Source organism: Pseudotenacibaculum haliotis, assembly GCF_042684245.1.
GTDB classification, from domain to species: Bacteria; Bacteroidota; Bacteroidia; order Flavobacteriales; family Flavobacteriaceae; genus Polaribacter; species Polaribacter haliotis_A.
Genome location: NZ_JBHULH010000009.1, coordinates 1 through 57,671 on the forward strand (window position 1 = coordinate 1; position 57,671 = coordinate 57,671).

At 35.1% G+C, this 57,671-nt stretch carries 55 protein-coding genes, 2 tRNA genes and 1 pseudogene (1 of these 58 running past the window's edge); 49 read left to right on the forward strand and 9 right to left on the reverse strand.

The window, feature by feature from the left end; all coding sequences use genetic code 11:
• The first annotated feature begins 96 nt into the window (after nucleotides 1-96).
• The 3 genes from ACFSRZ_RS13270 (at nucleotide 97) to cmk (ending at nucleotide 2,693) form a co-directional block, all read left to right on the forward strand.
• Nucleotides 97-897 (forward strand): tRNA pseudouridine(38-40) synthase TruA, encoded by an 801-nt coding sequence (locus ACFSRZ_RS13270; protein WP_379667051.1) that lies wholly within the window; start codon nucleotides 97-99, stop codon nucleotides 895-897.
• 75 nt (nucleotides 898-972) lie between these two features.
• A complete protein-coding gene (gene porQ, locus ACFSRZ_RS13275; protein WP_379667052.1) occupies nucleotides 973-1,998 on the forward strand; it encodes a type IX secretion system protein PorQ in 1,026 nt (341 codons plus the stop codon).
• Complete coding sequence (gene cmk / locus ACFSRZ_RS13280; protein ID WP_379667053.1) at nucleotides 1,998-2,693, forward strand: (d)CMP kinase; 696 nt, start codon at nucleotides 1,998-2,000, stop codon at nucleotides 2,691-2,693. Before porQ ends, cmk begins: the two co-directional genes overlap by 1 nt.
• Here cmk and ACFSRZ_RS13285 read toward each other — a convergent pair.
• Both ACFSRZ_RS13285 and ACFSRZ_RS13290 read right to left on the reverse strand, forming a co-directional pair.
• Nucleotides 2,679-3,308, reverse strand: a complete 630-nt coding sequence (locus tag ACFSRZ_RS13285) for a 7-carboxy-7-deazaguanine synthase QueE (protein WP_379667054.1) — start codon at nucleotides 3,306-3,308, stop codon at nucleotides 2,679-2,681. The genes cmk and ACFSRZ_RS13285 overlap by 15 nt on opposite strands.
• Before the next feature lies 1 nt (nucleotide 3,309).
• Entirely contained in the window at nucleotides 3,310-3,762 is a 453-nt protein-coding gene (locus ACFSRZ_RS13290) for a RidA family protein (RefSeq protein WP_379667055.1), read from the reverse strand.
• Nucleotides 3,763-3,975: 213 nt separating this feature from the next.
• Between ACFSRZ_RS13290 and rpsA the strand changes: the two genes are divergently transcribed.
• On the forward strand, nucleotides 3,976-5,799 hold the full coding sequence (rpsA, locus tag ACFSRZ_RS13295) for a 30S ribosomal protein S1 (protein ID WP_379667056.1): 1,824 nt from the start codon (nucleotides 3,976-3,978) through the stop codon (nucleotides 5,797-5,799).
• A gap of 54 nt (nucleotides 5,800-5,853) precedes the next feature.
• Here rpsA and ACFSRZ_RS13300 read toward each other — a convergent pair whose 3' ends face one another.
• Nucleotides 5,854-9,150: a S41 family peptidase gene (locus tag ACFSRZ_RS13300; protein ID WP_379667057.1), complete on the reverse strand. Its 3,297-nt coding sequence runs from the start codon at nucleotides 9,148-9,150 to the stop codon at nucleotides 5,854-5,856.
• Nucleotides 9,151-9,298: 148 nt separating this feature from the next.
• Between ACFSRZ_RS13300 and glmM the strand changes: the two genes are divergently transcribed.
• Together glmM and ACFSRZ_RS13310 are read left to right on the forward strand one after the other, a co-directional pair.
• Nucleotides 9,299-10,690 (forward strand): phosphoglucosamine mutase, encoded by a 1,392-nt coding sequence (glmM, locus tag ACFSRZ_RS13305; protein ID WP_379667058.1) that lies wholly within the window; start codon nucleotides 9,299-9,301, stop codon nucleotides 10,688-10,690.
• Nucleotides 10,691-10,692: 2 nt separating this feature from the next.
• Nucleotides 10,693-12,165, forward strand: a complete 1,473-nt coding sequence (locus tag ACFSRZ_RS13310) for an aminotransferase class V-fold PLP-dependent enzyme (protein WP_379667059.1) — start codon at nucleotides 10,693-10,695, stop codon at nucleotides 12,163-12,165.
• Between the two features lie 2 nt (nucleotides 12,166-12,167).
• On the opposite strand, the gene ACFSRZ_RS13315 is transcribed toward ACFSRZ_RS13310, so the two are convergent.
• Entirely contained in the window at nucleotides 12,168-13,067 is a 900-nt protein-coding gene (locus tag ACFSRZ_RS13315) for a lysophospholipid acyltransferase family protein (protein ID WP_379667060.1), read from the reverse strand.
• 77 nt (nucleotides 13,068-13,144) lie between these two features.
• Between ACFSRZ_RS13315 and ACFSRZ_RS13320 the strand changes: the two genes are divergently transcribed.
• Together ACFSRZ_RS13320 and ACFSRZ_RS13325 are read left to right on the forward strand one after the other, a co-directional pair.
• Complete coding sequence (locus tag ACFSRZ_RS13320) at nucleotides 13,145-13,801, forward strand: rhomboid family intramembrane serine protease (RefSeq protein WP_379667061.1); 657 nt, start codon at nucleotides 13,145-13,147, stop codon at nucleotides 13,799-13,801.
• Between the two features lie 4 nt (nucleotides 13,802-13,805).
• On the forward strand, nucleotides 13,806-14,540 hold the full coding sequence (locus ACFSRZ_RS13325) for a phosphatase PAP2 family protein (RefSeq protein WP_379667062.1): 735 nt from the start codon (nucleotides 13,806-13,808) through the stop codon (nucleotides 14,538-14,540).
• A gap of 46 nt (nucleotides 14,541-14,586) precedes the next feature.
• Here the strand turns inward: ACFSRZ_RS13325 and ACFSRZ_RS13330 are convergent.
• Nucleotides 14,587-14,659 (reverse strand) — tRNA-Gly (locus ACFSRZ_RS13330).
• A 78-nt stretch (nucleotides 14,660-14,737) separates the two neighbouring features.
• A complete protein-coding gene (locus ACFSRZ_RS13335) occupies nucleotides 14,738-15,184 on the reverse strand; it encodes a GNAT family N-acetyltransferase (RefSeq protein WP_379667063.1) in 447 nt (148 codons plus the stop codon).
• Nucleotides 15,185-15,259: 75 nt separating this feature from the next.
• Here ACFSRZ_RS13335 and ACFSRZ_RS13340 point away from each other — a divergent pair, with 75 nt between their 5' ends.
• The 23 genes from ACFSRZ_RS13340 to ACFSRZ_RS13450 all read left to right on the forward strand — a co-directional run bounded on the left by ACFSRZ_RS13340 (nucleotide 15,260) and on the right by ACFSRZ_RS13450 (nucleotide 36,584).
• Entirely contained in the window at nucleotides 15,260-16,144 is an 885-nt protein-coding gene (locus tag ACFSRZ_RS13340) for an MBL fold metallo-hydrolase (protein WP_379667064.1), read from the forward strand.
• A gap of 79 nt (nucleotides 16,145-16,223) precedes the next feature.
• Nucleotides 16,224-17,330 (forward strand): helix-turn-helix domain-containing protein, encoded by a 1,107-nt coding sequence (locus ACFSRZ_RS13345; protein WP_379667065.1) that lies wholly within the window; start codon nucleotides 16,224-16,226, stop codon nucleotides 17,328-17,330.
• 213 nt (nucleotides 17,331-17,543) lie between these two features.
• Nucleotides 17,544-17,933, forward strand: coding sequence for a hypothetical protein (locus tag ACFSRZ_RS13350; protein ID WP_379667066.1), 390 nt, complete (start codon nucleotides 17,544-17,546; stop codon nucleotides 17,931-17,933).
• A gap of 18 nt (nucleotides 17,934-17,951) precedes the next feature.
• Complete coding sequence (locus ACFSRZ_RS13355) at nucleotides 17,952-18,557, forward strand: hypothetical protein (protein WP_379667067.1); 606 nt, start codon at nucleotides 17,952-17,954, stop codon at nucleotides 18,555-18,557.
• A 20-nt stretch (nucleotides 18,558-18,577) separates the two neighbouring features.
• Nucleotides 18,578-19,057: a hypothetical protein gene (locus ACFSRZ_RS13360; RefSeq protein WP_379667068.1), complete on the forward strand. Its 480-nt coding sequence runs from the start codon at nucleotides 18,578-18,580 to the stop codon at nucleotides 19,055-19,057.
• Between the two features lie 95 nt (nucleotides 19,058-19,152).
• Nucleotides 19,153-19,722 carry a TetR/AcrR family transcriptional regulator gene (locus tag ACFSRZ_RS13365; protein ID WP_379667069.1) on the forward strand — a complete coding sequence of 190 codons (570 nt, stop codon included), beginning with the start codon at nucleotides 19,153-19,155 and terminating at the stop codon, nucleotides 19,720-19,722.
• A gap of 66 nt (nucleotides 19,723-19,788) precedes the next feature.
• Nucleotides 19,789-20,862, forward strand: a complete 1,074-nt coding sequence (gene paaE / locus ACFSRZ_RS13370; protein ID WP_379667070.1) for a 1,2-phenylacetyl-CoA epoxidase subunit PaaE — start codon at nucleotides 19,789-19,791, stop codon at nucleotides 20,860-20,862.
• Nucleotides 20,863-20,881: 19 nt separating this feature from the next.
• Nucleotides 20,882-21,838, forward strand: a complete 957-nt coding sequence (paaA, locus tag ACFSRZ_RS13375; RefSeq protein WP_379667071.1) for a 1,2-phenylacetyl-CoA epoxidase subunit PaaA — start codon at nucleotides 20,882-20,884, stop codon at nucleotides 21,836-21,838.
• A 1-nt stretch (nucleotide 21,839) separates the two neighbouring features.
• A complete protein-coding gene (paaB, locus tag ACFSRZ_RS13380) occupies nucleotides 21,840-22,124 on the forward strand; it encodes a 1,2-phenylacetyl-CoA epoxidase subunit PaaB (RefSeq protein WP_379667072.1) in 285 nt (94 codons plus the stop codon).
• A 54-nt stretch (nucleotides 22,125-22,178) separates the two neighbouring features.
• Nucleotides 22,179-22,520, forward strand: coding sequence for a four helix bundle protein (locus ACFSRZ_RS13385; RefSeq protein WP_379667073.1), 342 nt, complete (start codon nucleotides 22,179-22,181; stop codon nucleotides 22,518-22,520).
• A 45-nt stretch (nucleotides 22,521-22,565) separates the two neighbouring features.
• Nucleotides 22,566-23,321, forward strand: a complete 756-nt coding sequence (gene paaC, locus ACFSRZ_RS13390; protein ID WP_379667074.1) for a 1,2-phenylacetyl-CoA epoxidase subunit PaaC — start codon at nucleotides 22,566-22,568, stop codon at nucleotides 23,319-23,321.
• A 99-nt stretch (nucleotides 23,322-23,420) separates the two neighbouring features.
• A complete protein-coding gene (paaD, locus tag ACFSRZ_RS13395; protein ID WP_379667075.1) occupies nucleotides 23,421-23,921 on the forward strand; it encodes a 1,2-phenylacetyl-CoA epoxidase subunit PaaD in 501 nt (166 codons plus the stop codon).
• Between the two features lie 74 nt (nucleotides 23,922-23,995).
• Nucleotides 23,996-24,781 (forward strand): enoyl-CoA hydratase-related protein, encoded by a 786-nt coding sequence (locus ACFSRZ_RS13400; protein WP_379667076.1) that lies wholly within the window; start codon nucleotides 23,996-23,998, stop codon nucleotides 24,779-24,781.
• A gap of 43 nt (nucleotides 24,782-24,824) precedes the next feature.
• Nucleotides 24,825-25,187: a four helix bundle protein gene (locus ACFSRZ_RS13405; RefSeq protein ID WP_379667077.1), complete on the forward strand. Its 363-nt coding sequence runs from the start codon at nucleotides 24,825-24,827 to the stop codon at nucleotides 25,185-25,187.
• Nucleotides 25,188-25,291: 104 nt separating this feature from the next.
• On the forward strand, nucleotides 25,292-26,452 hold the full coding sequence (locus tag ACFSRZ_RS13410; RefSeq protein WP_379667078.1) for a 3-hydroxyacyl-CoA dehydrogenase NAD-binding domain-containing protein: 1,161 nt from the start codon (nucleotides 25,292-25,294) through the stop codon (nucleotides 26,450-26,452).
• 90 nt (nucleotides 26,453-26,542) lie between these two features.
• Complete coding sequence (locus tag ACFSRZ_RS13415; RefSeq protein WP_379667079.1) at nucleotides 26,543-26,950, forward strand: PaaI family thioesterase; 408 nt, start codon at nucleotides 26,543-26,545, stop codon at nucleotides 26,948-26,950.
• 152 nt (nucleotides 26,951-27,102) lie between these two features.
• Nucleotides 27,103-28,308 carry a 3-oxoadipyl-CoA thiolase gene (gene pcaF, locus ACFSRZ_RS13420; protein ID WP_379667080.1) on the forward strand — a complete coding sequence of 402 codons (1,206 nt, stop codon included), beginning with the start codon at nucleotides 27,103-27,105 and terminating at the stop codon, nucleotides 28,306-28,308.
• 3 nt (nucleotides 28,309-28,311) lie between these two features.
• Nucleotides 28,312-30,810, forward strand: a complete 2,499-nt coding sequence (gene paaZ / locus ACFSRZ_RS13425; protein ID WP_379667081.1) for a phenylacetic acid degradation bifunctional protein PaaZ — start codon at nucleotides 28,312-28,314, stop codon at nucleotides 30,808-30,810.
• A 2-nt stretch (nucleotides 30,811-30,812) separates the two neighbouring features.
• Nucleotides 30,813-31,565: an enoyl-CoA hydratase/isomerase family protein gene (locus ACFSRZ_RS13430; RefSeq protein ID WP_379667082.1), complete on the forward strand. Its 753-nt coding sequence runs from the start codon at nucleotides 30,813-30,815 to the stop codon at nucleotides 31,563-31,565.
• A complete protein-coding gene (locus ACFSRZ_RS13435) occupies nucleotides 31,566-32,162 on the forward strand; it encodes an acyltransferase (RefSeq protein WP_379667083.1) in 597 nt (198 codons plus the stop codon).
• A 30-nt stretch (nucleotides 32,163-32,192) separates the two neighbouring features.
• Nucleotides 32,193-33,455: a dihydrolipoamide acetyltransferase family protein gene (locus ACFSRZ_RS13440; protein WP_379667084.1), complete on the forward strand. Its 1,263-nt coding sequence runs from the start codon at nucleotides 32,193-32,195 to the stop codon at nucleotides 33,453-33,455.
• A gap of 1 nt (nucleotide 33,456) precedes the next feature.
• Nucleotides 33,457-34,524 (forward strand): branched-chain amino acid aminotransferase, encoded by a 1,068-nt coding sequence (locus ACFSRZ_RS13445; RefSeq protein ID WP_379667085.1) that lies wholly within the window; start codon nucleotides 33,457-33,459, stop codon nucleotides 34,522-34,524.
• Complete coding sequence (locus tag ACFSRZ_RS13450) at nucleotides 34,524-36,584, forward strand: alpha-ketoacid dehydrogenase subunit alpha/beta (RefSeq protein WP_379667086.1); 2,061 nt, start codon at nucleotides 34,524-34,526, stop codon at nucleotides 36,582-36,584. Before ACFSRZ_RS13445 ends, ACFSRZ_RS13450 begins: the two co-directional genes overlap by 1 nt.
• A 67-nt stretch (nucleotides 36,585-36,651) precedes the next feature.
• On the opposite strand, the gene ACFSRZ_RS13455 is transcribed toward ACFSRZ_RS13450, so the two are convergent.
• Entirely contained in the window at nucleotides 36,652-37,083 is a 432-nt protein-coding gene (locus tag ACFSRZ_RS13455; protein ID WP_379667087.1) for a hypothetical protein, read from the reverse strand.
• A gap of 617 nt (nucleotides 37,084-37,700) precedes the next feature.
• Nucleotides 37,701-38,039: pseudogene (locus ACFSRZ_RS13460) on the reverse strand (thrombospondin type 3 repeat-containing protein); the annotation flags it as partial.
• A gap of 403 nt (nucleotides 38,040-38,442) precedes the next feature.
• On the opposite strand from ACFSRZ_RS13460, the gene ACFSRZ_RS13465 reads away from it, so the two are divergent.
• The 17 genes from ACFSRZ_RS13465 (at nucleotide 38,443) to ACFSRZ_RS13545 (ending at nucleotide 57,053) form a co-directional block, all read left to right on the forward strand.
• Complete coding sequence (locus tag ACFSRZ_RS13465) at nucleotides 38,443-40,020, forward strand: phage tail sheath family protein (protein WP_379667088.1); 1,578 nt, start codon at nucleotides 38,443-38,445, stop codon at nucleotides 40,018-40,020.
• Nucleotides 40,021-40,033: 13 nt separating this feature from the next.
• Nucleotides 40,034-40,561, forward strand: coding sequence for a contractile injection system tape measure protein (locus ACFSRZ_RS13470; RefSeq protein WP_379667089.1), 528 nt, complete (start codon nucleotides 40,034-40,036; stop codon nucleotides 40,559-40,561).
• Between the two features lie 22 nt (nucleotides 40,562-40,583).
• Nucleotides 40,584-41,057: a phage tail protein gene (locus tag ACFSRZ_RS13475; protein ID WP_379667090.1), complete on the forward strand. Its 474-nt coding sequence runs from the start codon at nucleotides 40,584-40,586 to the stop codon at nucleotides 41,055-41,057.
• A 328-nt stretch (nucleotides 41,058-41,385) separates the two neighbouring features.
• Nucleotides 41,386-42,015: a helix-turn-helix domain-containing protein gene (locus ACFSRZ_RS13480; RefSeq protein WP_379667091.1), complete on the forward strand. Its 630-nt coding sequence runs from the start codon at nucleotides 41,386-41,388 to the stop codon at nucleotides 42,013-42,015.
• A 579-nt stretch (nucleotides 42,016-42,594) separates the two neighbouring features.
• A complete protein-coding gene (locus ACFSRZ_RS13485) occupies nucleotides 42,595-43,674 on the forward strand; it encodes a redoxin domain-containing protein (RefSeq protein ID WP_379667092.1) in 1,080 nt (359 codons plus the stop codon).
• Between the two features lie 141 nt (nucleotides 43,675-43,815).
• Nucleotides 43,816-44,217 carry an HYC_CC_PP family protein gene (locus ACFSRZ_RS13490; RefSeq protein ID WP_449301481.1) on the forward strand — a complete coding sequence of 134 codons (402 nt, stop codon included), beginning with the start codon at nucleotides 43,816-43,818 and terminating at the stop codon, nucleotides 44,215-44,217.
• Between the two features lie 102 nt (nucleotides 44,218-44,319).
• Nucleotides 44,320-48,021, forward strand: a complete 3,702-nt coding sequence (locus ACFSRZ_RS13495; protein ID WP_379667094.1) for an efflux RND transporter permease subunit — start codon at nucleotides 44,320-44,322, stop codon at nucleotides 48,019-48,021.
• 1 nt (nucleotide 48,022) lies between these two features.
• Complete coding sequence (locus ACFSRZ_RS13500) at nucleotides 48,023-49,240, forward strand: TolC family protein (RefSeq protein WP_379667095.1); 1,218 nt, start codon at nucleotides 48,023-48,025, stop codon at nucleotides 49,238-49,240.
• A gap of 3 nt (nucleotides 49,241-49,243) precedes the next feature.
• Nucleotides 49,244-49,978 carry a heavy-metal-associated domain-containing protein gene (locus tag ACFSRZ_RS13505; protein WP_379667096.1) on the forward strand — a complete coding sequence of 245 codons (735 nt, stop codon included), beginning with the start codon at nucleotides 49,244-49,246 and terminating at the stop codon, nucleotides 49,976-49,978.
• 9 nt (nucleotides 49,979-49,987) lie between these two features.
• Nucleotides 49,988-51,742: an efflux RND transporter periplasmic adaptor subunit gene (locus ACFSRZ_RS13510; protein ID WP_379667097.1), complete on the forward strand. Its 1,755-nt coding sequence runs from the start codon at nucleotides 49,988-49,990 to the stop codon at nucleotides 51,740-51,742.
• Between the two features lie 23 nt (nucleotides 51,743-51,765).
• Nucleotides 51,766-52,200, forward strand: coding sequence for a heavy-metal-associated domain-containing protein (locus ACFSRZ_RS13515; protein WP_379667098.1), 435 nt, complete (start codon nucleotides 51,766-51,768; stop codon nucleotides 52,198-52,200).
• 458 nt (nucleotides 52,201-52,658) lie between these two features.
• Nucleotides 52,659-54,125, forward strand: coding sequence for an arginine decarboxylase (locus tag ACFSRZ_RS13520; protein WP_379667099.1), 1,467 nt, complete (start codon nucleotides 52,659-52,661; stop codon nucleotides 54,123-54,125).
• A 10-nt stretch (nucleotides 54,126-54,135) separates the two neighbouring features.
• Complete coding sequence (gene speB, locus ACFSRZ_RS13525) at nucleotides 54,136-55,074, forward strand: agmatinase (protein WP_379667100.1); 939 nt, start codon at nucleotides 54,136-54,138, stop codon at nucleotides 55,072-55,074.
• Nucleotides 55,064-56,041 carry a deoxyhypusine synthase family protein gene (locus ACFSRZ_RS13530; protein ID WP_379667126.1) on the forward strand — a complete coding sequence of 326 codons (978 nt, stop codon included), beginning with the start codon at nucleotides 55,064-55,066 and terminating at the stop codon, nucleotides 56,039-56,041. The genes speB and ACFSRZ_RS13530 overlap by 11 nt, the downstream gene beginning before the upstream one ends.
• A gap of 3 nt (nucleotides 56,042-56,044) precedes the next feature.
• Nucleotides 56,045-56,332: a hypothetical protein gene (locus ACFSRZ_RS13535; protein ID WP_379667101.1), complete on the forward strand. Its 288-nt coding sequence runs from the start codon at nucleotides 56,045-56,047 to the stop codon at nucleotides 56,330-56,332.
• 21 nt (nucleotides 56,333-56,353) lie between these two features.
• Nucleotides 56,354-56,767 (forward strand): VOC family protein, encoded by a 414-nt coding sequence (locus ACFSRZ_RS13540; protein WP_379667102.1) that lies wholly within the window; start codon nucleotides 56,354-56,356, stop codon nucleotides 56,765-56,767.
• Between the two features lie 25 nt (nucleotides 56,768-56,792).
• Nucleotides 56,793-57,053, forward strand: coding sequence for a hypothetical protein (locus ACFSRZ_RS13545; RefSeq protein WP_379667103.1), 261 nt, complete (start codon nucleotides 56,793-56,795; stop codon nucleotides 57,051-57,053).
• Between the two features lie 214 nt (nucleotides 57,054-57,267).
• Here the strand turns inward: ACFSRZ_RS13545 and ACFSRZ_RS13550 are convergent.
• A tRNA-Met gene (locus ACFSRZ_RS13550) sits at nucleotides 57,268-57,341 on the reverse strand.
• Nucleotides 57,342-57,553: 212 nt separating this feature from the next.
• Here ACFSRZ_RS13550 and ACFSRZ_RS13555 point away from each other — a divergent pair.
• Nucleotides 57,554-57,671, forward strand: the 5' end (the start) of a protein-coding gene (locus ACFSRZ_RS13555; RefSeq protein WP_379667104.1) for an START-like domain-containing protein. It continues 263 nt past the right edge of the window; only the first 118 of its 381 coding nucleotides appear in the window; its start codon is at nucleotides 57,554-57,556; its stop codon lies off the right edge, out of view.

Sequence of the window (57,671 nt, forward strand, 5' to 3'; positions counted from 1 at the left end):
TTTGTGGGAGAGTAGGTCGCTGCCTTTCTTTTTAAAAAACCTCAGTTAGCAATAACTGAGGTTTTTTTATTGCCCAATTTTAACGTACTTCGCGCTATGAACTACCAAAAAAGCTACCTTATTCATCTTCGTTTTATTGGATTTAGATTTCATGGATGGCAAAAACAGCCTAAATTGAAAACTGTTCATTTTGTATTAGACAAAACACTAAAGTTTGTCTTAGGAGATATTAGATTTAAAACCATCGGAGTTGGTAGAACAGATGCTAAAGTGTCTTCATCAAATTATCCAGCTCAACTTTTTATAGATGAACAGATAGATATTCCGTCTTTTATAGACTCTTTCAATCAAAATTCGCCATCTGATATAGAACTACTTAAAGTACAGGAGATTATAGATGCTTCTTTTAATATTATTCAGCATGAAAAAGTAAAAGAATACCATTACTATTTCTCTAATGAAGGGAAGAACCATCCTTTTTGTGCTCCTCTCATGACTGGGTATTCTAATTTGGATATTGATCAAATGAAAAGAGCAGCTAAATTGTTTGAAGGAACACATTATTTAGGCTCTTATTGCACAAAACCAACCAAAGAGACAAAACTGGTAAGAACTATAGACAGTTGTGAAATACTTGAAAATACGACATTAAAAGCTGATTTTTTTCCGAACAAAAGCTATTTTTTGAAGGTAAGAGGTAAAGGTTTTTTAAGGTATCAAATAAGATTGATGATGGGTGCACTTATTGAAGTAGGGAAGGGAAATATTGATCTGCATGATATTGAAGAATCTTTGAAAGAAACAGAAGAACGTAAAGTTTTACACAACATTGCTCCGGGTTCCGGACTACAATTATTTTCTGTTGAGTTTAAAGACTTAGATAACTATATCTTATAGTTTCTTTTACACTGTATAAAATATTAGAAAAATTATTCGTTATAATTTATATTTCCCCGTTCTTTGTCTGGATTTATGAAAATACTACGAATAGGCCTTTTATTGATCATCTTTTCTAACACAGTTTATGCGCAAGTTGGCGGTGAAAGTGTCTTTCAATTCTTGAATTTGACATCTTCTTCAAGACAAGTGGCATTGGGAGGAGAAGTTCTTACTTTGATAGATGACGTAAATCAACCTATTTGGAATCCTTCAGTGATCAACGCTGAATTAGACAAGCAACTTTCTGTAAATTATACCAGTTATTTAGCTGACATTAATATTGGTTCTGCATCTTATGCTCACGTAATTAATAGGCGATTTGGAACTATTCATGGAAGCATTAAATACCTTAATTACGGTACATTGATAGAAGCTGATGAGAATGGAAATGAAACTGGGACATTCAAAGCAAGTGATATAGCAATTTCAGTAGGGTATGCTTTCAACCTTCCATGGACAAACATCTACATGGGATTCAACATGAAGTTGATCAATTCAACAATTAGTAACTTCACATCTAATGGAATTGCAGCAGATGTAGGAATTTTATACTATAGCCCTTACAAACCCTATTCTTTTACGATAGTTGCTAGGAATATGGGAGCGCAAATTCAATCTTTTGACGGAACCAACGAACGATTGCCATTGAAGGTAGCCATCGGAGCATCGTATCGATTAAAATATGTGCCTTTAAAATGGCACATCACTTTAGATAATTTACAACAGTGGAATTTAGCAGTTCCAAACCCGTCCAATCAAACGGTGGATCTTGAAGGAAATGTTACAGAGGAAAAAATTTCGTTCTTTAAAAATGCCATCAGACATTTTGTGATAGGAGCAGAGTTATTTCCGGAAAGTGCCATAAATTTGAGGGCTGGATATAATTTTAGAAGAGCTAGCGAATTGAAACTCCAAAATGCCAGATCCTTTAGTGGAATTTCTTTTGGTTTTGGAATTAAGATGAACAAACTAAGGTTTAATTATGCTTTTTCAAGGTATCATGCAGCTACAAATACAAGTACATTTAGTTTACAAATAGATTTAGATAAGAGGAGATAATGAGTAAAAAAATTACGATTGCTATTGACGGTTTTTCATCAACAGGTAAAAGTACTATTGCAAAACAATTAGCCAAAGAGTTAGGATATGTGTATGTAGATAGTGGTGCTATGTACAGAGCAATGACGCTTTTTGCTATGAATGAGAATTTTGTAAGTGAAAACCATCTGAACAAGAACTCTCTTTTAGAAAATTTAGATAAAGCAACGTTACATTTTCAATTCAATGAAGCATTAGGCTTTGCAGAAATGTATCTGAACGATGTAAATGTGGAAAAAGAAATCAGAACCTTAGAAGTTTCGAATCTCGTTAGTAAGATTGCGGCTATCTCTGAAGTAAGAAAAAAACTGGTTGCCATTCAAAAAGAGATTGGTAAAAACAAAGGGGTAGTAATGGATGGAAGAGACATTGGAACCGTAGTTTTTAAAGATGCAGAATTGAAGTTATTTATGACTTCGTCAGCAGAAACCAGAGGAAAAAGACGTTATGACGAGCTTATAGAAAAAGGAGATGCTGTTACTTATGAAGCTGTTTTAGAGAACGTAGTTGAACGAGATAGAATAGATACAACAAGAGACGACTCTCCATTAGTAAAAGCTGATGATGCTATAGAAATAGACAATTCAGATCTTACAAAGGAAGAACAGTTTGAAAAGGTATTGAAATTAGCGAACGAAAAGCTAAGGGATATTTAGGTATTTATGAGTTTGTAATGAAACTTTCCACTTAGGATTGTCCATTACATAATCAACGATCATAGGAGTCATTTTTTCTTTTTTACTCCATTCAGGTTGTAAAAAAAGCACACAATCTTTTCCAACTTTAGAAGCTTGTTCTTCGGCAAATTTGAAATCATTCTTATTATGAATGATCATTTTTAATTCATCTGCTTGTTCATAAACTTCATCTAAAGGAAGTTTTGTTTTTTTAGGAGATAGGCAAAACCAATCCCATGTACCTGAAAACTGATAAGCTCCTGATGTTTCGATATGTGTTTTTACACCTTGTGATTGAAGTGTTTTTGTAAGGTAATCCATAGACCACATCAAAGGTTCTCCACCAGTTATAACTACTGTGTCGGAGTATTTTTTTGCATTGCTTACAATTTCATCAGCTAAGGTAGGAGGGTGCAGTTCTGCGTTCCAACTTTCCTTTACATCACACCAATGACATCCTACATCACATCCTCCCACACGAATAAAATAAGCAGCTTTTCCTGTATGAAAACCTTCTCCTTGGATGGTGTAAAATTCTTCCATCAAAGGAAGCATCTTACCTTGATCTATTAATTCCTGTACTTCTTGCTTCATGTTATTTCTTTACAGCAACCACCTCGATTTCTATCTTGGCGCCAGCTACTAAATCGGCTGCAAATGTAGTTCTTGCAGGCTTATTATCCTTGAAAAAAGTGCGATAAACTTCATTCATTGCCGCAAAATCGTTGATATCTGAAAGGATGACTGTACACTTTAGTACATGATTCATATCAGAACCGTTGGCTTCTAAAACATCTTTGATGTTGATGAGTACTTGCCTTGTTTCAGCTTGAATACCACCTTCAGCCATTTTTCCGGCTTTATGATCTTTACCAATTTGCCCGGTCAAGAATAAAAGCCCTTTATATTCTGTTGCATCAGAAAATGGAGCACTATGTCGACTTTCGTATTGAGATTTAATGAATGTAGGAGTTGATTTTTGTTCTGTTTGACAAGATGATAGAATACTAATAACAAAGAGTAAACAGATGATTTTGAATGCTTTCATGGGTTTTTGTTTGAAAAGTCAAAGATAAGAAGAAGAAAAATCAATTTAAAAAGGCGTAAAAGCTTAATAATCAATAGAATTTTGTACATTTGCACTCCTTTTTACGAGAACAGATTAGAAAAAGGATTAGAAATTTTTGAAACAAGTTTAATTTCTCTTTGCGTTATTATCGTTAATAATCTGGATAGCAATAAGATACAAAATATTTTCAGCATGTCTGAAGAAACAAAAAACACTGAAGCTCAAGTTGAAGCTACAGAAACAAAAGAAGTAGCTACTGAAACTGTAGCAACTCAATCTCCAGAAGAATTTTTAAGCAACTTTGATTGGCACAAATACGAAGAAGGTATTGAGGCTGTTGATGAGTCAAAATTAAAAGAGTTTGAAAAAGCTTTAGAAGGAACTGTTGGTTTCGTAAAAGAGCGTGATGTAATTGAAGGGTTAGTTGTAAGATTAACTGACAGAGACGCTATTATCGACATCAACTCTAAATCTGAAGGAGTTATCTCTTTAAACGAATTCCGTTACAATCCTAACTTAGCTGTTGGTGATAAAGTAGAAGTATTAGTTGACAAGAGAGAAGATAGTACTGGACAATTAGTATTATCTCACAAGAAAGCGAGAGTAATCAAAGCTTGGGAGCGTGTAAACAATGCACACGACACAGGTGAAGTTGTAAACGGATTTGTTAAGTGTAGAACAAGAGGTGGTATGATCGTAGACGTTTTCGGAATCGAAGCGTTCTTACCAGGATCTCAAATTGATGTGAAGCCTATCCGTGATTACGATCAATATGTAGAGAAAACTATGGAATTCAAAGTTGTTAAGATCAACCACGAATTCAAGAATGTTGTAGTCTCTCACAAAGCATTAATTGAAGCTGATATCGAAGTTCAAAAGAGAGAGATCATCGGTCAATTAGAAAAAGGACAAGTATTAGAAGGAGTTGTGAAAAACGTAACTTCTTATGGAGTATTTGTTGACTTAGGAGGTGTTGATGGATTAATCCACATCACTGACTTATCTTGGTCTAGAATCAACCATCCAAATGAAGTAGTTGAGTTAGATCAAAAATTAAATGTTGTAATCTTAGACTTTGATGATAGCAAGTCTAGAATTCAATTAGGATTAAAACAATTATCTGCTCACCCATGGGATGCTTTAGATTCTGAATTAAAAGTTGGAGATAAAGTAACAGGAGAAGTAGTTGTAATTGCAGATTACGGTGCATTCGTAGAAGTTGCTGAAGGTGTTGAAGGATTGATTCACGTTTCTGAAATGTCTTGGTCTACTCACTTACGTTCTGCTCAAGATTTCGTACAAGTAGGAGACAAAGTAGAAGCTCAGATCTTAACATTAGACAGAGAAGAGCGTAAGATGTCTTTAGGTATTAAGCAATTACACCCAGATCCTTGGACAGATATTACTACAAAATATCCAGTAGGTTCTACACACACAGGTACAGTAAGAAACTACACTAACTTTGGAGTATTTGTTGAGTTAGAAGAAGGAATTGACGGATTAGTATACATCTCAGACCTTTCTTGGACTAAGAAGATCAAGCACCCATCAGATTTCGTAACTGTTGGAGATCCATTAGAAGTTCAAGTATTGGAATTAGACGTAGAAGGACGTAAATTAAACTTAGGTCATAAGCAAACTCAAGAGAACCCTTGGGATGCTCATGAAGCTACGTATACAATCGACTCTATTCACGAAGGAACAATCAAAGAGAAAAATGATAAAGGAGCTGTTGTAGCATTTGCTGACGGTGTTGAAGGATTTGCTCCAGGACGTCATTTAGAAAAAGAAGATGGTTCTAAATTTGCAAAAGGAGATACTGCACAATTCAAAGTAATCGAATTTAGCAAAGAGTACAGAAGAGTTGTTGTATCTCACACAGCAATCTTTAGAGAGCAAGAGAAGAAAAATATCAAGGCAGCTGCTAAGAAGTCTGCTGAAGTAGAAAAAACTACTCTTGGAGATATCGGTGGATTAGCTGATTTAAAGAAAAAGATGGAAGAAGGTAACAAGTAATTGTACCCTTTCAAGAAATAGAAAAGCCCTTGCATTTGCAAGGGCTTTTTGTTTTTAATTTCCTTTCGCCGGTTTAGAAAACGGCGGAGGAGTTACTTTCTTTTTAGCTGGTAGCATTTTTAATAATTCTGCTACGGCTCTTTCTAGCTGAGGATCTTTTCCTTGTGATAAAGACAAAGCATCTTGTCTTACTTTAATGTCCGGAGCAATTCCTTTGTTTTCTCCAATCCATTCATTCTTATTAGGATCAAAAACAGCATTGTCAGGAGCTGTTAAAGAACCACCATCAATCAATCTATAATGTGTAGAAGATTTTACCAATCCTCCCCAGGTTGTCATTCCAATTAACTTTCCTGCGTTTTGTTGTCTGAATACCCAAGGGAAGAAATCTCCTCCAGAACCTGCAAGTTCGTTGATCAATAAAACTTTAGGTCCTAAAATTCCAGCAGGCAAACGCATATGAGTAGGATTAGGAACCTCGTTTGTAAGACCAGCTCTTAAGCTTCTAGTCATTAGGTCTACCATATAATCATCTAACAAACCACCACCATTAAAACGCTCATCAATTACAGCGCCTTCTTTGTCTTGCTGTGCAAAATAATAACGATTGAAAGAAACATATCCAGGTCCTCCGGTATTAGGCACCCATACATACCCTAATCTACCATTAGAAAGTTTGTCAACCATTCTTCGGTTGTCTTCTACCCAAGTACGTTGTCTTAATGAATTTTCACTACGTATAGGTACAACTATTTCTTTCCAAGAACCTTTAAAGTTAGGCTCACTATTAATATGTAATACAGTTTGCTTACCTCTAGTTCCATCTAAATGCTCGTAAATGTTATCATTGGTAGTAATCTCTTTTCCATTGATTCCAACAATGTAGTTTCCATTTTTTATATTCAATCCCGGAGCATCTAAAGGTCCTGATAAACCAGGGTTCCAGCTTTCAGTTGTATAAATTCTTTGTATTTTCCAACGATTGTTATCAGCCTTAAGGTCTGCTCCTAGCATACCTATTTGCGATCTTTCTACACTCGGGAAATCACCGCCTCTTACAAAACTATGTCCAACAGAAAGCTCTCCATTAACTTGGTCTAATACATAGTTTAAGTCTGATCTATGCTTTATGAATGGAACCAAAGGAGCATATCTTTTGTATACAGCTTTCCAATCTCTACCATGCATATTTGGATCATAGAAATAGTCACGTTCATACCTATATGCCTCTTCAAACATCTGCTCCCATTCTGCAAGGCGATCCAACTTCATTTGAAGGCTTACTGACATTGTTTTCCCACTCTTTCCACTAGGTCCGGCTGCATTGATTACTTTCCAAGAACCACGAACTCTCGCAAGCATGTGCTTTCCGTTTGAAGTTATGGTAATACTACTAGTACCCGATAAGAAAGGCTTTGCCTTTTGATCTCTCAATGTATATTTTTGAATAGAAGGGCCGGTAGGTCCGCTTCCAGCAATGAAAACACTTCCTTTAGGCCCGGCAACCAAATACCTGTAATTTCCGGAACGAATTCCTAGAGGGAAAGTTCTACGCGCCAAACCATCAAAATCAATGGTCATGGCTTTTTTAGAAGCCTCTTTTTTCTTTGGGTCTTTTTTCTTACTTCCTTTCTCTTTACTCTTTTCTCCTTTTCCTTTACCCTTAGACTCTTTCTCTTTTTTTACAGCCTCTTCATCACTTTTAGGTTTAAAAGGAGAATCATCTTTTTTATCTAAGTTCATCACATAAGCAGCATAACTAGGATCTGCGGTCATTGCACTTGTATTTGCCCAACCAGAACCTAGTGCCACATTGGTACTAGCCAAGAAGTATAAGTGCTTTTTGTCTAAATCCCATACAGGAGAAAAAGAATCAGCAAAAGGATCAGTAATCGCTCTGGTAGTATTAGATTTTAGCGACCATACATAAATCTGTCTAAAGTTATTCTGAGCAGATTTCTCATACGCAATCCAATTAGAATCAGGAGACCAATTCAAACCAATTCTAGAACGCTCCAAATTGTTTCCTCCCGTATCTATTGTTTGAATCTTTTTTGTTTCTAAGTTTACTACACGAAGTCGAACATCATCGTCTACAAAAGCAATGTATTTTCCATCTGGAGACCAAGTTGGATTCCAAGCCATTTTAGATTCACCGATAGAAATTTTTGTATGCTCAGATGTACCGTCTTGATTAGAAAGGTATAGTGCATATCCTTTTCTTCCTTTATCAGAGAACCAAGCAATTTGATCACCTTTAGGAGACCAAATAGGAGCACGGTCTGCTGTTCCAGAGCTTTGAGTAATATTTCTGGCATCTCCGTTTTTTACAGGAATTGTAAAGATTTCTCCACGAGATTCCATAATAGCTCTTTTCCCATTAGGAGATAATGAAGCAGATCTTGCAGATCTAGAGACATTCTGCCATTTTGTTTCTGTCCAAGGAAAATCTCCTACAACTGTAATCTTTAATTTCTTTGACTTTTTTGAACTGATATCATAAGTATAAATGTATCCATCTCTTTCGTAAGCCAGTGTATTCTGATCTCCCGATAACCATTTGATATCAGAACCTTTGAATTTTGTAACTTGAGTTAAACTCTTACTCTTGGTATTGTACTTCCAAATGTTCATGACCAAATCTCTGTCAGATAAGAAATAGATATCATCTCCTAACCATAAAGGTTGAACGTCTGTTGTATTCTTATGAGGTAGAAGCGTTTCTTTTGATGTTTTAAGATCTAGAATGATTAAAGGTGTATTTTGACCACCTCTATAAGCTCTCCACTCACTATCCCAACGACTCATTTTATCGATGGCAATTTGTTTTCCGTTAGGAGATAAAGATCCATCATATCCCCATTGAGCAGACAATAGACTAGGAGCTCCTCCTTTAACAGGAATTGTCCATAATCTGTTGTAAGGTCTTGGTGCAGTTTCTCTAGAACTAGCATACAAGACAGATTTCCCATCTTTTGTCCAACCCCTAACGCTAGATCCATTTGGATGCCAAGTCAATCGCTTTGACTCTCCACCATCAATAGAAACAATATAAACAGAGTTTGTTCCTGATCTGTTTGATGAGAATGCGATCCACTTTCCATCTGGTGATAAATAGGGATTAGATTCTACTGCAGGGGTACTGGTAATTCTTTTGGCAGAATTGCTTCCTAAGGAATTGATCCAGATATCGCCACCATAAGCAAAAACAACATGATTAGAGTTAATATCAGGTTGTCTTAATAAACGTGTTTCTTGTGCTTGTACGCTTAAAGCGCTCAAAAACAGTAAGAAACTAAAAGAAAATAAAAACTTATCAATAGATAAGCTTTTTAAATTTTTATAAAGCATGATTTAAAGTTTGATTAACCTTCTAAAGGTAAGAAAAAACAAACCCGGCAAATGTTAAAAAAGTGTTGATTATCTAGCTGATTATTTCGAATTAAGAAAATGAATTCTTTGGAAAAAAATTATCTTTGTTGAGCTCAAAAAATAAGAAATGACATTAATTAAATCGATATCAGGAATTCGCGGCACCATTGGCGGAAATGTAGGAGATAATTTAACCCCGTTAGATGCTGTAAAGTTTGCTTCAGCTTACGGGACATTTATCAAGAAAAGACATGCAAATAAAGATCAAATTACCGTAGTTTTAGGAAGAGACGCCAGAATTTCAGGAAAGATGATCAGTAGCTTAGTGGCGAATACTTTGGTTGGTTTAGGAATTGATGTTGTTGATTTAGGATTGTCTACAACTCCAACCGTAGAAGTAGCTGTTCCTTTAGAAAAAGCTGAAGGAGGAATCATCTTAACAGCAAGCCATAACCCAAAACAATGGAATGCCTTGAAGTTATTGAATGAGAAAGGAGAATTCTTAAACGGAAAAGACGGTGAAGAAATACTTGCTATAGCAGCAGATGATGCATACGATTTTTCAGAAGTAGACGACTTAGGTACTTATAGTAAAAAACCGGGGTACATCAAGAAACACATTCAAGAAGTATTAAATCTTGAGTTGGTTGATGTTGAAGCTATCAAAAATGCTGGTTTTAAAGTAGTGGTAGATGGGGTAAACTCAACAGGAGGAATTGCAATTCCTGCATTACTAAAAGAGTTGAATGTAGAATGTGTAGAATTGTATTGCGAGCCTAATGGTCATTTTCCACATAATCCAGAGCCTTTAAAAGAACACTTGACAGATATTTCAGAATTGGTTGTAAAAGAAAAAGCAGATTTTGGAATTGTAGTAGATCCAGATGTAGATCGTTTAGCTTTGATTTGTGAAGATGGTTCTATGTTTGGAGAAGAATACACATTGGTAGCCTGTGCAGATTATGTGTTAGGAAAAATGAATGGAGGAAATACAGTATCTAACTTATCATCATCCAGAGCATTAAGAGATGTGACTCAAAAGCACGGAGGAACTTATACAGCCAGTGCAGTAGGTGAAGTAAATGTGGTACAAATGATGAAAGATACCAACACTGTTATTGGTGGTGAAGGTAATGGCGGAATTATTTACCCTGCTTCTCATTATGGTAGAGATAGTTTGGTAGGGGTTGCTTTGTTCTTATCACATTTAGCACATAAAAAGATTTCTTGTAAAGAGTTAAGGGTAAGTTACCCTAGCTATTTTATGAGTAAGAATAAAATTCAATTAACACCACAGATCAATGTAGATAGTATCTTGGAAAATATGGCTGATAAATATGCCAATGAAGATATCAATACAATTGATGGTGTAAAGATAGATTTTGAAAAAGAATGGGTACATTTACGCAAGTCAAATACGGAACCTATTATTCGAATTTATACCGAAAGTGATTCGCAAGAAAATGCTGACGCATTAGCAGAAAGAATTATTAATGAGATCAAAGAAATTATAGCATAGTTATGTCTTCTTCATTAGAACAATATTTTAAACCGTTTAGAGATCAGATCATAGGAATCGATCAAACTTTTCATTCCCCATACGGACTACAGAATTTAATCTATACAGACTGGACTGCCAGTGGAAGATTGTATCGTCCTATTGAAGAAAAATTGATGAATGAATTTGGACCTTTTGTAGCTAATACGCACACAGAAACGTCTACTTCAGGAGCAGCCATGACATTGGCTTATCATGAAGCAAGAAATATCATCAAGAGACATGTCAATGCAAACGAAAATGATGTACTGATTACAGAAGGTTCGGGAATGACCGGAGTAGTTAATAAATTTCAAAGAATTTTAGGACTAAAAGTTTCTGAGAATCTAAAAGATCATACAAGCATACCTGAAGATATCAGACCTATTGTTTTTGTTTCTCATATGGAGCATCATTCCAATCAAACATCTTGGTTAGAAACCATTGCTGATGTAGAAGTTGTACCATGTAACGATGCAGGGTTGGTTTGTATGCATAAGTTTGAAGAGTGCATTCAAAAACATCAACATAGAAAATTAAAGATTGCTTCTGTTACCTCTTGTTCTAATGTAACAGGGATCAAAACACAGTATCACGAAATTGCCAAACTGATCCATAAATACAACGGACTTTGTTTTGTTGATTTTGCCTGTTCAGGACCTTATGTAGATATTGATATGCATCCGGAAGATTCAGATGCTTATTTGGATGCTATTTTTATGTCACCGCATAAATTCTTAGGAGGACCGGGAAGTTCCGGAGTATTGATCTTCAATAAGAAACTGTACAAGAATGTAGTGCCGGACAATCCGGGAGGAGGTACAGTAAGTTACACGAATCCTTGGGGTGATCATGATTATTTTGATGATGTAGAAACAAGAGAAGACGGAGGAACTCCGGCTTTCTTGCAAACCATTAAGATTGCACTATCTATTCAGTTAAAAGAACAGATGGGTACAGATATGATCAAGAAAAGGGAAGATGAGATGAATGTGAAAATGTTTGAAACATTAGAATCAATCCCTAACGTACATATATTGGCTCCTAGGCATAAAGAACGCTTAAGTATCTTCTCATTTTATTTAGAGAATGTTCATTTTAACTTAGTTGTAAAGTTGTTGAATGATCGCTATGGAATTCAAACCAGAGGAGGTTGTTCATGTGCAGGAACCTATGGGCACTTCTTATTGAATGTAGATCAAGAAACTTCCTATAGTATCAAAGATCAGATCCAAGAAGGATGCTCTACAGAAAAACCGGGATGGATTCGTTTATCAATTCACCCAACAACTACTGATGAGGAATTGGATTTTATCTGCAATGCTCTAAAAGAACTATGTGCTAATATTGATGAGTGGAGTAAGGATTACAGATATGATCTAAGTAAGAACGATTATGTGCATACTTCTATAGCACCGGTAGAGCAGAAGCTGGTAGCAGACTGGTTTAAAGTATAAGCTTATTGCCACTCTTTTGGAACTTTATCTCTGTGCTTAAAACGCTTGTGAGACCATAAATACATTTCAGGATACTTGCGAATGTTTTTCTCAGTGATCTCTAAGAAACGATCGGTAAGTTCGTAGTCTTTAAATTGCTTTGGTTCTTCGGTGATCAACTCAAATGAGATTTCATAATACCCTCTTTTAACTTGTCTTGTAGACCATACTACATAAGCCATGTCGTATTTCTTTGAAAGCATTTCAGCCCCTGTATGAATAGGGACTTTAACCCCCATAAATTCTGACCAATAGTGAGTTTTCTGTACTTGCGGAGATTGATCACTTAAAAGGCAGTACAAGCTCTGAGTATTTTCTTTATAGTTCCTGTATATGTTCTTAATGGTATCTGTAGTTCTGTACATAACACCGCCAAATTTGGAACGAGATGTTTTTATAATTCGTTCAAAGTAAGGGTTCTTGATACGCGTATATGCTGCGTGACATTGAATTCCGTCTAGATGTAATGGCAACCCAATCAACCATTCCCAATTTGCTTGATGAGGTCCTACCAAAGCAACATTTTTTCCATTCTTTACAACTTCCTCAAGCACTTCAATATTTGTATACTTCATTCTTTTGCGAATCTCTTTTTCAGAGATAGCAAATGTTTTGATGCTCTCGATAAAGAAATCAATAAGATGTTTAAAGAACTTCCTTCGGATCTTTTCCAACTCCTTTTCATCTTTCTCAGGGAAGGCCAACTTTAAGTTGTCTAAAACAACCTTCTTTCTGTATTTGATTACATGGTAATTCAGTAAGAAGAAGAGATCAGAAACAATGTGTAAAAACCACATAGGCATTCTGGAAAGAATCCAGATCAAAGGATAAATAAGTGCAAAACCTACAACTTGCATAGACATCTTTTTGTTCGGACAAATATCGTATTAATATTCGTAACCGCATATGAAGAGTCTTCTCTTTTCGTTATGTTTGTGATATGCTAGAAAATACAAACCCCATAGTCTTATTGTTGATCATAGTTACTGTACTGGTTTCGATCAAAGGTTTTAGTGATTATTCCTTTTTCGAGAAGTTCAAATTTCAAGTAACACGTATCTTAAATGGTGAAAGAGTTCGAATGGTTAGCTCAGGCTTTTTACACGCAGATTGGATTCATTTAGGATTTAATATGTACGCTTTATATCTCTTTGGAGATATTGTAGCCAAACAATTAGGAAACCTTCCTTTTTTACTGATCTATTTCGGAAGCTTACTGGCAGGAAGTTTGTACTCTCTGTACTATCATAAAAAAGAACCTTATTACAGTGCTATTGGAGCTTCCGGAGCTGTTTCCGGAATTGTGTATTCTTGTATCATGCTGTATCCGGAAATGGAATTGAAATTGATTTTCATACCTATTATTCCGATACCCGGCTATATTTTTGGAGTTGCCTATTTGCTATACACTATGTATGGAATGAAAAAGCAGCTAGGAAATATTGGACATTCAGCACACTTAGGAGGCGCTATTGGAGGATTTATCTTAACCTTATTGATCTTTCCACAGATATTTTTGATCAATCAAACAATGGTAATCATTTTATCGATCCCAATCTTACTACTCTTGTTTTTAGGAAAAAAACTAAATATCTAAAATTATGATGAGATCATTCTTTCTGGTAGTAATTGTTATTGCAGTTAGCATAAACTGTTCTTACGGTCAGAAAGATTCTCTAAGAGTAATTAAAAAAGACAAGACATTCCTACAAGAGAATATTATTCCTCTTTCATTAATTACTTTTGGATCTTTGATAAGTACGAGTCAGTTTGAGAAGAACTTGCAAAGAGATGTTAGAAATCTAGTTGGAAATCGGTTTAATTCTCAATTAGATAACTATACAAGATATGTTCCTTTAGGAGAATTGTTGTTAGCTGATGCTTTAGGAATAAAAGCAAAAAACCATTGGTTTGATCAAGCTAAGAATTGGGTTATTGCTTGGTATTTGACAGATCTTTTAACGTTTAAGTTGAAAGGGTGGGTGAGAAAACCCAGGCCAGACGGTTTTGACAACTTTTCTTTTCCTTCCGGTCATACCTCATTTGCATTTATGAATGCAGAAGTGTTATACAATGAGTTTAAAGATAGCTCACCGTGGTTATCTTACAGTGGCTATTTTTTTGCAGGTGTAACCGGAGGATTACGTGTAATGAACAATGCACATTTTGCAAGTGACGTAATTGTAAGTGCCGGATTAGGAATGCTAATCACCAAAATAGTCTATTGGTTAGACCCAATTATCAAATGGAACCCATTTAAAAAGATAGAAGGAGTTACTTTTTATCCGCAGCGATATGAAAGAAAAGTGGGCTTTTATCTGGGAGTTCGGTTGTAAAATCGAGGGGAAATAAAAAAGCTCCGTTTTAAAAACGAAGCTTTTGAGCGGGAGACCGGGTTCGAACCGGCGACATTCAGCTTGGAAGGCTGACGCTCTACCAACTGAGCTACTCCCGCTTGGTAGAGACGCTTTATTGCTAAAGCGGGTACAAATATAAAATCATTTTTGATTTTGACAACAATAAAATTCAAAAATCAATAGAATTTTTTGTCTTCTCTCATCACTTTCAGCATATGAAATCCAAAGATTTCGTAACCTTCATTGTAATAGAATTTATGAGACTTTCTATTTTCTACATACGTGTTCAACTCAATTGCCTCACAACCTTTACTTTGTGTGTAATCATGAATCCAATCAAAGAATTTTTTACCCAGTCCTTGATTGCGATAGTTCTCATCAATCACCACATGATCCGGCTCAACAGTTTTTCCAATATAATGCCTTGTAGAGTACCATAATCCGGAAATTCCGATCAATTTTCCATCCAAATACATTCCGATACACTCGTAATGTGGCAATTCAATCATTTCTTTCATCCTGCTTTCAAGCAAATCCAGCGGTGTTTTATGATTTATTTTCCGAATTAACGGAATGACTTGTAAGATATCAGTAGGTTGTATCGACTCTATGTGAATATTCATGTATACAAATTTTCTTCAAAGATATTGTTTGTATATTGTTTAACAAACCAATTAAGAACTCAAATTTCACACAAAATGACAAAGTTGAAACTAGTACTAACCTTTGTATTTCTTTTAAGCACCAACTTATTGATAGCACAATGGGATCAGGTTAAAATAGAAGCAGAAAAAGTAACCGATCAATTCTATGTTCTGAAAGGTAGAGGAGGAAACATTGGATTATTTGTAGGAGAAGATGCAGTTTTTATGATTGACGATCAGTTTGCACCATTAACGCCTAAGATCTTAGAAGCAATTAAAAAAATAACACCAAAGAAAGTAGACTATTTGGTAAATACGCATTGGCATGGCGATCATACTGGAGGAAACGAAAACATGGGAAAAGAAGGAGCTTTGATAGTTGCGCATAACAATGTGAGAAAAAGAATGTCTACTGAATCTGTGAGAAGAGGAAGAACAGTACCGGCTTCACCTAAAGTAGCGTTGCCTGTTATTACTTTTGATAAAGATGTGGTTTTTCATATCAATGGAGATGATGTAATGGCTACCCATATTCACAGTGCCCATACAGATGGAGATGCTTTGGTATACTTTAGCAATAATAATGTATTGCATACAGGAGATAGTTTCTTTCAAGGAAAGTTTCCTTATATAGATCTTTCTTCCGGAGGAAGTATCGATGGATATATAGATGGGATCAAAAAAATGATCATGCTTTCCGATAATGAAACCAAGGTAGTTCCGGGACATGGAAATGTTTCTTCTAAGAAAGATTTAGAAGCCTATTTAAAGATGCTAACTACTTTAAGAGATCGAGTAAAAGCAGAAATTGATAAAGGAAGATCATTAGAAGAAGTGAAAAAGAATAGTGAGATTACCAAAGAATACAAGTCTTTTAGTGGATGGATCAATGAAGAAGTTATTCGTGAAACCATCTATAGAAGCTTAACTAAAAAATAAACCGAATCAAACGATTCGGTTTTTTTATAATTAATGTGAAATAATTTTAATTTTACTGAAATATTAATTTCTGGAGTTCGTGCTGGATGTAGAAAAACTAATCAACCTTGTAGATATTACCATCTTTACCCAAAGCTTTGTTTTTGGGCTTATCTTTCTGTTCTTTAGTAAAAAGAATAAATCTACAATTTTCTTAGGCTTATTTTTATTAACCTTTAGCTTTGATGGTTGTAAAGACCTTATAGAGGAGATCTTTGTCACTCCGATACCTTTTAATTACGAACTTCTTCCTACTATTTTTATCTTTTTGGCACTTCCGCTATTTTATATGTATGCCAGACAGGTATCTATTTTAAAAGACACTAAACAGAATTACTGGATATTAACACCGGGAATCATAGAATTTATAGTTCTTTTTACCCTTTTTATTTTCAATGTAAATTACTTGGAAACGCTATTTTTCGCATTGTACTTTTTAATAGGAATTGGGTTTAATGTGTATGTGGCTATTAAAATCATACGATTTGCAAGAAAACATTTGAAACTGGTAGAAGACCAATATGCATCTGTTTCCGGACTACAATTGTTTTGGGTAAAGCAGTATGCAATAGCTTTGCTTGCTTATTTAGGGTTTTCATTTTTAATGATAGGGTTTGAATCTCCTTATGTAGACCTCTTAATATCTCTTATTGATTTAATCTTGATGTATTGGGTAATCTATAAAGGATTCCAGCAAAAGAATGTTGTTCCTTTAGTAATGATGGATACTTTAGAAAATGATACTCAGAAAGAAGAAACTAAGGCAGAACCTCAGGACTTAGAAGAAATGAATGAGATTGTTCAGAATTTAGAAGCCTACTTTAAAGAGAATAAATCATTCCGACAAAAAGATCTAACCATTGTAGATGTGTCTAATGGAGTAAAAGTATCCTCTAAAAAAGTGTCAAGAGCCATAAACCTTGTGAAAGGAGTAAACTTTAATGTATATATCAATTCCTTGCGTATAGAGGAAGCCGTTTCTTACTTAAAAGATAAAAATTATGATGGTTTTTCGGTTGAAGGAATTGGACTAGAAGCAGGATTTAAATCTAAAAGTGCTTTTTACAATGCCTTCAAAAAAGAAAAAAATTGCACTCCATTAGAGCTCAGAAAGCAAATTTTGACTCAAAATAGTTCTGAATCCTGAAATCAGAACTTAAAACCCCATTTTCCAACGTTATATTCCGTCTACTTTCGCGTCGTACCAACAAATAACAATTTTACTTTCTAACCTGAGGAAGAAATTGAGAAAGTAAAGTTTTTGATTTTTTGTTTTACAAGATACCTCAGTAACTATTATTATCAATAGGAACTGAGGTTTTTTTAGAAAAGAATTTAGCAAACTAAAAACCATAATAATATGAGAAAAGTAATCTTAATCGCAGCCATTCTGTTAGGAGTTCACAGCGGAATTCAGGCTCAGGAAGTTTCAGAGAAAACACTAATAGGAAAGTGGAAGTTAGAGTTTATCGATGCGCAAGGACAAAAGGTAGAAACATCTCTGGCATTCGGCACAGACCAAGTATATCAAGTATACAAAGCAAAAGGTGAATTTGTAAGCCTATTTGGAGATGAAACAGACAAAGGAAATTGGAAATTTTCTGATGATAAAAAAACAATTGTGATCTCCGTTGAAGGATCTCCCGATACCTTATTCAAACTTGTCTCCTTCAAGGGAAAAACAATGAGTTTAGAATTCACAGACGAAGGAGAAACCTTGGTGTTGAATTATAAGAAAGTAGAAAAGTAACATATAAAAACAAAGAAGATGAAAACAAAGATTATCATTCTTTTTGCAGGTATACTATCCATAATGATGGTTGGGTGTAATTCATTACCACATGAACTGCAACAATTGGAAAAGCTAACCATCTTTAAGGTTTCTAAAGATAAAAAAGCAATCGTTTTAGATGGAGTAATCAATTCTTCTGCACTAAAACAATTCAAGAAAGTAGCAGAAAGTAACCCTAGTATAAAAACATTACACATTGTTAATTGTGAAGGATCTATCAATGACGAGGTAAACTTACAGTTGGCAAAATATATCTATGATAAAGGATTCAAGATTCATTTATTAGACAATGGACTTATTGCTTCTGGAGGTACAGATCTCTTTTTAGCAGGTCACCAAAGAACGATAGGGAAAAACACAAAAATTGGTGTGCATTCTTGGGCAGGAGAAAACGAAAAAGCCACAGATTTCCCTAAAGACCATAAATATCATCAGCCTTATATAGAGTATTATAAATCTGTTGGATTTACTCAAAAACAAGCAGAAGACTTTTATTTCTTTACCATTCATTCAGCACCACCGGAAGATGTGCATTTTATGACAAAAGAAGAATTAGAAACGTATAACATTTTAACCAAGTAATAAATTTTAAAACTACAACCATGAAAAATTTGAAATCAATTGTATTAACAGGATTATTCCTATTAACCTTAGTAGCAAGCTCTTCAGCACAAGAGAAAGAACACAAGAAGTACGAAGTAAAGATCATTACAAGTGTAGAATCTATCATTCCTAGCGGATTAGGAAGATCGAGATTGGTCTCTGCTAATGAAGATCGAAATTATAAAGACTTTACTTCAAGCAGAAGCAAAGAGGACAATGGAAGAAACAAATCAAAAAGAAGTAAGATCCGTGTAAAGAATTTTGATGAAACCAAATTATTAAACTTTTACAATATTGGAGGAATCAGATTTCAAAACATAGCAGCCAATGATGCTGTAGTTTCATCAAAACTTACCGATATGATATCTCAAGGATGGGATTTGGTATTTGTAACCAGTGCAGTAGAAAGTGATGCCGGTGAAAAAGATGGACAAGGAATTTTTATCACACGATATATTTTTAAGAGACCTGTTAAATAAATAGGTAGTCATATGTTAGTTGATGGCCGGATCAAATGATCCGGCTTTTTTATTGCCTATTTCCGAACAAAATATTTAGCTTATCTTCGGTCTCAATGAAAACAGAAACTCGAAAACAAGAGATCATTCAAACAGCTGCCCGACTTTTTAAAGAGAAAGGCTATAGCGCGGTTACTATGAGAGATTTGGCGGCAGGTATGGGGATCAAAGCAGCCAGTTTATATAACCATATTAGTTCTAAGCAAGATATTTTAAAGGAGATCATCATTTCTATAGCAGAAGAATTCACCAAAGGAATGGAAATCATTAGATCTTCAGAAAACGATGCAATCAGTAAATTAAAAGAGATCATTACTCTACACGTAGAAATAACATCCAATAATACCTACGGAATGGCCTCGCTAAATAATGATTGGATGCATCTAGAAGAGCAATTAGAGTATTATTTAGAGTTACGATACAAGTACGAAGACAACTTTAGAGATATTATAAAAGAAGGGATCAAATCCGGAGATATTATCAAAGAGAATTCAGACACCATATTGTTTTCTATTCTGTCTACACTTCGATCCTTATACTTATGGATTCCTAAAAAAGAAGATCTAAACCCCGAAAAACTTGCACAAAGCCTAAGCTCGGTACTAATTCATGGAGTTCGCAAATAATTGATATAAATTTTGTAAATTTGTCAATATAACTAACAACTGTTAGTTTCGAATGAATTATTGACAATGACAGATTTTCACCAAGTAAAAATCAAAGATATTTACAAGGAGACTAAAGATACAGTTGCTGTTTCTTTTGATATTCCTGAATATTTACACGACAACTTTAAATTTAAACAAGGACAACACCTTACGGTAAAGAAGACAATCAACGGAGAAGACATCCGTCGTTCCTATTCCTTATGTACCAGCCCGCTTGAAAGAGAGTGGAAAGTAGCTATCAAACAGATTCCGGGAGGAATCTTTTCTACTTATGCCAATAATGAGCTAAAGATTGGAGATGAGATAGAAATCATGGAACCGTCCGGTAATTTCTTTGTAGAGGTAGACCCAACTACGCCAAAAAATTATATCGCATTTGCAGCAGGTAGTGGTATCACTCCAATGCTTTCGATCATAAAAACTCATTTAGAGTCTGAGCCGGATGCAACCTTTAAGCTGTTTTATTTAAATCGTACTACGAAATCCATTATCTTTAAAGAAGAGATAGAGCAATTAAAGAACATCTATTTTGAACGTTTTCACGTATTCTATTTTCTAACCAAAGAACAAAGAGATATTGCGTTTTTGAACGGACGTTTTGATAAAGAGAAAATAGAAACCTTAACTAAGACTTTTATAGATGTACCAGATACAGCACATTGCTTTATTTGTGGACCACAAGAAATGATCTTTTTGATCAGAGATGAGCTGGAAGCAGCAGGATTAGATAAAAGTAAGATACATTATGAACTGTTCTTTTCGGGAGATTCAGAAGCTTCAAATAAACATATTGCAGAGCTTTTGGAGCAAAAAGCCGAAGGAACTGAAGTAACTATAGTAGATGGAGGAAAAGAATTCCATTTTACTATGGATGATGATTTTGATAACATTTTGGATGGAGCATTAGCAGCGGGTGCCGACCTGCCTTTCGCTTGTAAAGGAGGCGTATGCAGTACTTGTAAATGTAAAGTTGTTGAAGGAAATGTTGAAATGAAGATCAACTACGCGCTTGAAGAAGACGAGGTAGCGCAAAACTTTGTCTTGAGCTGTCAAGCAGTACCTACCACAGAAAAAGTAGTGGTAGATTTTGATGTCTAAAATTTAAACTCAAAATAAGATGAGTGAAGAGCAAATAAAAAGTTTAGAGGCCGAATTCGAAGCGCGCATTGCACGTGATGAGAAGATTGAGCCAAAAGATTGGATGCCGGAGAAATATCGTCAAACACATATTAGACAAATTTCTCAGCATGCGCATTCAGAGATAGTAGGAATGTTGCCAGAAGGAAATTGGATTACAAGAGCTCCTTCTTTACGTCGTAAAGTAGCGTTGTTGGCTAAGGTACAGGATGAAGCCGGACATGGATTGTACTTGTATTCTGCTTGCGAAACTTTAGGTATTTCTAGAGATGAATTGTATGATCAATTACACTCAGGAAAAGCAAAGTATTCAAGCATCTTTAATTATCCCACATTGACTTGGGCAGATATAGGAGCTATTGGTTGGTTGGTAGATGGTGCAGCAATCATCAATCAGGTGCCTTTGTGTAATACATCATTCGGACCATATGCGAGAGCAATGGTACGTGTATGTAAAGAAGAAAGCTTCCACCAAAGACAAGGGTATGAAATCATGTTAAAACTATGTCAGGGAACACCGGAGCAAAAAGAAATGGCACAAGATGCATTAAACCGTTGGTGGTGGCCATCTTTAATGATGTTTGGACCTACAGATGATGTATCAGTACATACAGCGCAATCCATGAAGTGGAAACTAAAACGTAAGACAAATGATGAATTGCGTCAACAATTTATCGATCAAACGATTCCACAAGCAGAAATTTTAGGAATTACAGTTCCTGATGCAGATTTGAAATGGAACGAAGAGAGAGGTCATTACGATTTTGGTGAGATCAACTGGGATGAGTTTTGGCAAGTAGTAAAAGGTCACGGACCTTGTAATAAAGAACGTATGAGCGCAAGAGTTGGAGCTTGGGAGAAAGGAACTTGGGTTAGAGATGCAGCTATGGCTTATGCAGAAAAGCAAGAAAATAAAAAACTAAATAAAGCGGTATAACATGAAGAAGAATTGGCCACTTTGGGAAATCTTCGTAAGAAGTAAAAACGGATTAGAACATCGTCATTTTGGAAGTTTACATGCTGCCGATGCAGAAATGGCTTTAGAAAATGCACGCGATGTTTATACAAGGAGGAGTGAAGGAGTGAGTATTTGGGTAGTAGAATCTAAACACATCACAGCATCCAATCCGGAGAATAATGGAGAATTATTTGAGCCTGCTCAAGATAAGGTATATCGCCATCCGACATTTTATGATTTACCGGATGAAGTAAAACACATGTAAAACAAGTTAGAGCTTGAACCTGAAATTGAGCTTTAACTTGAAGTCAAAATAGCTATGAAATATGATTTAAGTGAGCGATTAGAAAATTACGCTGCTGATGTAATTTTACTATTCGATAAAAAACTAAGTTCATTTGCAGGAGAATATCTTGCAAAACAATTAATTAGATCAGCATGCTCTTCTGCTTTAAATTATGGAGAAGCATTAGGGGCAGGAACTAATAAAGATAAGATTAATAAGTTGAGAATTTGCCTAAAAGAATTAAGAGAATCTCTGAGAAACTTGAATATTCAAACAAAGGCAAAATTGATTCCTGAAGACAATTTAAAATTATTAAAGGATGAAAACGATCAATTAATTAGAATTATCGTAACAAGAATTAAAAATATTAGTTGAAATATATAGAATTCGAATTCAAGGTCGAGTTCAAATTCATTTTTTATGAAAGACGAAAATTTATACAAATACATTCTCGGAATTGCAGATAACTGCTTGGTCTTAGGTCAGCGCTTAGGTGAATTATGTGGACACGGTCCTAACTTAGAGACTGACATTGCTTGTACGAATATTTCTTTGGATCTGTTTGGACAAGTAAGAAGCTATTATCAATATGCAGCAAAGATTTCCGGTGATGATAAAACAGAAGACTCAATCGCATTCTTGCGTCGCGAAAGAGAATATCTAAACACACTTTTAGTAGAGCAACCCAATACCGATTTTGCGTATACGATTGTAAGACAATTTTTCTTTGATGCTTATCATTTATTGTTCTTAAATGAATTGCAGCAGAGTAAAGACGAAACATTAGCAGCTATCGCTAAAAAAGCAATCAAAGAAGCAAGCTATCACGAACGATTCTCTTCAGATTGGCTTAAGCGTTTAGGAGACGGTACAGAAGAAAGTCATGAAAGAGCTCAAAATGCAGTAAATGCATTATGGAGTTATACAGATGAGCTTTTTCACCAAACAGAAGCAGATAAGCAAATGATTTCTGAAGGAATTGGTGTAGATACAGAAAAAATAAAAGAGGCCTATTACAATCAGGTTTCTGAACTGTTAAAAGAAGCAACCTTAGACGTGCCAGAATCAAAATGGTTTCAAAAAGGAGGCAAACAAGGAATCCATACAGAACACTTAGGATACCTATTAGCAGATTTGCAATATATGCAACGTACCTATCCTAATATGGAATGGTAAAAATGAAGAATACAAAACATTGAATATTGAATAAAGAAGTAGAATAAGCAAAAACTTCATCATTCAGAATTCGATATTAATTATTCAACATTAGAAATAATGGTACTAGAACTATCACATATAGATCAAGAATTGATTCCCATTTTAGAACAGGTATCCGATCCGGAAATTCCTGTACTTTCTATTTTGGAAATGGGAGTTGTACGTGCAGCTACTCTTGAGAATGGAAAAGTGTTCGTAAAGATCACTCCAACCTATAGTGGTTGCCCTGCAATGGATGTGATAGGAGATGATATTACTAAAGCTTTAAATTCAGCGGGATATGAAGCCTCTGTAGAATTGGTGCTTTCACCGGCATGGACTACAGATTGGATTACAGAAAAAGGAAGAAAAGCTTTGGAGAAATACGGTATAGCTCCACCATTAGACCCTGAAGCAGATAAAGAAGCTTTATTGGGAGGAAAGCGAATCGTAAAGTGTACCAACTGTGGTTCAAATCAAACACACATGGTAAGTCAGTTTGGCTCAACAGCATGTAAGGCATTATTTAAATGTGAAGTTTGTCAAGAACCGTTCGATTACTTTAAATGCTTAAAGTAGCACTAGATGTTCCTACAAAAGGAGCATAGAGAAAATATAATTTAATTAAAACCTACGAAGTAGGAAAATAAGGCATGAGCAACAATTCAATAGAACTAAAGATTGAAAACAATATTGCGTTTGTAACACTCAATCGCCCTGAAGTATTCAATAGTTTTAATCGTGAAATGGCATTACGATTGATTGATACTTTAGAAAATTGCCAAACCAATAATGAGGTAAGAGCTATTGTGCTAACCGGAAACGGAAAAGCTTTTTGTGCTGGACAAGACCTCAAAGAAGTTACTTCACCTGAGTTGAATCCTGGATTCAAAAAAATCTTAGAAGAACATTACAATCCAATTATCAAACTCATTAGAACGATAGAGAAACCAATTATTGGAGCTGTGAATGGTGTAGCTGCAGGAGCTGGAGCAAACATTGCTTTGGCTTGTGATATTGTTATTGCTAATGAATATGCAAGCTTCATTCAAGCTTTTAGTAAAATTGGATTAATTCCTGATAGTGCAGGAACTTTTTTCTTACCTAGACTCATTGGGTTTCAAAAAGCATCAGCATTGGCAATGCTAGGAGATAAAGTAAGTGCTCAAGAAGCAGAACGTTTAGGAATGATCTATCAATACGTATCTGCAGATCAATTTGAAGAAACCATTCAGAAGTTGGCAAACAAACTAGCTAAAATGCCAACCATGGCTTTAGGATTGATCAAAAAGACATTCAATGCTTCTTTAACCAATGACTTAGATGCACAATTGGCATTAGAATCAAAATATCAAATACAAGCAGCACAAAGTGAAGATTATGCAGAAGGAGTAGCTGCCTTTATAGAAAAACGTCAACCAAACTTCAAAGGAAAATAAGAATTTTCAATATCGAATAAACAATAATGAATTCTAAAGTACGATGAGTAAAAAATATGATTTAGAAGAAAGATTAATTCAATTTTCAATTGATATAATTACTCTTTGTAAAGAATCAAATAAGAGTTTTGCTTCAGAACATTTAGTAAAACAAATTATTCGATCATCAACGTCTTCTGCATTAAATTATGGTGAAGCTCAAAGTGCAGAATCAACTAAGGATTTTCAACATAAAATGAAAGTCTGTTTGAAAGAGTTAAGAGAAACATTGGTCAACCTGAAAATTCAAGAAGGAATCAATGCTATAAAAAATAAACAAGAACTAGAAAAACTTGTAAAAGAAAACAATGAATTGATTGCGATTTTTGTTTCTAGTATTAGAACATCGCAAAATAAGAATAAATAAAATGATGAATATCTAATAAATAATAACGAATGATGAAGTTTACTATATATAAAACTTCAATATTCAACATTCAGTATTCGATATTTGATATTCGACAATCGTAAATGAAGAATATAGGAATTATAGGTTCAGGAACCATGGGAAGTGGTATTGCTCAAGTAGCAGCCACAGCCGGATGTAAGGTAAAACTATACGATACCAATCAAACAGCTTTAGAAAAAGCCAAAGCGAGTTTAGAGAAGATTTTATCTCGACTGATTGTAAAGGGAAGAATAGATGAAGCAGAGAAAACTCGTATTCAAAATAACATTAGTTATGTAGATACTTTAAAAGATCTTTCAGATGCCGATTTAACCATTGAAGCGATCATCGAAAACCTAGAGATCAAGCAAAAAGTATTTTCAGAATTGGAAAGTTATGTGTCAGATTCATGTATCATAGCTTCTAACACATCTTCACTATCTATTGCTTCCATAGCCTCTTCATTACAAAAGCCGAAACGTTGTATTGGAATTCATTTCTTCAACCCGGCACCTTTAATGAAATTGGTAGAAGTAATACCTGCTGTACAAACTTCAAAAGAAGTCTTAGATATATCAGTAGCTACCATTGCAGATTGGAAGAAAGTTGTAGCAGTAGCTAAAGATACTCCAGGGTTTATTGTGAATCGTGTAGCAAGACCTTTTTATGGTGAATCACTTCGTATCTACGAAGAAGGACTAGCAGATTTCTCAACTATTGATTGGAGTTTAAAAACACTAGGAGGTTTTAGAATGGGGCCTTTTGAGTTGATGGACTTTATTGGAAATGATGTGAATTACACGGTAACAGAAACCGTATTTACAGCATTTTATTTCGATCCAAGATACAGACCTTCATTTACACAAAAGCGTTTGTCAGAAGCAGGATATCTAGGACGAAAATCAGGAAAAGGATATTACGACTATAGTGAAGGAGTAGAAAAACCGAGACCCAAAGAAGATCAGAAGCTGGCAAAATATATTTTCGATCGTGTATTAGTAATGTTAATCAATGAAGCAGCAGATGCTTTATTCTTAAACATCGCTTCAGCAGAAGATATAGACAATGCCATGACCAAAGGGGTAAATTATCCAAAAGGTTTGTTGGCTTGGGCAGATGAAAAAGGAATTGATTGGTGTGTGGACCAACTGGACAACTTGTATAACGAATATCATGAAGACCGTTACAGATGTAGTCCACTATTAAGAAAGATGAACAAAGAAGGAAAAACATTTTTTAATTAAACTGTCATTCCGAGCAAAGCGTAGGAATCTTATGAAGAGATTACTTCGCTGTCCCGAAACTTCGAGACTCCTCGTAATGACTCATAGAATATGAACGGAGCAGACATTCCATATAAAATGTTAAGTCAAGATGCCTATAGTCAGTGGTTAGGTATTCAAATTTTAGAAAGTGAAATAGGTCGTGTTAAACTAGCTATGACCATACGAAAAGAAATGTTGAACAGCATGAACTATGCCCATGGAGGTATTAGCTATTCTCTAGCTGATACCGCTTTTGGATTTACCTCCAATACACATGGAAAGTATGCTGTATCTATAGAAACATCCATCAATCACATAGAAGCCTTAGAAGAAGGTGATGAATTGATTGCTGAATGTGTCATAGAAAAAGTAAATAACAAATTAGGGTTCAACGTAGTTGAAGTTAGAAGAGGCGACGAGCTGGTTGCTTTGTTCAAGGGCGTTGTATACAGAACCCAAAAAGATTGGGAAGAATAGAATAATAAATAAAAGAACAAGAGCATGAAGAATGATGAAGTTAGGTTCAAAAAAAAGAAAATAATAATAAAACGAAATAGAGTTTTGAACATAGAATAGAGAAGCTGAATTTAATTCACTTTAACATTCAATATTCAACATTTAAAATTCATATGGAAGCATATATCATAGACGGTGTTCGCACACCAATAGGAAATTATAAAGGAACCTTATCAGCTGTTCGTACAGATGATTTAGGAGCCATAGTTATCAAAGAGTTGGTAGAACGCAATGCAAACATTCCAAAAGACGCTTACGACGATGTAATCATGGGATGTGCCAACCAAGCAGGAGAAGATAACAGAAACGTAGCAAGAATGTCTCTACTATTAGCAGGATTACCATTTACGGTACCGGGAGAGACTGTGAACAGGCTATGTAGTTCAGGATTGTCTGCGATTATTCAGGCAAATAGAGCTATCAAATCAGGAGATGGAGATGTATTCATCTCAGGAGGAGTAGAGAATATGACAAGAGGCCCATACGTAATTGCTAAACCATCAAGTGCTTTCGGAAACGATTCGAAAATGTATGATTCAAGTTTTGGTTGGAGATTTATCAATCCAAAAATGCACGAAATGTATGGAACAGACGGAATGGGAAATACAGCAGAAAACTTAGTAGAGAAGTACAATATTTCTAGAGAAGATCAAGATGCATTTGCCTATTGGAGTCAGATGAAAGCTACCAAAGCACAAGAAAATGGTCGTTTAGATAAAGAGATCGTATCTGTAGAAATTCCGCAGCGTAAAAAAGACCCAATCGTTTTCTCAAAAGACGAATTTGTAAAACCTACAACAACCAAAGAAATCTTAGGAAAACTAAGAGCAGCATTTAAGAAAGAAGGAGGAAGTGTAACTGCAGGAAATTCATCAGGATTAAATGATGGAGCAGCAGCTACTATTATTGCTTCAGAAGATGCTGTAAAACAATACAACTTAAAACCATTGGCAAGAATTGTAAGTTCTGCCGTTGTGGGAGTAGAACCAAGAATCATGGGAATAGGACCTGTAAAAGCCACTAATAAAGCTTTAGAAAAAGCAGGTTTAACCATGGATGATATCGATATTATCGAATTAAATGAAGCCTTTGCAGCACAAGCATTGGCATGTACAAGAGCTTGGGGATTGGCAGACGATGATCCAAGATTAAATCCAAATGGAGGAGCCATTGCTATTGGCCACCCATTAGGAGTTACAGGAACCCGTATTGCATATTCTGCAGCTTTAGAATTACATGAACAACAAAAAAGATATGCGCTGATCACGATGTGTGTTGGAGTAGGACAAGGATACGCAGCCATTATCGAAAGAGTATAGAGCATGAAAAAAATACAACACTATGTCCAAGGACAATGGACAGAAGGAAAAGACGAAGGAGCACCAATCTATGATGCCATTACTGGAGAAGTTATCTCCAATATTGCAATAGAAGGATTGGATATTCCTGAGATTCTTCAATATGGTAGAACCAAAGGAGGAGAAGTTCTTCGTAAAATGACTTTTCAAGAGCGTGGAAACATGCTTAAGAAGTTGGCACTCTATCTAACCAAAAGAAAAAACGAGTTCTATGATCTAAGTTATAGAACCGGAGCTACTAGAATTGATAGTTGGATCGATATTGAAGGAGGATTTGGAAACTTATTTGCCAATGCATCCTTAAGAAAATTGTTCCCAAATCAACCCTATCATGTAGAAGGAGATCCTATTGACCTGTCTCGTGGAGGTAGATTCATGGCACATCACATTATGGTGCCTAAAAAAGGAGTCGCTGTACATATCAATGCCTTTAACTTCCCGGTTTGGGGAATGTTAGAAAAATGTGCGGTAAACTGGATGGCTGGAGTTCCTGCAGTTGTATTACCTGCACCTTCCTCTTCATACTTAGCGGAAGCTGTAGCTAGAGCTATTATTGAATCAGGAATTTTACCAGAAGGAGCTTTACAGATCATTAATGGAACTGTAAGAAATATTTTAGATACTGTAGAATCACAAGATGTGGTTACTTTCACAGGATCAGCAGCAACCGGAAGGATATTAAAAGCACACCCAAGAATTATTCAGGAAGCTGTGCCATTTACCATGGAAGCAGATTCCTTAAATGCTTCAATCTTAGGTGAAGATGCTGTTCCTGGAACACCAGAATTCGACTTGTTTGTAAAAGAAGTACGAAAAGAAATGACAGTAAAGGCAGGGCAGAAATGTACTGCTATTCGCCGTATCATCGTACCTGAAAACTTAGTAGAAGATGTACAGATTGCATTAAGAAAAGCCTTAGATAAAGTAACAATTGGTGACCCAAGACTGAAAGAAGTTAGAATGGGATCGCTAATCAGTAAACAACAAGTAGAAGCCGTTCGCAACTCCGTACAAGACATTGCCAAAGAAGCAGAGATCGTTTACGGAAGCTTAGATAAGATTGAAACCATTGGTGCCGATGCTACCAAAGGAGCCTTTATCAGTCCGATCTTGTTAAGAACAGACAATCCATTTAAAAGCACAGCCGTTCATGAACGTGAAGCATTTGGACCAGTAAGTACCATCATGCCATATAAATCATTAGACGAAGCGGTAACATTAGCCCAAATGGGTAAAGGATCATTGGTGTCTTCTATCGCAACGTATAATGATAAGATTGCCAAAGAATATGTAGTAAACGCTGCAAGTCATCACGGACGTATCTTAGTGTTAAATCGTGAAAATGCAAAAGAAAGCACAGGACACGGATCGCCATTACCAACTTTAGTTCATGGAGGACCCGGACGTGCCGGAGGTGGAGAAGAAATGGGAGGAATGCGTGGAGTAAAACATTACTTACAACGTACTGCTATTCAAGGTTCGCCAACAACATTAACGGAGATTACAGGTATTTATCAGCCCAATGCTAAATACAAAGAAGCAGAACAACATCCGTTTAAATACCACTGGGAAGATATTCAACCAGGAATGTCTTTAAAAACGCACAAGCGTACCATTACAGATACAGACATCATCAACTTTGCGAATCTGACTTGGGATCATTTCTACGCACATACAGACATTACCTCTCTAGACGGAAGTATTTTTGAAAAGCGTACTGCACACGGATACTTTATCATTTCAGCAGCAGCAGGATTGTTTGTATATCCTAACAAAGGACCTGTTTCCGCTAATTACGGATTAGAAGAATGTAGATTCTTACGCCCATTGTATCATAACGATACTGTTTATGTTCGCTTAACCTGTAAGCAAAAAGTAGACAGAGATGTAGCTAGTGCTGAGCACCCAAGTGGAATTGTAAAATGGTTTGTAGAAGTATTCGACTCTGAAGACGAATTGGTAACTGTTGCCACCATTTTAACTATGGTACAGAAGAAACAAGAAACTTTTGTAGAAATGACAGAAGCTAAGATCAAAGAATCTTTGGCGAAGCTTACAGAGAATACTAAACCTCAATGGGGCTCTATGACTGCTCAACATATGTTAGAACACATAGAATTCACTTATAGAATTGCATCAGGAGAAATTCAAGACTTTGAGATTACCACACCAGAAAAGATCTTAGACAAAGTACATGCAACATTGTACAATTACGAAAAAATGCCACGTGGATACGATTTCCCATTACGTGAAAAATCTAAAATGGAAGAGTTGAAACATGAAAACCTTGAAGTAGCAAAGGAGAAATTCTTAGAAGCAAGACAAGACTACCTTAACTATTTTGAGGAAAACCCAGAAGCAACACTTAAGAATGCAGTTTTTGGAGAATTAAACAGATATGAATGGTATTTGATGGAACGTAAACATTTGAATCACCATTTTGAACAATTTGGATTACTATAATTATGACACAACCATACGTTAAACAAACGATTGAAAACGGAGTAGGAACCATTGAATTTTTTCACCCTGCTCACAACTCCTTACCGGGAGATATACTAGCAAAACTAGCACAAACAATCACAGATGCTGGAGTTAATGACGAAATCAAAGTTATTGTTTTAAAAAGTGGAGGAAACAGAACCTTCTGTGCAGGAGCTAGCTTTAAAGAATTGATCCACATCAACGATGCAGAAACAGGACGTGTATTCTTTTCAGGATTTGCCAATGTGATCAATGCAATGCGTAAATGCCCAAAATTCATTATTGGTAGAGTACAAGGAAAAACAGTTGGAGGTGGAGTAGGATTAGCTTCGGCAACAGATTACTGTATGGCTACTCAATTTGCAGCCATTAAGCTAAGTGAATTAAATGTAGGAATTGGACCTTTTGTAGTAGGGCCTGCTGTAGAAAGAAAGTTAGGATTGAGCGGAATGTCGCAGATTGCAATTGATGCCAATTCTTTTTATCCTGCCGAATGGGCAAGACAAAAAGGGCTGTTCACCCAAGTATACGAAACTACAGAAGAGTTAGATGAAGCCGTAAAAGCATTTGCAGAAAACCTATGCAATTATAATCCTGAGGCGATGAAAGAAATGAAGCAGATGTTCTGGAAAGGAACAGAAGATTGGGATACTTTATTAGCAGAGCGTGCTCAGATTAGTGGTCGTTTAGTATTAAGTGATTTTACTAAGGAAACATTAAAACGTTTTAAATAGATGATCTACGAATTCCAAGGATATATTCCCGTAGTACACGAAAGTAGCTTCGTACATCCGTTGGCAGCTGTAACCGGTAATGTGATTATTGGTAAAGACTGTTATATCGGTCCCGGAGCAGCCATCCGTGGTGACTGGGGACAGATTATTCTGGAAGACGGAGTGAATGTACAAGAGAACTGTACAGTACATATGTTCCCCGGAAAATCCATTACTTTAAAAGAAAGTGCTCATATAGGTCACGGCGCTATTATTCATGGTGCCAACATTGGAAGAAATGTTTTGGTAGGAATGAATACAGTCATCATGGATGATGCAGAGATTGGTGATGAAAGCATTGTAGGAGCTATGGCTTTTGTAAAAGCAGAAACCAAAATTCCAAAAAGAAGTTTGGTCGTAGGAAACCCTGCTAAAGTGATCAAAGAAGTTACAGACGATATGATTGCTTGGAAAACAAAAGGAACACAACTATATCAACAATTACCCAAGGAATGCCATGAAACACTTAGAGAAGTAGAACCTTTAAGAAGTATTCCTAAAGACAGAACAATTCAAGAGAACACGTATGCAACATTGCGTGATTTTATGAAGAAATAATATATGGAGATTGAATTTAGAATGCCCAAAATGGGCGAGAGCATAACAGAAGGAACCATTTTAAATTGGATGGTAGGAGAAGGCGAGTCCTTTGAAGAAGGTGATATCCTTGTAGAAGTAGCTACCGATAAAGTAGACAATGAAGTACCAGCACCAACATCCGGAACTTTGATCAAAACATTCTTCAATGCCAAAGATGTAGTTCCTGTAGGTGAAGTGATTGCTATCTTGGAAGCTTCAGGAGAGCAAAAGGCAACAAAAGAAACTCCTAAGAAGGAAACACAGAAAAAAGTTGAAACCCCCAAGATTAAAGCACCAAAATTAGAACAGCCTACACAAGTATCTAACTCATTTAGTGTTTCCAACAGCAATACCTTCTTTTCTCCATTAATAATTTCCATTGCCAAAGAACATCATATCAGTTTTGAAGAACTGGCAAGAATACCGGCTACAGGAACAGAAGGACGTTTAAGAAAGAGCGATGTGTTTAACTACATCAATCAAGGACGCCCTTATAAGTTTGCTCAGCCCGTAGTGCAAGACCCAACTGCCTACAGAATTCCTCAGTTGAATTTAGACAAAGGAAAAGGAAAGATTGTAGAGATGGACAGAATGCGTCAAATGATCGCAGATCGAATGGTGTATTCAAAACACACATCTCCGCACGTAACAGCATATGTTGAGGCTGATTTAACAGACATGGTCAACTGGAGAAATGCCAATAAAAAAGCATTCCAAGAAAAGCATGGAGAAAAACTCACATTTACACCATTATTTGTAGAAGCTGTTGCCAAAGCAGTGAAAGACTTTCCAATGATCAATGTATCTGTAGATGGAAGCAATATTATTGTCAAAGAAGACATCAATATTGGTATGGCTACAGCATTACCTACTGGGAATTTAATTGTTCCCGTGGTAAAGAATGCAGACACCAAAGACCTAAAGCAGCTTGCCGTAGACGTAAATGCCCTAGCATCCAAAGCAAGAGATAATAAACTAAGCGGTGACGATATCAAAGGAAGTACGTTTACCATTTCCAATGTAGGAACCTTTGGTAGTTTAATGGGAACACCCATCATCAATCAACCTGAAGTAGCTATCCTAGCTTTAGGGATCATCAAAAAAAGAGCAGAAGTTTTAGAAACAGAAGAAGGAGATGAAATAGCTATTAGAAGCATGATGTACCTATCATTATCTTTTGACCATCGTGTTGTAGATGGTTATTTAGGAGGAAGCTTCTTGCGAAGAGTAGCAGATTATTTAGAACAATTTGATTCAAACAGAACACTATAAAATGTCATACAATATTAGCATCACACAAGTAGAACAATCGAAAGTAAACGAACTCGATTTCAATAATATTCCTTTAGGAACCACTTTTACAGACCATATGTTTATTTGCGAGTATGCAGATGGGCAATGGGGAGAACCTAGAATTCAACCTTTAGAATTAATTCCTACACATCCTGCTGCCATGGCTTTGCATTATGGACAAGCAATTTTTGAAGGGATGAAAGCTACAGTAGATGCAGAAGGGAATCCAATGCTATTTAGAGCAGATAAAAATGCAGCTCGTATGAATTTTAGTGCAGACCGAATGGGAATGCCAAACTTTCCTGAAGATTTATTTGTAGAAGGATTAAAGCAATTAGTAGCTTTAGAGCAAAGCTGGATCCCTCCACAAGAAGGAAGTGCTTTGTATTTGAGACCTTTTATGTATGCTGATGAGCCATTTATTGGAATGAGAGCTGCTAATAACTACAAGTTTATTATTATGGCATCTCCTGCAGGACCATTTTTTACAAAAAGAATCAAACTATACGCAGAAACAAAGTTTATAAGAGCAGCTGCCGGAGGAACCGGTGAAGCCAAAGCTGCAGGAAACTATGCAGCAGCCATTCGTCCTACAGAAATAGCAAAATCTAAAGGATACGACCAAGTACTATGGTTAGATGCTGTAGAACACAAATACATTCAAGAAGTAGGAACCATGAACATTTTCTTCAAGATTGATGGAAAGTTCATTACTCCTGAAAGAGATGGAGCTATTTTGGATGGAATCACACGAATGAGTGTAATTGACTTATTAAGACACAAAGGATTTGAAGTAACCGAACGTCCGATTACCATTGATGAAATTAGAGAAGCATCTCAAAAAGGAATTTTAGAAGAAGCATTTGGTACCGGAACAGCTGTAGGAATAGCTTACATACAAGAAATAGGAATTGATAATGAAACAATTCATGTTTCAGATGAAAGCCCGGTTGGTTTAGATGTCAATAATACTTTAAATGCAATCAAAACAGGAAAAATAGAAGACCCATTCAATTGGATGACTAAAATCGAAAGCAAACTGGTTTAATGAAGAAAGATATATTTCAACAAGCTTTTTCAAATGTATGTACAGCCAAATCTATGGCAGAATTGTACGAAGAAAACTTTAAAGTAGTTTCTAAATACGTACATGCTACTTCTAGAGGACACGAAGCTGTACAAACAGCTTTAGGAATGCAATTATTACCTCAAGATTATGTATTTCCATATTACAGAGATGACTCGATGTTACTGTCTATCGGAATGCGTCCATACGATCTAATGCTACAACTATTAGCAAAAAAAGACGACCCATTTTCTGGAGGAAGAACCTATTATTCGCATCCTAGTTTAAAAGATGAGGACAAACCTAAGATTCCGCATCAATCATCAGCAACAGGAATGCAAGCCATTCCTGCTACAGGTGTGGCGATGGGAATTCAATACAAGGAATCTCAAAAAATTCCACATACAACTTCCGGCATGAGTGAGGCAATAGAACCACCATTGGTGGTTTGTTCCTTAGGAGATGCTTCTGTAACAGAAGGAGAAATTGCCGAAGCCTTTCAAATGGCTGCTTTAAAGCAAATGCCAATTTTATACTTGGTACAAGACAATGGTTGGGATATTTCTGCCAATGCTGCAGAAACTCGTGCACAAAATGCTTATGAATATGCAGAAGGATTCAAAGGGCTGGATGCCATTACTATTGATGGAGCTAATTTCATAGAGAGTTATGAAGCCATCAAAGAAGTAATTGAAACCATTAGAAAAGAACGCAGACCTTTCTTGGTACATGCAAAAGTTCCATTGTTAAATCACCATACATCCGGAGTACGAATGGAATGGTATCGTGATGATTTGGAAGAAGCTCGTTCTCGTGACCCTTATCCGGTATTAAAACAGCAATTATTAGACAATGGATTCTCAGAAAAAGAAATTCAAGAGATAGAAGATAAAGCCAAAGCAAAAGTAAAGGCAGACTATGAAGAAGCCTTACAAGCAGAAGATCCAGCACCGGAAGACCTGTTTACACATGACTTTGCTCCAACACCAATCACTCAAGAAAAAGGAGATCGTTCTCCGGAAGGAGCAGATAAAGTGGTGATGGTAGACTGTGCTTTATTTGCCATTGAAGAGCTGATGAAAAAACACAAAGAATGTTTGTTATACGGACAGGATGTTGGAGGTAGACTAGGTGGGGTTTTCAGAGAAGCAGCTACACTAGCTCAAAAATTTGGAGATGATCGAGTTTTTAATACACCTATTCAAGAAGCCTTTATTGTAGGATCTACAGTAGGAATGAGTGCTGTTGGATTAAAACCTATCGTTGAGGTACAATTTGCCGATTATATTTGGCCGGGATTAAATCAATTGTTTACAGAAGTAAGCCGAAGCTGTTATTTGTCTAACGGAAAATGGCCTGTAAGTATGATTTTACGTGTACCTATTGGTGCTTACGGAAGCGGAGGTCCTTACCACTCTTCATCAGTAGAGAGTGTGGTAACAAATATTAGAGGGATCAAAATTGCTTATCCAAGTAACGGAGCAGACCTAAAAGGATTGATGAAAGCTGCGTATTACGATCCTAATCCTGTAGTAATCTTAGAGCACAAAGGATTGTATTGGAGTAAAGTTCCGGGAACACAAGGAGCAACTTCCGTAGAACCGGATGAAGACTATGTATTGCCTTTCGGACAGGCTTGGCTATTGCAAGAAATCTGGAAGCAAGAAGATGTAGAAACTATGACTATAGTTACCTACGGAATGGGAGTACATTGGGCGTATAATGCAACCAAAAATATGAGAGATCAGGTAGAAATTATAGACTTGAGAACCTTGTTCCCATTAGATGAGGATACAATCATGAAGTCTGTAAAGAAAACAGGAAAATGTTTGGTGGTAACAGAAGAACCTTCCAACAACAGCTTTGCTAGAGCCCTTGCCGGAAAGATTCAAGAAGAGTGTTTTAGATATCTAGACGCACCGGTTATGACCATTGGAAGTGAAAACATGCCGGCTATTCCATTAAACTCTACTTTAGAACAAACGATGATTCCTTCAACAGAAAAAGTTAAAGAGAAGATAGACGAGCTAATGAATTATTAGATTAGTCAGAAGCTGTAGATAATATAGGAGAACCCAAGCAGAATTGCTTGGGTTTTTTGTTTCATTTTTATTCTTCCAGACTCTGTTCTTGAGTCTTAAAAAAGAAAAGCCCTAAACTAGCACCAATGATTCCTTGAATTGGACCTAGATAGAAGTTTGAGTTTTCCATACTTTCCATAATATCAAAACCTAATCCGGCTGACAAAATAGTAGATAAAAGCACTATTAAATAGAACAGAGATAAGTAAAAAGACAATTTGAAATAGAACTTATCCACCATCTTTTCATTCTGGGGATTAGCTTGCTGCATGTCCGTAAAGAAAATAGTTAAGATCAGAGTTAAAGTAGGTAAGATATTGGGAAATAACCATCCCCAGGCGTCGCTTAAATCATTTTTTAACTTGTCGAAACTCAAGAGAATCATCAGTATAAAAATGATTCCAGAAGCTATAAACCACAAGGTTGCTAGTTTCTTTTTAGCAGTTTGAAAACGTATCATTCCTTTAATTTTTTAAGTATTTCAGAAGTATTTATATGTTGGCCATTTAACTTACTATTGATGTTAAAAAGCACCTTGTTACTAGTTTCCAATTTTTTGAATTCATAAACATAAACAGTAACATAATGCTCGTTAGTAAAAGGTTGAGATTTAATCTCTACAGGTATTCTTTGAACACCTTCATCAAAAATAGCTTGAACTTCACCTTCTTGAGGACTCTCTCCTGAACTAAACTCTTCTTTAGTTACTATAAATAAGAAAGTACGATAATAACCAGGCTGGGCATTCAATAGCAATCTAAAGAAACGTTTGACCAAATTTTCGTTCTTAGGTTGCCAAACTGTTTTTACCCATCTATTTTCTTGAGGAACAGAAATACCATTCTCACCAATCTGCTCCATTTTTGTGATTAGTGCAAAACCATTGGTAACGGCAAGATATTTATTTTGGATATATCCTTTTTCTCTTAATGTTATTTTTAAAAGATCATCTACATCTTTCATAGTTTGTGCATTAGAAAAATAAGAATCATCAAGAGTCAAAAATTCTGTAGGTCTTGGTGGAGGCAAATCTAGGCTGCCAACCTTTTTATCTTCGTTATCTACAATAATATGATGAACTGCAGGGCAACCATCGTCTTCTTTCTTACCGGGTTGAGTTGGACATTTATCATCTTTATCTAAAATGCCATCACCATCTATATCCGGCCAAGGACAACCATCATTGGCAGCAGGTCCGGGAACGCTAGGGCATCGATCTTTTGAATCAGGAATTCCATCACCGTCACTATCCGGACATCCATTATTGCTTGCCAATCCGGGAGTGTTGGGGCAAGCATCATCAGTGTCCATAACGCCATCTCCATCAGCATCAGGACACCCTGTTGGGGCCACACCTTTTACCTCAGGGCATTTATCAATAATATCAGGAATACCATCATTATCTGTGTCGGGACAGACATAAACAGTTTTGCAAGAAGCAGTAATTAATAAAGAAAGCAGTAAAATGTAGAAAAATGTACTTTTCCTTTTAAGGGACATTTGCATCGCTAGTGTAATAAGATAAAGTTCAGTTGTTTATACTCACAAAGTACAAAAAAACTCAAAAAACCAAAGACTGGTTCTAGACCTCAAGAAGTGATTTTTTTCTAATTTTTTTTAAAAAAAGAGTAAGAGAAGCCAGATAGATAAAGGGCTTTTGATAATCTTAAGAAAATCGAGTTTAAGCAAAATAGGAAACTCTTTTTACCCTATAATCAGGTATTTATACCTAGTAGCTTTCAAGGCATATATTGTAATTTTGAGAAGCTTCTTTTCTTATCAAAGAAGTGCAACCTTACTTTTTGCTAATAAAAACCTTATGAATTTAACTACTATCAAATCTCCGGGCGTTTACATCAATGAAAAAAATGCCTTTGGAAATTCAGTTGTGCCTGTAGCTACTGCCGTTCCTGCATTTATAGGATATACCCCACAAGCCGAGTATGAAGGGAAATCGTATACAAACATTCCAACAAAGATTACTTCCTTTGCAGAGTTTCTAACAATCTTTTGTTATCCAAACCCACCTGCACCGGCAGACCCGGCCAAGCAATACAATCCTGAGTATTATTTGGTAAAGCAAAAAAGCAAACCTGAAAAAGGGGATTATATGCTTATAGGGAGCGATTATTATTCGATTTTACCCGATCCTAATACCATTTACTATCTGTATAATAGTGTTCGATTGTTTTATGATAATGGAGGAGGAGATGCTTATATAGTATCAGTAGGTACTTATGGAAAAAGCTCAGGAAAACCCATCTCTCCTGGAGAACAAATTGTAAATCCGAATGTGAAACTTAACGACCTTAAGAACGGAGTAGCCCTACTAAAGAATGAGCAAGAGCCTACCATGTATATCTGTCCTGAAGCTACTTTACTGAGTGTTGATAATAATGGAACCTTAATGCAAGAGATGTTGCTGCAAAATGAAGATATGCAAACAGCCATCAGTATTTTTGACATTATTGGAGGTGCAGACCCGGATCCTATTTTATATACCGAAGACATAGAGGCTTTCAGAAATAATACGGGATCTAACGGATTGAATTATGGAGCTGCTTATTACCCTTTCATTGGTACAGCTATCATGCAACCATCAGATATAGATTACACAAACTTATTTGATGGAGACATAAAGAAACTAGAACCTTTATTAAACCCTTCAAGTGACCCTAACCCTACAGTTGCTTCTATTTTATCTGAAATAGAGAATTCATCAGGAAGTTTGACTGTAAGTCAGTATAGCAATTCGTTAACAGCAGCGAGTGCTACTTACAATACAATTATGCAGCATATATTAACTCAGGTAAATATATTGCCGCCCAGTGGAGGAATGGCCGGAGTTATAACCATGACAGATAATCAAATAGGGCCTTGGAAAGCGCCTGCAAATACATCCATAGTAGGTGCTGTAAGTTTACCTATCAAATTGTCATCATCTCAGCAGGAAAATTTGAATGTAGATGTAGTTTCCGGAAAATCTATCAATGCCATTCGTTTTTTTAATGGTTTAGGAATCCTTGTTTGGGGAGCTCGAACCTTAGATGGAAATAGTATGGACTGGCGATATATCTCTGTAAGAAGAACCATGATCTTTCTAGAACAATCTTGCAAGTTAGCTGCGAATGCCTATGTGTTTGAGCCCAATGATAAGAATACCTGGGAATCAGTAAAAGCGATGATCTCAAGCTTTTTGAACTCTGTATGGAAACAAGGAGGTTTGCAAGGAGCTTCGGCAGCTGATGCATTTTCTGTAGAGTGCGGTTTAGGATCTACCATGACCGCTGAAGACATTTTAAATGGATTTATGAATGTGAGTATTAAAGTAGCAGTTGTAAGACCTGCAGAATTTATCGTGATCACTTTCCAACAACAAATGGCAACATCTGCATAAAATAATAAAGAAAATGAATAAAGAATCGATACCCGAAGAAGGAGTAACTATACATAATGCAGGGTTGGTAATACTACAATCTTATTTCCCAATATTGTTTGAACGGTTAGGGATTGTAGAAAGAAGAGAATTCTTTTCTCAAGAAAAACAAGCAGCAGCAGTTCATTATCTACAATACATTGTCACTGGACAAACTGATACTGAAGAACATTTTTTGGCTCTTAACAAAGTTCTGTGCGGATTGGGTGTTACTACACCTATTAAAAGGGGGATAGAAATGACAAGTGAAGAAGAACAATTGATAGATGGGATGATCCAATCAGTAATTTCGATTTGGTCGGCTATTGGAAGTTCAACTGTAAATGGGTTTCGAGGAAATTGGCTGGTTAGAGAAGGAATCTTAAGAGAAACAGAAGATAGATGGGAATTAATTGTAGAGAAAAGACCCTATGATGTATTAATGATGAAATATCCTCTTTCGTTTTCTATCATTAAAATGCCATGGATGAGCAAACCAATACATGTTACTTGGCCTTATTAAAAAAATAAAATATACATAAGATATGGCAACAGACGACGGAAGTAAAGAAGGAGCAACTTGGCCCATGCCTAAGTTTCGCTTTGAAGTTGATTTAGGAACTGAATTAACAGGAATTGCTTTTCAAGAAGTATCTGGAATGGATGTAGAAAATCAGATCATAGAATATAGAAAAAACAATAGCACCCTGTTTTCAACAGAGAAAATGCCGGGTATTGTTAAGTATGGAAACATAACAATGAAAAGAGGGATTTTTCCAAATGATAATACATTTTGGAATTGGTATTCGGAGATTTCTATGAACACGATAAAGCGAAGAACGATTTTGATCAAATTGCTTGATGAGAATGGAGATGTAACCATGCAATGGCAATTGAACAACGCTTGGCCTACCAAGATCACAAGTACAGACCTTAAGTCAGATGCCAGTGAAGTTGCTGTAGACACATTAGAGATTGCTCACGAGCAATTAATCATTACAAAAGGAATTAAAATATGAGATAAACGTACGACTTGATAATTGTTTATTAGTTTTTGGTTTTCTTTTAAAGAATACAGATGCGATTGAATTGAAAACACACATGAATCAAAACAGTTTTTTGAGATGGTTAACTTAACTCCTCTTTTGAGTTTACAAAAGAAAAATTAGAATATTATTTTTATTCTATCTCAAAAAATAACAACATATAAAATACACTTTTTAAATACTAAACTTGAAGTTAGTATTATCTAATACTAACTAAAGATTGACTAGAACGTCATAGAATTGACACAACAATGGCACTACTGTCAAAGCGAAATTGCTATATCTTTGTCAAAGAGATATCATGTCATTTGAAATGAAAAATAAAAATTTTGCAAGAAAAGTAAAAGAGTTAAGGATAAGAAAAGGGTTTTCGCAAGAACAACTGTCAGAAGAGTCAAAATTAAGCTTAAGAACAATTCAGCGAATTGAAAAGGGAGAATCAATACCTAGAGGAGATACAATAATAAAATTAACACAAGCTCTCGGAACTACAACAGATGACATTTTAGAAAGAGTGAATACTGAAGATAAAGGATATTTAACTCTTTTAAACTTAAGTGCTTTAACAAGTCCAATATTTCATCCTATGCTAGGAATAATAATTCCTTTAGTAATGTGGATACTTAAAAAAGACAAAATAAAGTTTATAGATGGTTATGGAAAAAAAATAATAAACTTTCAAATTACCTGGACATTGTTAATCTATTCCGTCTTAATAATCGCATCAAAGGGGTCATACATCAAATATGATATTAACATTTTTAATATTTTATCATGGTTAATTAATTTAAAAATTGACAAAGAACTAGTTTACATTGTTTTTTTAGGACTTTTTTATTTATATAATCTTACACTAATATTTAAAAATGTTCGAAAGATTAATAAAGGAAAGAAAATCTGGTGTTTCCCTTCAATTCCTTTTTTTAGATAAAAACCTCATATAGATTTATACTATTAACTCGTGTCTTTTTTTTTTCGTAAAACACTAATTGGTAGTAAAAATAACTCGTAGTGCATTTGTGAAAAGTTTCGCTAACAGCCAAAAAAAGCAGTAAACTATCTGCTTAACCATAAAAGATAATAAAAAGTATAATTTTCTAGCGAATTAGAAGAAAATGTGAATTTTTTCTTTTTTTGAACAAATAAGTTAAGCTTTCAAAGGAGCTAAGAGTAAAATATAATATTCAGATAAAGTAACTCAAGTTGATGAGGCAAAAAATCAAAAGGTGTTAAAGTGTTTAGAAAAATAAAAATAGCTCTGAAGAATTATTTTGTTTTTTACATTTACCATGTTTTTAGAATTGCTATCTGAAATGGAAAATTGTTATCAAACAACAAAGAAACTTCTTAACACTCTTAAAATTAAGTACACTTCTAAATATTTAAAAGAAGCTGTTCTTTCTCACCCGTATTACCCAAGTCTAATATCTATCTCAGATACTCTAGATAAGTATCATATTAAAAGTGCAAGATTAATAATCTTACACTTTTTTCAAAAACATATTATAACATGAAAAAAGTATTTTTCGCCCTTTTAATAACCCTTGCAATTTCTTGTAAAGAGAATTATAAGACCTTTAAATATGAGATTAAAGGAAACACTAATAAGAAAGAGGGTAAAATTTATCTAATAAATTTTGATGAAACTAAAATTATTGATTCAACTAATATTTTAGATGGTAAGTTTTTCTTAAAGGGTGTAATTAATTCACCTGATTATTATTATTTAAACATGAAAGACTCTCCATATATGAATGGTTTTTATGTTGAAGGAGGAAAACAAATTATTAACATAAGAGATACTAAAGGATCATATATTTTTAATGTTAGTGGCGGCGATATAACTAAGACTTGGTCTAATTATGAAAGAATTTTTAAATCAAGAGAGAGTTTAATTCATGAATTAAGGCAAAAAATCCATTTAGAGGAAAATAATGAGATCTATATTCGCAAATTTGACAGCCTAGATCGTGAAATGCAATATGAAATTGATAGTTATATAAATGAAAATAAAAATTCAATTACTGCAGCTTATGCAATACTATTCAATAAAACAGAATTATCTACCTTAAAAAATAAGTACGATCTTTTAACAAACAACATTAAAAACTCTGTAGTAGGAAAAAGAATTTCAAAAAAAATAACAGAATTAGGTTTAATGAAAAAGGTTGGAGATACATTACCTAATTATGAAGTTGTTGATTTAAACAATAAAAAAGTAAAACTTGCAAACTATATAAATGGCAAGCAAATTACATTAATTGATTTTTGGGCAAGTTGGTGTGGTCCTTGTAGGAAACAACACCCTTCTATGATTCATTTATTTGATGAAAATAAAAAACATGATTTCAACATTATTGGAATCTCTACGGATACTAAAACTAGTGATTGGAAGAAAGCAATTAAAAAAGACAAATTGCCTTGGATTCAATTAATTGATTCTAAGAAAAACGTAATTAAAGACCTTAGAATAAAGTCAATTCCTTATAACTTTATAATAGATAGTAAAAGGAAGATTATTGCGGTAGATGTAGATATAATTGACCTTCAAGAAAAGATTGATAGTATCATAAGTTCAAATCAAAGGTAATGAAGCAGATATTGAATCAAGCAACCTTAATGGAGGAGAAATACTTGTAGGAGCTTCTAATGTATTGATCGGGGGGGAAAAGGCTAAAAAATTGTTAATCAAAAAACAAAATTACTTTTAATTCATACCTTTGTACTCAGAATGAGAAAAGCAATTCACAAAATATCAGCATTCTTAATGGCATTAGTTGTACTATTTTCTACAATGTCGTTTACTGTGAGTATGCATTATTGTCAAGGTGAATTGATTGACACAGCAATTTTTCAAAAAGCTCACACCTGTGATATGGAAATGGGTGGCGAAAGCGAAATGAAAATGGATGGATGCTGTAATGACCAAGAAATTAAGATAGAAGGTCAAGATGAGTTAAAATTACCTGTAGCAGATCTAAATATAGGTCAACAGGTTTTCGTTATCTCTTTTTTACATTCTTACATTGAGTTATTTCAAACTACAGAACAAAGAAAAAACACTTTCTTTGATTACCCTCCACCTTTTATCGTCAGGCAAATCTTTAAGCTTGACGAGACGTACTTAATTTGATTTTTAAATAGTTAGAATCACCTAAAGGAAAACTTTGGGGTGATTTGTTGTATCTGGTATTTATTCAAATGCCAAATGTTAAACTATTTAATTATCAATACTATGCTGAATAAAAGCATCAAATTTTTAATCGAAAACAAACTTGTATCTGTATTAATGTTACTCCTCTTTTTGGGATGGGGTATTGTAAATGCACCTTTTAACTGGGATACAGGATTTTTACCTAACAATCCTGTTGCTGTTGATGCCATTCCTGATATTGGAGAGAATCAACAAATTGTTTTCACCAAATGGGATGGTCGATCTCCACAAGATATAGAAGACCAGATCACTTATCCCTTAACAACCTCCTTACTAGGTATTCCGGGAGTTAAAACCATACGTAGCTCTTCTATGTTTGGCTTTTCAAGCATTTACATCATTTTTGAAGAAGATGTTGAGTTTTACTGGAGTAGGAGTAGAATCTTAGAAAAGCTAAACTCTCTACCTAGCAATTTACTACCCGAAGGAGTAAGTCCTACTTTAGGTCCAGATGCAACAGGTCTAGGGCAAATATTCTGGTACACTTTAGAAGGTAGAGATGAAGAAGGAAATGTAACAGGGGGGTGGGATCTACATGAACTAAGAAGTATACAAGATTACTATGTAAAGTACGCTCTTTCATCTGCAAGTGGAGTCTCAGAAGTAGCTTCTATAGGAGGTTATGTGCAAGAATACCAAATAGATATTAACCCTGAGTTGATGAGGCAATACAAGATTGGATTGCATCATGTGGTAAAAGCAGTTAAGCAAAGTAATAAAGATATTGGAGCACAAACTCTTGAAATTAATCAGGCGGAATACCTAGTTCGCGGATTGGGCTATATCAAATCTATACAAGACATAGAAGAAGCCGTTGTTAGTTCAGAAGACTTTACCTCCATACGAATAAAAGACATTGCAAATGTTTCATTAGGGCCTGCTACGCGAAGAGGAATTTTAGATAAAGAAGGAGCTGAAGTTGTAGGAGGAGTTGTAGTAGCCAGATATGGTGCCAACCCACTTGAAGTTATTAATAATGTAAAAGAAAAAATAGGAGAACTAAGCTCAGGATTGCCAAGCAAAGTATTAAAAGACGGTAGAGTATCTCAGGTAACAGTAGTGCCTTTTTATGATAGAACTACGCTTATTAAAGAAACCTTAGGAACCTTAAATGAAGCACTCACCTTAGAGATTTTAATTACCATATTGGTCATTATTATCATGGTATTCAATCTTAGGGCTTCCGTCTTAATATCAGGACTATTACCCTTGGCAGTATTAATGGTTTTTATAGCCATGAAAGCATTTGGTGTAGATGCCAATATAGTAGCATTGTCAGGAATTGCTATTGCCATTGGAACCATGGTAGATGTAGGAGTGATTCTCTCCGAAAATATTATTCGACATTTTCAGAATGATAACAATAAACTATCTGCCAACACTATAGTTTATAACGCTACATCAGAAGTGTCCGGAGCTATTGTAACAGCTGTTTTAACAACAATCATCAGTTTTATCCCGGTATTTACAATGATAGGAGCAGAAGGAAAACTATTTAGACCTCTGGCTTTTACAAAAACATTTGCTCTAATTGCATCAATCATAGTAGCACTTTTCATTATTCCACCATTTGCAGCGTATTTATTTAAGAACAGAAAGTCAAAACAATGGTATGGATATGTCAGTTCAATAATTCTATTCTTGTTAGGAATTGTAACTATTATACTAGGATATTGGTTAGGTATGATATTGATTGCTTTTGCAATAAACCAATTGCTTAAGAAAAGAAACTATATCACAGAAGCAAGAGCCAATATGTTGAGCGTTGTTATCTCTGCAAGTACAATTTTGTTTTTGCTAGCTGAATATTGGCGCCCTTTAGGTGTTAGCAAAAGTGTTTTCATGAATTTACTTTTTGTAGCTGTAATTAGTTTAGGCCTATTAGGTATTTTCACAATCTTCAGAAAATTCTATTCAAGAATTTTGTTATGGGCTTTGGGTAATAAGCTAGCTTTTTTAGCCATTCCATCAGTTATAGTTGTCTCTGGATTTCTCATTATGAAAAACACAGGCAAAGAATTCATGCCATCACTTAATGAAGGGTCTTTTTTACTGATGCCCACTTCAATGCCACACTCAGGAATTGAAGAAAACAAAAGAGTATTACAACAATTAGATATGGCTGTAGCCAGTATTCCGGAAATTCAAACGGTGGTTGGAAAAGCAGGAAGAACAGAATCAGCCTTAGACCCTGCACCTCTTTCTATGTATGAAAATGTAATTCTTTACAAACCAGAATTCATGCTCAATGATGATGGAGAGCGTCAGCGTTATAAAGTGAATGCGGAAGGACTTTTTGAATTAAAAGACGGAAGATTTATAGCAAACCCAAATAACAGCGACACTGTCAACTTAAGCATAGTAAAAAGAGATCAACTGATTCCTGATAACGATGGTGAATTTTATCGAAACTGGCGACCAGAAATTAAGAATCCGGATGACATTTGGAAAGAGATTGTTAGCGTAACAAAACTCCCCGGAGTAACATCTGCACCCAAGTTACAACCTATTGAAACACGATTGGTGATGTTGCAAACAGGAATGAGAGCTCCTATGGGAATTAAAGTAAAAGGACAAGATTTGAAAGAGATTGAAGCCTTTGGAATTCAATTAGAAGGATTATTAAAACAAGTTGAAGGAGTTAAGACGGAAGCTGTTTTTGCCGATAGGATCGTAGGAAAACCGTACCTGTTGATAGATATTGATAGAAGCAAAATTGCTAGATATGGAATCTCTATACAGCAAGTACAAGATGTGTTAAAAGTATCTGTTGGAGGAATGGTGCTCACACAAACTGTAGAAGGAAGAGAGCGTTATGGAGTTAGAGTTAGATACCCTAGAGAATTAAGAGATAACCCTACTGATCTAAGCAATATATACATTCCGGTAGAGAAAGGAAACCCGGTTCCTTTAAGTGAATTAGCTGAAATCCGTTATGAGCAAGGACCTCAAGTAATCAAGAGTGAAGACACATTCTTAATAGGATATGTACTGTTTGATAAGTTAGACGGATTTGCAGAAGTCTCTGTGGTAGAAAAAGCACAAAAAATAATTCGAGAAAAAATAGCTTCCGGTGAATTAACTGTTCCTAAAGGAATCAGTTATCAATTTACAGGAACTTATGAGAATCAAATAAGAGCAGAGAAAACCTTGAGTATTGTAGTTCCCTTAGCCTTACTTATCATTTTCTTGATCCTGTATTTCCAATTCAGGTCAGTTGCAACTTCTTTGATGGTTTTTACAGGAATCGCAGTAGCCTTTGCAGGAGGATTCATTATGATCTGGCTATATGGTCAAGATTGGTTTTTCAACTTTACTTTTTTTGGAGAAAATCTTCGCGATTTATTTCAAATGCACACCATTAATCTAAGTGTTGCAGTTTGGGTAGGTTTTATTGCACTGTTTGGAATTGCTACAGACGATGGAGTGGTTATGGCAACCTATTTAACACAGGTATTTGACAGAAACCAACCTAAAGACAAGAAAAGTATCAGAGCTTCTGTTGTAGAAGCTGGAGAAAAAAGAATTCGACCCTGTTTGATGACAACAGCAACAACAATCCTGGCATTGTTACCTGTGCTAACATCCACAGGAAGGGGAAGCGATATAATGATTCCAATGGCCATACCAAGTTTTGGAGGAATGCTAATCGCTTTAATTACACTATTTGTTGTTCCGGTCTTATATAGTTGGAAAGCAGAACTACAACTTAAAAAGAAATAAAATGAGAAAAACAATCATACCAATAATCATCCTTTTTGTAGGTTCTTTTTCTTACGGGCAAAGGCTTGAAAACCTAATTAAAGAAGGTTTGGAAAACAATCCTGAGATCCAAAAAATCGAAACTGCCTATAAAGGAGCTTTGGAGAAGGAAAATGAAGTAGATGCGCTTCCAAATACGGAATTTGGATTTGGATATTTTGCCAGCGAACCTGAGACAAGAACAGGAGCACAACGATTTAAACTCTCTGTAAAGCAAATGATTCCTTGGTTTGGCTCTATCACATCAAGGCAAAATTACGTGAACTCTCTGGCAGATGCTAAGTTTGAAGATATTGCAATTTCTAAAAGAAAGCTGATAGCATCGGTTTCACAAGAATATTACAATCTGTTTACTATCAGGCAGAAACAAGAGATTCTAAAAAAGAATATCGCTTTATTAAAAACTTATGAAACAATGGCGCTAACTTCTGTTGAAACAGGAAAAGCAACCGCTGTTGATGTTTTGAAACTGCAAATCAGGCAAAATGATTTAGAACAATTGATCGAAGTATTAGAGCAACAGTTCTTGTCCGGTCAAACCCAAATGAATGCCTTGCTAAACAGAGAGAAAGACAAAAGAGTTGAAGTATTAGATTCTTTGGTAATGCCTGCTTCTTTAGAAGCACTCAGTAGAGGAAATTTATCCCTACATCCCGAGTTGTTGAAGTATGACAAATTATACAAATCTGTAGAACAGTCGGAGATTCTCAATCAAAAAGAACAAAAGCCTATGATTGGTTTTGGATTGGATTATGTGGCTGTTTCAGAAAGACCCAATATGAATTTTTCTGATAATGGAAAAGATATTGTTATGCCAATGGTATCTGTATCGATTCCCATTTTTAATAAAAAATATTCATCAAGAACAAAGCAAAACAAATTAAAGCAAAAAGAACTCTTGTTTGATAAGCAGACACGTCAAAATAAACTAACATCCATGTTGGATGCGGCCATTAATGAGAGAGTAGCAGCTAAAATAAGTTTTGATACACACACTAAGAATTTAGAAAAGGCCAACAATGCCGAGCAGATTCTTTTGAAAAGTTATGAATCCGGAACCATCAATTTTAACGATGTTTTGGATATACAGGAGCTTCAACTAAAATTTCAGATGAAGCAAGTAGAAGCTACCAAAAGCTTTTACATACAGAGTACTATTATTAACTACTTAAGCAATTAAATTATGAAACATACATACCAAGTTTCCGGAATGACCTGTGGAGGCTGTAAAGCTTCTGTAGAAGAATATTTATCGGAAATAGCAGGAGTAACCAATGCTACAGTGGATTTAGAAAAAGGAGAAGTAGAAGTTCAAATGAACACTCACATCACTATAGAAACGTTCCAAAATGCACTTCCTGAAAAATATACGATTACTGAAAAACTAGAAGAACAAGCGGAGGCATCGCTTTCTTCAAACTTTATGTTGGAAGAAGAGAAATCTAAATTTCAACAATTAAAGCCTCTATTTCTCATCATTTTTTATATCACAACAGCTAGCATATTGCTGAATTATAAAGATTGGAATTGGGGAGCTTTTATGTTCGATTTTATGGGACTATTTTATATTGTCTTTAGCTTTTTCAAAATGCTGGATCTAAAAGGGTTTCCCGATTCTTTTAGAATGTATGACCCTTTGGCAAAAAAGATACCCTTCTATGCAACCATCTATCCTTTTATAGAAACCGCATTAGGGTTGATGTTCTTGATACGATTTGAGACAACAATAGCTTTGTGGATTACACTTGTAATCCTAGGAATAACTACAATAGGAGTTACCAAGACACTTTTAGATAAAAAATCGATCCGATGTGCTTGCTTGGGTACAGCATTAAAGTTGCCCATGACTGAAGCCACATTTATTGAAAATGCCATCATGATTGTTATGGCTATACTAATGTTAACGAATATTATTTAGAATAAGAAAATGAAAAAATATAGTATATATCTAGGGATATTAGCTGTTGGGCTACTGTTAGGTTGGGTGCTATTTGGGAATAATAATAGCTCAGAAGCAAAAGAGCATGATCATTCAAAAGAAATGGCAACCAATCAAATGTGGACCTGCTCTATGCATCCACAAATCATGCAGCCAGAAGCTGGAGATTGTCCTATTTGTGGAATGGATTTAATTCCGGCCGAAGCCGGAGCGGATGGATTATCAGCAGATGAATTTAAGCTTACTGAAAATGCTATGAACTTAGCTAATATTCAGACAACTGTAATTATTGATACCAATGAAATCGATAATTCGATAACAGTTTCCGGTAAGATTGTAGAAAATGAAAAGAAGAATGCTGTTCAAGTAACTTACTTTTCTGGAAGGATAGAAAAGCTATTCATCAATTTTACAGGAGAGCGAATCCGAAAGGGGCAACAGTTGGCAACCATTTACTCACCAGAACTTTTTGCTGCACAGCAAGAGCTTTTAACTACTTCTAAAATAAAAGAGTCGCAACCAGAACTGTATAAAGCCGTTAGAAACAAGTTAAAGCTTTGGAAGCTTACAGAAGCTCAAATCAATTCTATAGAATCTTCAGGGAAAGTTATCGAGAATTTTCCTGTGTATGCAACAGTATCAGGTACAGTTACAGAAAAGATGGTAGCAATAGGTCAATCGGTAAAACAAGGTCAAGGATTGTTTAAGATTGCAGATCTACAATCACTATGGGCAGAATTTGATGTTTATGAAAACCAAGTGAACTCGATAAAAACAGGGCAGAAGATTGAAATTAATACCAATTCTCATCCAGGTAAAACAATAGTTTCTAAAGTATCATTTATAGATCCGGTATTGGACTCAAAAACCAGAACAGTAAAACTAAGAGTTGATTTAAACAATTCTAAAGGAGTATTAAAACCCGGAATGTTTGTAAAAGGTAAGCTAAAAGTAAGCGAAACCAATGGTACTCTGTCTGTTCCGTCTTCTTCAGTTTTATGGACAGGAAAGCGCTCGGTTGTTTATGTAAAAACAAAACCGAATGAACCTGTATTTGAAATGAGAGAGGTAAAGATTGGAACGAGAATAGGAGATTTCTATCAGGTATTAGAAGGATTAAAGAATGGGGAAGAAGTAGTTACAAATGGTGCTTTTACGGTTGATGCAGCAGCTCAGTTACAAGGCAAAAAATCAATGATGAATAAAGATGGCGGTGTTGTTATGACAGGTCATGAAGCTCATTTAGGAATGAAGCATGATGCGCAAGGGATGAAAATGACGAATGATAGAGTAGAAGTAGATTCAAAATTCCAAGGGCAATTAAAAGCCGTTTTTGATGCCTATATTACCCTCAAAGATGCGCTTATAAAAGACGATGTAAAAACATCTACAGAAGCTTCATCTACGATGCTAAAGAACTTAGCATTAGTTGACATGAAGTTACTCAAAGGAGATGCTCATAACTCTTGGATGCAACTATCTAAAGAATTGAAAACATCTGCAACCTCTTTAAACTCGTCAGCAGATATAAAAACACAAAGAGCTCATTTCAAACCACTTTCCTCTAGTTTGATCATGGCTGTCGAAAAGTATGGAATCAATACAGAAGTGTATAGTCAGTTCTGCCCGATGGCAGATAGCAATACGGGAGGTTATTGGCTGAGCTTAGAGGATAAGGTCTTAAATCCATATTTCGGAGATGCGATGTTAAGATGCGGAGAAGTAATAAAAACAATCAAATAAATAATAATTTTAATTTTTAACAGATGAAAAAAGTAATTTTAAGTTTAGCGGTAATAGCTGCTATTGGTTTTACAAGTTGTAAAAGTGAAGCTAAAAAAGAAGAAAAGAAAACAGAAACAGTAGAGAAAAAGAAGGTTGCTTATACTGATGCTAGCTTTGGAGTGAGAGGAAATTGCGGAATGTGTAAAAGTACTATTGAAAAAGCTGTAAATAGTATTGATGGTATATCTAAAGCAGATTGGGATAGAACAAGAAAAAAGATCGATGTTTCTTTTGATGCTTCTAAAACCAATCTAGATGAAATTCACAAAGCAATCGCAAATTCTGGATATGATACAGACAAGTTGATGGGAAGTGAAGATGCTTATAAGAATTTACCGGGTTGTTGTAAGTATGATCATTCTATGGAAATGAACTTGAAAGGCAACGTAAAAGATGATGGGAATTCAGGACATTAAGTCGATAGATCATTATTGTAGAAAACAAAAAAGCAGCTTTAAAAAAGCTGCTTTTCTTTTGTAGCGAAGGGGGGACTTGAACCCCCGACCTCAGGGTTATGAATTGTTAAAGAATTTAAATTATTGATAATCAGTTCTTTTGAGTATTTTTCACTAAAAAGGTTTTTATATTTAAAAATAGTTTATTTTTACTTTACTGTTAAGTAAGTGAAATGTTCAGTTTTTCTTATTTCGTTCGCAAATATCTTAGGAAGAGTGGTGTCTGCGAAGTATTTGGGAAATACGCCGAAAAAATTAAGTTTTCTTCCAATATACATCTATCTAGTGTACTCCAGATCATACGACTTCGAGGAGTATACTTAGAATTACGCATTTAGTTTTTATTTCATTATCAGCAATTTAGGATAACACCAAGTGTTAACCCTAGGATTACTATCTCTAGTTTTAAATAAAATGAAATGAATACTAAATACATTGATTTGATTCAACAAACGTTTGATTTTCCTCAAGAAGAATTTCAAACAAGAAATAACACATTATGGTTTCATAAGGTCGATCTAATGAAACTAGTTTACGAGTATGGATCACCTTTGAAGTTTACCTACTTACCCAAAATATCTGAAAATATTGGTAGAGCCAAAGAGTGGTTCTCTTTAGCATTTCAAAAGCATAATTATGCGGGAAAATACTTTTATAGCTATTGTACAAAAAGTTCTCATTTTAAATACATATTAGATGAAGCATTAAGGAATGATATTCAAATTGAAACATCTTCAGCATTTGATTTGGATATTATCGGTGCCCTAAAGCAAGACGGAAAAATAAAAGATTCATGTTATATACTTTGTAATGGCTTTAAAAGAGAGGATTATCTAAACCGTATTATTAAACTCATCAATTCTGGACATAAGAATTGTATACCCATATTAGACAATTACAAAGAACTTGGACTGTTAAGCTCTAATATCAATGATGAATTTCAAGTTGGAATTCGCATTGCCTCGGAGGAAGAGCCAAAGTTTGAATTCTATACAAGTAGATTAGGAATTGGTTACAAAAATATCCTTAATTACTATCATAGAGAAATTGAGAATAAAGAAAAAGTAAAACTAAAGATGTTGCACTTTTTTATCAATACAGGAATTAGAGACAATGCTTATTACTGGAATGAACTCACAAAATGTTTGAATGTATATGTCAAGCTCAAAAAAGTCTGTCCGACATTAGATAGCTTAAACATCGGTGGTGGATTTCCTATCAAGACAACTTTAGGATTTAACTATGATTATCAATACATGATCGATGAAATCGTTGGTCTGATTAAAAAGACCTGCGATGAAGCTAATGTTCCTGTTCCAAATATTTTTACTGAGTTTGGAAGTTTCACAGTCGGTGAGGCAGGTGGAGCTATTTATAAAGTATTATACCAAAAGGAACAAAATGACCGTGAGCGTTGGAATATGATAGATTCTTCCTTTATCACAACACTTCCCGATACTTGGGCAATCAATAAGCGTTTTATCATGCTTCCAATCAATCGTTGGGAAGATGAATACGAACGAGTGTTGTTAGGTGGACTTACTTGCGATAGTGATGATTATTACAATTCTGAACAGCATGTAAATGCAATCTACTTACCTAAATACAATAAGGAGAAGCCACTATATATAGGTTTTTTTAACACAGGAGCCTATCAAGAAACTATTGGTGGTTTTGGAGGATTACAACACTGTTTAATCCCTAACCCAAAACATATATTAATACAAAAAAACGAACAAGGAGAAATCACAACAAAATTATATAAAGAACAACAGACGAGTGAGGAATTACTCTCAATTTTAGGATATGAAATGAGTCAAGAAGGTTTTATTGATATTAATAGAACTTCTCAGAAGCGAATTCCATCTGACCTAAATGAACAATAAATATTGACAGATGAAAACGATGAAAACCTTCGCTGGGATACCACAGGAGTACGCTCGGCAAGATCAATCTAAGATTGTACTGATCCCAGTACCTTTTGATCAAACTACAACATGGCAAAAAGGAACAGACTATGGACCTACTGCATTTTTAAATGCAGCAGAAAATATGGAACTGTACGACATTGAAACAAATTCTGAGGTTTACAAAAATGGAATCTTTTTAACAGAATCCATTGAAGAAGATATCTCTTTAGATATGATTAATGCAGTACACTCGAAGGTGAAGAACTTTATTAATAAAAAGAAGTTTGTCACTTTGTTAGGAGGAGAACATTCGGTTTCAATTGGAAGCATCAGAGCTTTCAATGAGCGTTTCGAAAACTTGACAGTTTTACAAATAGATGCTCATGCGGATTTAAGAAAAGAATATGAAGGAAACCCGTATAGCCATGCTTGTGCTATGTATGAAGCCAACCATACAACTAACTTAGTTCAAGTAGGAATTCGAAGTATGGATATTTCTGAGCGTGACGAAATGAATGAGGATAATGTCTTTTTTGCTCATGAAATGGCAACAAATGAATATTGGATGGATGATGTTTTAGAACAGTTAACCGATACTGTTTATATCACATTTGATTTAGATGCTTTAGATCCGTCAATAATGCCATCAACAGGCACTCCAGAGCCAGGAGGCTTATTCTATTATGAAACCTTAGAGTTTTTGAAAAAAGTATTCGAAAATAAAAATGTAGTCGGGTTTGATATGGTAGAATTATGTCCAAACAAGCTTGATAAATCCTCTGACTTTTTAGCTGCTAAATTGTACTACAAAATGTTGAGTTATAAGTTTCTTTTAGAAGAGGATGTACAAGAAATGGAAGAAGAAATAGAAAGCCCATTTAGTAAACTTGCAAAATTTAAAGATTACGATTATGATGAATACTAATCAGAAACCTATATCGGAGTTTTTAGAAAAGCATTTTCTTCATTTTAATGCTGCTAGCTTACTAGATGCTGCCAAAGGTTATGAAGATCAATTGAATAAAGGGGCTAAGATGTTGGTTTCTATGGCGGGAGCTATGAGTACAGCAGAGATAGGGAAAATTTTTGCTGAAGTTATTAGGAGAGATATGGTTCATATCATTTCTTGTACAGGAGCCAACTTAGAAGAAGATATTATGAATCTTGTTGCTCATTCTCACTATAAGCGAATTCCTAATTACAGAGATTTGACTCCTACGGATGAATGGGAATTATTGTTAAAAGGATTGAATAGAGTAACTGATACTTGTATTCCAGAAGAAGAAGCTTTTAGAAAGCTTCAAAAACATATTTATAAAATCTGGAAAGACGCTGAAGAAAATGAAGAACGTTTATTTCCTCATGACTTTATGTATCGATTGTTATTATCTGGAGTCTTGGAGCAGTATTACGAAATAGACGTTAAAAATTCTTGGATGTACGCTGCTGCCCAGAAGAATCTACCGATGGTAGTTCCTGGTTGGGAAGATAGTACTATGGGAAATATTTTTGCTTCCTATGTAATAAAAGGAGAGTTAAAAGCAAGTACCATGAAATCAGGAATTGAATACATGACATATCTAGCAAATTGGTACCAAACGAATTCTGATGACGGAATTGGATTCTTTCAAATTGGAGGAGGTATTGCAGGAGATTTTCCAATCTGCGTTGTTCCAATGCTATATCAAGATTTAGAACAAACTGAAACCCCATTTTGGAGTTATTTCTGTCAAATTTCAGACTCAACTACAAGTTATGGTTCGTATTCAGGAGCCGTACCTAATGAAAAAATTACTTGGGGAAAATTAGATATCGATACTCCCAAATTTATTATTGAAAGTGATGCTACGATTGTAGCCCCTCTAATTTTTGCCTACTTATTAAACATGTAAATAATGAAAAGAAGAATTATAGATTACGAAAAGCTAACTACAGAGGTATTGGACCTTCTAGTTGAAAAGTTTCCTGATGGATATAATTATGATGACATCATGACTTTCCAAAACGCAAGGGGAGAAACTATTAAAGCTGTTGAAGTTCGAACAGATGATACAATCTATTTGGTGAAAATAGGTATGAAGTTAGAGCAAAAAATGGAGGATTATTCTGAAGAAGAAATGGGAGAAGATGATTCTGATCCTACGGAAATTTCCAATGAAGATGATTTTCCTGATGAATATTAATAACAATTAAATAGAGAAAAGATGAATCCAATCTTCCATTTATCACTTCCATGCAGAGACATGGAAGCAACCAAAAAATTTTACATTGACGATCTAGGGTTTAAGCATGGAAGAAATTCTTCTCAATGGCTTGATGTAGATGTATTCAATCATCAAATAACCTTTGTTCTATTTGATAAGTTTTGGATGAACAGCCCAACTTATAAATTGGATGCTAGCATTCTTCCCATGTTTCATTACGGAATCATACTCGAAGAAGAAGCTTGGGAAGAGATGTATGATAAAGTCAATCATTGGACATTAGATATTACACCTAAGAAGACGTTCTTTAAAGATAAGAATGGTGAACATCATTCCTTTTTTATAAAAGACCCGAATGATTACACGTTAGAGTTTAAAACATTTGTAGATAATGACTCTGTTTTCTTGATTTAAAGTTTATGAATTAAAAAAGCTAATTATGAGATATTTTGAATCTAGAGAACAAGTGACAACAGAGGGTACTTTTATCACCTATACATATGGTTATTATAGCTTTGAGATTGATGGAGGGGAAGTTCTTGCATTTGATGAGATTGAGAAAGGAGTTCTGGAAAAGTACGATTTAAAATCAGACCAATTCAATGATCAGATGTTTGAAATATTTTATAGTATCATCATTGATGATATGGATGATGAAGACTTTGTAATTCTTCGATTAGATGATTTAAAAATCAAATAGCGCTAGAGTTACAATTATTAATCAATTTGTTCTAACCCGATAGTTTAAATGCTATCGGGTTTTTATTAGAATGAAAAGAGATTTAAAAGAACTCGACAGATGCCTCTTTTGCACAAATAATTAAATCCCTTAAGCTTTAATTTTTATGTTTGGATGCAATGAACTGTTGTTCCTAAACGAAAAAAGCAGCTTTAAAAAAGCTGCTTTTCTTTTGTAGCGAAGGGGGGACTTGAACCCCCGACCTCAGGGTTATGAATCCTGCGCTCTAACCACCTGAGCTACCTCGCCGTGGTTGTTTACCTTTTAAATTTTGAACTCCTAAATTCAGCAAACTTACCTGCTGAAGGAAATTCATTTCCAAAGGCGGGTGCAAATATAATTCATTTTTGCTTGAAAGCAAGATGTGACTTTAATTTTTTTTAACTGGAATTATTACCTATATTGTCAAAATATAAGAGCCCCTATAGTAAAAGCTTTACTCTAAAACAATTCGGTTTATAATGGATAAAATCAAGTTTGAAATAGAATTTCCAATACACGCGTCTCCTAGTATGCTATATCAATATTTTGCAACTCCTTCAGGATTAGAAGAATGGTTTGCAGATAGAGTAAATTCTA

Coding starts and splice junctions, on each gene's coding strand:
- ACFSRZ_RS13365 (WP_379667069.1), top strand. CDS start 19,153: ATGAAAACAGAAACTCGAAAACAAGAGATCATTCAAACAGCTGCCCGA.
- porQ (WP_379667052.1), top strand. CDS start 973: ATGAAAATACTACGAATAGGCCTTTTATTGATCATCTTTTCTAACACA.
- paaE (WP_379667070.1), top strand. CDS start 19,789: ATGACAGATTTTCACCAAGTAAAAATCAAAGATATTTACAAGGAGACT.
- ACFSRZ_RS13530 (WP_379667126.1), top strand. CDS start 55,064: ATGAATACTAATCAGAAACCTATATCGGAGTTTTTAGAAAAGCATTTT.
- ACFSRZ_RS13285 (WP_379667054.1), bottom strand. CDS start 3,308: ATGAAGCAAGAAGTACAGGAATTAATAGATCAAGGTAAGATGCTTCCT.
- ACFSRZ_RS13490 (WP_449301481.1), top strand. CDS start 43,816: ATGAGAAAAGCAATTCACAAAATATCAGCATTCTTAATGGCATTAGTT.
- paaD (WP_379667075.1), top strand. CDS start 23,421: ATGGTACTAGAACTATCACATATAGATCAAGAATTGATTCCCATTTTA.
- ACFSRZ_RS13450 (WP_379667086.1), top strand. CDS start 34,524: ATGAAGAAAGATATATTTCAACAAGCTTTTTCAAATGTATGTACAGCC.
- ACFSRZ_RS13355 (WP_379667067.1), top strand. CDS start 17,952: ATGAAAACAAAGATTATCATTCTTTTTGCAGGTATACTATCCATAATG.
- glmM (WP_379667058.1), top strand. CDS start 9,299: ATGACATTAATTAAATCGATATCAGGAATTCGCGGCACCATTGGCGGA.
- ACFSRZ_RS13545 (WP_379667103.1), top strand. CDS start 56,793: ATGAGATATTTTGAATCTAGAGAACAAGTGACAACAGAGGGTACTTTT.
- ACFSRZ_RS13515 (WP_379667098.1), top strand. CDS start 51,766: ATGAAAAAAGTAATTTTAAGTTTAGCGGTAATAGCTGCTATTGGTTTT.
- ACFSRZ_RS13405 (WP_379667077.1), top strand. CDS start 24,825: ATGAGTAAAAAATATGATTTAGAAGAAAGATTAATTCAATTTTCAATT.
- ACFSRZ_RS13320 (WP_379667061.1), top strand. CDS start 13,145: ATGCTAGAAAATACAAACCCCATAGTCTTATTGTTGATCATAGTTACT.
- ACFSRZ_RS13475 (WP_379667090.1), top strand. CDS start 40,584: ATGGCAACAGACGACGGAAGTAAAGAAGGAGCAACTTGGCCCATGCCT.
- ACFSRZ_RS13500 (WP_379667095.1), top strand. CDS start 48,023: ATGAGAAAAACAATCATACCAATAATCATCCTTTTTGTAGGTTCTTTT.
- ACFSRZ_RS13465 (WP_379667088.1), top strand. CDS start 38,443: ATGAATTTAACTACTATCAAATCTCCGGGCGTTTACATCAATGAAAAA.
- paaZ (WP_379667081.1), top strand. CDS start 28,312: ATGAAAAAAATACAACACTATGTCCAAGGACAATGGACAGAAGGAAAA.
- ACFSRZ_RS13340 (WP_379667064.1), top strand. CDS start 15,260: ATGACAAAGTTGAAACTAGTACTAACCTTTGTATTTCTTTTAAGCACC.
- speB (WP_379667100.1), top strand. CDS start 54,136: ATGAAAACGATGAAAACCTTCGCTGGGATACCACAGGAGTACGCTCGG.
- ACFSRZ_RS13400 (WP_379667076.1), top strand. CDS start 23,996: ATGAGCAACAATTCAATAGAACTAAAGATTGAAAACAATATTGCGTTT.
- ACFSRZ_RS13335 (WP_379667063.1), bottom strand. CDS start 15,184: ATGAATATTCACATAGAGTCGATACAACCTACTGATATCTTACAAGTC.
- ACFSRZ_RS13360 (WP_379667068.1), top strand. CDS start 18,578: ATGAAAAATTTGAAATCAATTGTATTAACAGGATTATTCCTATTAACC.
- ACFSRZ_RS13300 (WP_379667057.1), bottom strand. CDS start 9,150: ATGCTTTATAAAAATTTAAAAAGCTTATCTATTGATAAGTTTTTATTT.
- ACFSRZ_RS13535 (WP_379667101.1), top strand. CDS start 56,045: ATGAAAAGAAGAATTATAGATTACGAAAAGCTAACTACAGAGGTATTG.
- ACFSRZ_RS13470 (WP_379667089.1), top strand. CDS start 40,034: ATGAATAAAGAATCGATACCCGAAGAAGGAGTAACTATACATAATGCA.
- ACFSRZ_RS13415 (WP_379667079.1), top strand. CDS start 26,543: ATGAACGGAGCAGACATTCCATATAAAATGTTAAGTCAAGATGCCTAT.
- ACFSRZ_RS13350 (WP_379667066.1), top strand. CDS start 17,544: ATGAGAAAAGTAATCTTAATCGCAGCCATTCTGTTAGGAGTTCACAGC.
- ACFSRZ_RS13505 (WP_379667096.1), top strand. CDS start 49,244: ATGAAACATACATACCAAGTTTCCGGAATGACCTGTGGAGGCTGTAAA.
- ACFSRZ_RS13385 (WP_379667073.1), top strand. CDS start 22,179: ATGAAATATGATTTAAGTGAGCGATTAGAAAATTACGCTGCTGATGTA.
- ACFSRZ_RS13540 (WP_379667102.1), top strand. CDS start 56,354: ATGAATCCAATCTTCCATTTATCACTTCCATGCAGAGACATGGAAGCA.
- pcaF (WP_379667080.1), top strand. CDS start 27,103: ATGGAAGCATATATCATAGACGGTGTTCGCACACCAATAGGAAATTAT.
- ACFSRZ_RS13485 (WP_379667092.1), top strand. CDS start 42,595: ATGAAAAAAGTATTTTTCGCCCTTTTAATAACCCTTGCAATTTCTTGT.
- paaB (WP_379667072.1), top strand. CDS start 21,840: ATGAAGAAGAATTGGCCACTTTGGGAAATCTTCGTAAGAAGTAAAAAC.
- ACFSRZ_RS13445 (WP_379667085.1), top strand. CDS start 33,457: ATGTCATACAATATTAGCATCACACAAGTAGAACAATCGAAAGTAAAC.
- ACFSRZ_RS13315 (WP_379667060.1), bottom strand. CDS start 13,067: ATGTCTATGCAAGTTGTAGGTTTTGCACTTATTTATCCTTTGATCTGG.
- ACFSRZ_RS13440 (WP_379667084.1), top strand. CDS start 32,193: ATGGGCGAGAGCATAACAGAAGGAACCATTTTAAATTGGATGGTAGGA.
- ACFSRZ_RS13480 (WP_379667091.1), top strand. CDS start 41,386: ATGTCATTTGAAATGAAAAATAAAAATTTTGCAAGAAAAGTAAAAGAG.
- ACFSRZ_RS13310 (WP_379667059.1), top strand. CDS start 10,693: ATGTCTTCTTCATTAGAACAATATTTTAAACCGTTTAGAGATCAGATC.
- ACFSRZ_RS13325 (WP_379667062.1), top strand. CDS start 13,806: ATGATGAGATCATTCTTTCTGGTAGTAATTGTTATTGCAGTTAGCATA.
- ACFSRZ_RS13410 (WP_379667078.1), top strand. CDS start 25,292: ATGAAGAATATAGGAATTATAGGTTCAGGAACCATGGGAAGTGGTATT.
- cmk (WP_379667053.1), top strand. CDS start 1,998: ATGAGTAAAAAAATTACGATTGCTATTGACGGTTTTTCATCAACAGGT.
- ACFSRZ_RS13270 (WP_379667051.1), top strand. CDS start 97: ATGAACTACCAAAAAAGCTACCTTATTCATCTTCGTTTTATTGGATTT.
- rpsA (WP_379667056.1), top strand. CDS start 3,976: ATGTCTGAAGAAACAAAAAACACTGAAGCTCAAGTTGAAGCTACAGAA.
- ACFSRZ_RS13430 (WP_379667082.1), top strand. CDS start 30,813: ATGACACAACCATACGTTAAACAAACGATTGAAAACGGAGTAGGAACC.
- paaC (WP_379667074.1), top strand. CDS start 22,566: ATGAAAGACGAAAATTTATACAAATACATTCTCGGAATTGCAGATAAC.
- ACFSRZ_RS13520 (WP_379667099.1), top strand. CDS start 52,659: ATGAATACTAAATACATTGATTTGATTCAACAAACGTTTGATTTTCCT.
- ACFSRZ_RS13290 (WP_379667055.1), bottom strand. CDS start 3,762: ATGAAAGCATTCAAAATCATCTGTTTACTCTTTGTTATTAGTATTCTA.
- paaA (WP_379667071.1), top strand. CDS start 20,882: ATGAGTGAAGAGCAAATAAAAAGTTTAGAGGCCGAATTCGAAGCGCGC.
- ACFSRZ_RS13455 (WP_379667087.1), bottom strand. CDS start 37,083: ATGATACGTTTTCAAACTGCTAAAAAGAAACTAGCAACCTTGTGGTTT.
- ACFSRZ_RS13510 (WP_379667097.1), top strand. CDS start 49,988: ATGAAAAAATATAGTATATATCTAGGGATATTAGCTGTTGGGCTACTG.
- ACFSRZ_RS13495 (WP_379667094.1), top strand. CDS start 44,320: ATGCTGAATAAAAGCATCAAATTTTTAATCGAAAACAAACTTGTATCT.
- ACFSRZ_RS13435 (WP_379667083.1), top strand. CDS start 31,566: ATGATCTACGAATTCCAAGGATATATTCCCGTAGTACACGAAAGTAGC.